This window comes from Ruegeria sp. E1, from assembly GCF_056534225.1.
In genome coordinates this window covers 1-55,991 of the sequence record NZ_JBQFPE010000008.1, presented here as the reverse complement: position 1 = coordinate 55,991, position 55,991 = coordinate 1, and the positions used below count along the sequence as shown (strand labels likewise).

Sequence of the window (55,991 nt, the reverse complement as noted above, 5' to 3'; positions counted from 1 at the left end):
TCCACCGGATGCGCGCGTTTGGGGCCGTGCCCTTCGGATTCGTTGAACCGCGGAATCTCGGACAAAGTAACGGGATGCGCCGTTTCGAGATTGTCCAGAACCCCCTGCATCCCATCATTGAAGTTTTCGGTCCAGAAGATCCGGTCGTACTTTCCGCCATTCACGATCAGGGTCGAGACATGGCCTGACATGGCGGACCAGTGAATATCCGGGTCCATCGGCCGCCGCCAGCGGATCGTGTCACGCGCAAACAGAAGAAACCGGCGGAAACTGGCGATCTGGTCGAACTCGCCCTTGCCATCCTCGCCGCCGACCTCGATTCCGTAGTTGTAGATCAGCGTCGGAACCAGATTGCCGCGATATCGCCTGCCGTTGCGCTGAATGCCACAAATCTTGTCGAAGAAAGAGCTGAGGATACGCGTATATGGATTGCGCACGCAGGTGAATGTGTAGGACGCGTGGGATTTTACGTTCCTTTGAATCTCACCTTTGCTGGCATCAAAGGCCCACTTGTGCATTCCACCCGTCGCGTCATGGATGTCGCCATCAAAGAACTGACCATGATCCGAGTAATACATGATCTGCCCGATGGTCGAGCAGGCGCATTTCGGCACAACGCGATACACCATGCTTTGGCTTTCGGTCATCCATGTTCCGGGAAAACCCATCTGCTACGCCTCCTGTGCTGGTCGGGTCTTATGACGACAGTCCAGCTTTTGAAATCAAAGAACCAAAAATATTCTGTTTATTCAATCGCTCATCCTCAGTATCACGGTTGCAAATCGGCAGAAATGGGAATTACGGACAACTTATGTCAAAGATTGCCTTTATCCTTTTGTGCCACAAAGACCCCGACGCCATCATCGCGCAGGCAAGGCAACTGACGGCCGCCGGGGATTGCATGGCAATCCATTTTGACGCGCGATCCGGCCCTGCAGACTATGCCCGCCTGCAAGAGGCGCTGGGCGATAATCCGAATGTGACTTTTGCAGCAAAGCGGATCAAATGCGGCTGGGGCGAATGGTCGTTGGTGCAGGCAACCCTGAACGCACTGGATGCCGCGACCAAAGCCTTTCCGCGTGCCACCCATTTCTACATGCTTTCGGGCGATTGCATGGCGATCAAGACCGCCGAATATGCCCATCGGTTTCTGGATGAAAACGATGTGGATTTCATCGAAAGCCACGACTTCTTTGGAAGTGACTGGATCAAAACCGGCATGAAAGAGGACCGGTTGATCTATCGCCACTATTTCAATGAACGCACACAGGCAGGTCGGTTCTATGCCAGCTATGAGACCCAGAAAAAGCTGGGTCTAACGCGCCAGATACCACAGGACATTCAGGTCATGATCGGCAGCCAGTGGTGGTGCCTGCGCCGACGGACCGTTGAAATGATTCAGGCGTTTCTGCGCGAACGCAGTGATGTCATCCGGTTTTTCTCGACCACCTGGATTCCGGATGAGACGTTCTTTCAGACGCTCGTCCGCCACCTGATTCCGAAAGGAGAGATCGTCAGCCGTACGCTGACCTTTCTGATGTTCTCGGATTACGGGATGCCGGTCACTTTCTACAATGACCATTATGACATGCTGCTGGCTCAGGATTACCTGTTTGCCCGAAAAATAAGCCCCGAAGCGCAGGAACTGAAGAATCGGTTGGGCGAGCTATACGCCAGCGAAGGTGTCACATTCCACATCTCGGACGAGGGGCGCAGCCTGCATCGTTTTCTGACCGGACGCGGACGCGTGGGCCGAAGGTTTACGCGTCGCTTCTGGGAAGAGGCAAACACGCTTGGCCCGGATCGCGATCTGTTTCTGATTACCTGCAAGAAATGGCACGTTGCAAAGCGGCTATTGGATCAAATTATCTCGGAAACCGAACTGCCCTGCGTCGAGTATCTTTTTAACGAAGAAGACACCCAGTTGCCGGACCTCGGTGGAATCGAGGCAACACTGCTCAAACGCACGCGGCATCGCCGAGCGGTTGTTCGAATGCTGTTTGAAGAATTCGGATCAGATCGCCTTGTCCTGTGCGTTGATCCCGGCAGCCTCGAGATCATCCGCGACTTCAGCGCGGATCAGGCCAGATTGAACGTGTTGGATATCGAATGTCAGTATTCCGATGACTATCTGGCAGGGCACGCCTTGCGTGTGGGGCTTGTCGGAGAAAACAGCCCCGCAGATTCGATTCAACGTCTGCTGCCGACCCTGCGCAACGAAATCGCGCACGAAAGTGAGGCGATCCGCTCGGTTATGGGCGCTGGCTATTTCCGTATTCGTGAAACAGCGGATCGGGCCGAGAACGCCGAGGAACTGGCCCGATATTTGTCTGTGTCCAGCGCAAAGGCCGAAGCCGTTTTGCAACTGGACTATCTGTTTGCAGACTGATCGCTTTCGCCAGACGGATCAGATATCGAACTTAACGCCCTGCGCCAGCGGCAATTCCGCGGAATAGTTCACGGTGTTGGTCTGACGGCGCATATAGGCTTTCCAGGCATCCGAACCGCTTTCACGGCCACCACCGGTTTCCTTCTCACCACCAAAGGCCCCGCCGATCTCTGCACCTGATGGGCCGATGTTCACATTGGCGATGCCGCAATCAGAGCCAGCAGCGGTCAGGAACTGTTCGGCCTCACGCATGTTCAGTGTGAACACACAGGATGACAGGCCCTGCGGCACGTCGTTCTGAATATCGATCGCCTCGGCAAAATCGTCATAGCCCATGACATAAAGGATCGGAGCAAACGTCTCGGTCTTTACCACGGCGGTTTGCCCCGGCATTTCGACAATTGCCGGTTTCATGTAAACGCCGCCCGGTACGCCTTCGGTTACGCGATTGCCACCGAACACCGTGCCGCCCTCGGCTTTGGCTGCCTCAAGTGCTGCGGTCATGGCGTTGCCCGACGCCTCATCCACAAGCGGGCCGATCAGCGTGCCTTCGGACAGCGGATTGCCGATGGGCAGACCCGCATATGCTTTTTTCAGGCGCGCCACCAATTCCTCGCGGATCGAGTTATGCACGATCAGACGGCGCAGCGTCGTACACCGTTGACCTGCAGTCCCAACAGCCGAGAACACAATCGCCCGAACTGCCATTTCCAGATCAGCCGAAGGACCAACGATCATCGCGTTGTTACCGCCCAGTTCCAGAATGCACTTGCCAAACCGCTGCGCCACAATCGGCGCAACAGCACGGCCCATGCGGGTCGAACCCGTGGCCGAAATGATCGGAACATCTTCGCTGGCAACCAGCGCTTCACCCAGCGCTGCGCCACCAATCAGGGTCTGCAACAGTCCTTCAGGCGCGTCCCCGAACCGTGCCAGCGCGCGTTCGAAAATCTTCTGGCAGGCCATCGCGGTCAGCGGTGTCTTTTCCGACGGTTTCCAGATCACCGGATCACCACAGACCAGCGCCAGCGCCGCGTTCCACGACCACACGGCAACCGGGAAGTTGAAGGCCGAAATCACACCCACCGGACCAGCAGGGTGCCAGGTTTCCATCATGCGATGACCTGGACGCTCGCTGGCGATGGTCAGGCCATAAAGCTGCCGCGACAGGCCAACGGCAAAGTCGCAGATGTCGATCATCTCCTGCACTTCACCCAAACCCTCCGAGGTGATCTTGCCCGCCTCCCAACTGACCAGCGCGCCAAGATCATCTTTGGCGGCCCGCAATTCTTCGCCCAGCAAGCGGATCAACTCACCCCGGCGCGGGGCCGGTACGACGCGCCATTCCTTGAACGCAGCGCGCGAGCGCGCAATGATCGCGCCCATTTCAGCCTCGGGTGTCTCATGCACTTCGGCCAGTTGCCGCCCGTCAATCGGAGAGGTCACGCGCAGCGTGCCGCCGTTCAACTCGGCAGCTGTCAGATCCAGGTTTGCCAGAACGGTTTCTGCAGTCATCACAACATCTTTCATTTCTCACGCCGCCTTGCTTTGTTCAGTGACATCTCCGGCCCGGTACAACCGGCCAAATTCAGTGTTCAGGAACTCAGACAGTTTGACCTGCTCCTGCCGGACAAACCCCTTGGTTGGCAGGGCCCCTTGTCGCATCAGATCAACCACACCCAGTACACCTGCAGCCGTTGTCACCTGAATCGCGCTCCAGACCTGACCGCCCATCGTTCGGGCAAAGGATTTGTTGATCAGCGACCGTTCACGCAACTCGCCACCGATCTTCCCGCGCGCTGTGCAATAGACCAGAACCACATCCTGATCCGTGCGCGGCAGCGCAGTTTCAAAGATCTCTTTCAGCAGATCCCGGCGACGTTCCAGTCCCAGATCGTTCAGCAACAGACGCAGAATGTCGCGATGACCGGGATAACGGATCGAGCGATAGGAAACCGCCCGCGCCTTGCCTTCCAGCGTCTCGGGCAAGGTTCCAAGCCCACCCGAGGTGTTGAAGCACTCATACTCAACACCATCGTGACCAATGACCTCGTAATCTTCCAACGGCGCTGTCTTGACCCGCTGACCATTCACAATGGCATCGCAGGGGTTGCAGTATTCATTGATCAGACCATCGGTCGACCATGTCAGATTGTATTTCAACGCATTGGTCGGATAGAGCGGCAGAGCCCCCACACGCATATGCAGGCTATCGATCTCATCAAACTCGGCAGCAAGCGAGGCGCCTGCAATACCGACAAAACCAGGCGCCAGCCCACATTGCGGCATGAACGCCGTGTCGCTGTCCTGCGCCAGTCTTCTTACTGCATCCGTGGCAGCGACATCCTCGGTCAGGTCAAAGTAATGCGCCCCGGCCAGTTTCGCCGCTGCGGCAATTTTTGGCGTCAGGAAAAACGGCGCGGCGGAAATAACCGCATCAAAGCCGGTCAGACCACGCGCCAGGTCGTCTTCGTTTCCGGCATCGATCTGACGGGTCGTAATACCCATACCCTTCAGGTCGGACAAGGCACCAAGATCGTGATCCGCGACAGTGACCGAATAGTGGGCCGAGCTTTTCAGCAAGCTCGCGATCATCTGCCCGATCTTTCCAGCACCCACTACGCAAATATTCCAGTTCAAAATACGCCTCCTTTCGTTGCCTGTTCTGATAATGAGACGCGGATTGTCCGGGTGACAGAGGGAATGTTGACGAAATGACTTACATGTTTGTCATAATGACTGCAGATCAGGAGATATGACGAAAACACCGACTTAATCGCCTGACACTGCAGCCGGTTGCGACTAGGTATGACGTCGATGACTCACTTCATCCTGCCGTAAGGCTCATCAAACCCGGGTCAGGGAGGAGAATTTCAGGAAAGTGGTGAGCCGTGCAGGATTCGAACCTGCGACCCACTGATTAAAAGTCAGTTGCTCTACCAACTGAGCTAACGGCCCACTTTTATGCTGGATCTTGCAGATCCGTAGCGCTCTCTAAGGCATTTTCCCGACCGGGTTCAAGACCTTATTTTGCACTTCGTTTGCCGAAAACTTGCTGGTGTCCGGCATCCCGATAGGCGGCCTAATTAGGCACGAGGCGCAGGGGGGTCAAGCCCTTTTTTCAGGAATCGGTGGGACGGGGTGGATTCACATCTCTACGAACGCTATATGCGCGCCATGCAACGCTCACTGGACACCGGTTTGCCCTTCATGAAAATGCATGGGCTGGGAAACGACTTTGTCGTCGTGGACGCTCGCACGCTGTCCATCGACCTAACGCCCGCCCTTGCGAGGGGCATCGGGCACCGGCAATTTGGTGTCGGCTTCGACCAACTAGCCGTGATCAAACGCGGCGACGCGGATGCGCATCTGGTGTTCTATAACGCCGACGGATCCACTTCGGCTGCCTGTGGGAATGCCACCCGCTGTATTGCCCGGTTCCTCATGGAAGAATCGGGCAAGACCGGCCTGACCCTGACCACCGAACGGGGCACTCTGATCGCACAAGATGCAGGGCAGGGGCTGACTTCCGTCAATATGGGCGCGCCTCAACTGAGATGGGATGCGGTGCCTCTGGCCGAAGAGATGGATACGCTGGAACTGCCGATCGAGGGCGGGCCAACCGCCACCGGCATGGGCAACCCCCATTGCACGTTCTTTGTAGAAAACGCCGAAGCCATCCCCCTGGAAGATTTCGGCGCGCGATACGAGCACCATCCGCTCTACCCGGAACGCACCAACGTGCAGGTGGCGCAGATCATCGGCCCTGATCACATTCGTATGCGCGTCTGGGAGCGCGGCGTGGGGATCACACTTGCCTCAGGGTCATCCTCTTGCGCAACGGCAGTGGCTGCCGCCCGTCGCGGCCTGACCGGGCGCAAAGTACAGATCGAACTGGACGGCGGCACGATCTGGATCGATTGGCGCGACGATGGGGTCTGGATGACCGGGCCGACCTGCCACGTCTTTTCCGGCACATTGACGCCCGAATTTCTGGAGTCGCTGAGATGAGCGCCCCAAAATTCACAACGCTTGGATGCCGCCTGAACGCCTATGAAACTGAGGCGATGAAAGAACTTTCGCAGCAGGCCGGGCTGACCGGTGCCGTGGTCGTCAACACCTGCGCCGTCACCGCCGAAGCCGTGCGCAAGTCCCGGCAGGAGATCCGCAGGTTGCGGCGCGAGAAACCGGATGCCCGCCTGATCGTCACCGGCTGCGCCGCCCAGACCGAACCTCAGACCTTTGCCGCAATGGATGAGGTCGACGTCGTCATCGGCAATACCGAGAAAATGCAACCCGAGACGTGGACAGGCATAGCGGCGGATTTCATCGGCCAGACCGAGGCGGTGCAGGTCGACGACATCATGTCCGTCACCGAAACCGCAGGCCACCTGATCGACGGGTTCGGCACCCGATCCCGCGCCTATGTGCAGGTCCAGAACGGCTGTGACCACCGATGCACCTTCTGTATCATCCCATATGGCCGCGGCAACTCGCGCAGCGTCCCCGCGGGCGTGGTGGTGGATCAGATCAAACGGCTGGTGGATCGCGGATATAACGAGGTCGTGCTGACCGGCGTTGACCTGACCTCATGGGGCGCCGACCTGCCCGCACGGCCCAAGCTGGGCGATCTGGTGATGCGCATCCTCAAGCTGGTGCCGGACCTGCCGCGCCTGCGGATCAGCTCAATCGACTCGATCGAAGTTGACGAGAACCTGATGCAGGCCATCGCGACCGAGCCGCGCCTGATGCCGCATTTGCACCTGTCACTGCAACATGGTGATGACCTGATCCTGAAACGGATGAAACGCCGCCACCTGCGGGACGATGCCATCCGGTTCACCGAAGAGGCGCGCAAACTGCGCCCCGACATGACCTTTGGCGCTGACATCATCGCGGGCTTTCCAACCGAAGCCGAGGCGCATTTCGAGAACTCATTGAAGCTGGTAACGGACTGCAACCTGACTTGGCTGCATGTCTTCCCATATTCTAAACGCGAGGGCACGCCAGCGGCCCGTATCCCGCAGCAGATCAACGGCAAAATCATCAGGGACCGCGCTGCCCGCTTGCGTTCCGCGGGTGAGGCTCAGGTCGCCAAGCACCTCGCAGCCCAAACCGGTAAAACCCACTACATCCTGATGGAAAACCCGCATATGGGCCGCACCGAGCAATTCACCGAGGTCGCGTTTAGCTCCCCCCAACCCGAAGGCCAGATCGTCTCCGCCACGATCATCGGCCATACCGATACCCAACTCACAGCCTGATCCGCGCTTCATCTGTCCAAAAATATCCCGGGGATGAATTGGCCGCAGGCCAAGAAGGGGCTGGCCCCTTCACACCGAGCCCAACAAAAAACCCCCGCAACCAAAAGGTGCGGGGGCTTCTCAATCTTAAAAGTAGGAAAGCGGCCTTAGTGCTTTCTGCCCTTCACAGGCGCCCAGAGACGCTTGTTGACCAGATACAGGATCACCGACAGCACGGTCAGGAACAGAACGCCGACAAAGCCTGCGTTCTTGCGGTCCATCATCTTGGGCTCAGCCGTCCACATCAGGAAAGCGGCGACGTCCTTGGACATTTCCTCGACCGTGGCGGCGTGACCATCGGCATATTCCACCTGATCATCCGAAAGTGGCGGAGCCATGGAAATCCAGCCGCCCGGGAAGGCCTTGTTTTCGTAGAGGATCGAGCCCGCCTCTTCCTTCTGCTCACCAGTATAGCCGTCGAGCAGAGAGGCGATATATTCCGCACCGCCCATGCCTTTGATCAATTGGTTGATACCCAAGCCATAGGGGCCATGGAAACCGGCGCGAGCTTTGGCCATCAGGCTCAAATCCGGCGCACCTTGTGAGTCATTAATCGGAAAATGATCTGTCGGCTTCAAAACGCGAAGCTCTTCGGTATCCGGGTCGAAAAGCGCCGCTCTATTCGGCTCTTCGTCGAACACAACGAACTGAGAAGCATAAGCGATGACCTGCTCTTCCGAATAGCCCAGCGCCTCAAGGTCGCGCAGGGGCACATAGCGCAGGCCATGGCAAGCCGCACAAACATCGGTATAGACATGAAGGCCGCGTTGCAGCTGGCTTTCGTCATAGGTGCCAAACGGCCCTTCGAAAGAAAAGTCAAAGTCTTCGATGTGCTGCTCACCGCCACCTGCCGCGAAAGACGCAGCAGGGGTCAGGGCCAAAGCAAACGCGGTGCCGATTGCAAGTTTCTTGAACATGGATCTCTGTCCCTCTTACTCGGCCGGTGTGGCTTCGGCGTCAGCCTTGCCATAATGCGCGTTGAAGTCTTCTTCGATGGTTTCCGGCGGAACCTGCGGTTTCTCGATGACACCCAGAATCGGCAGGATCACGAAGAAATAAGCGAACCAATAGGCCGACGCGATCAGCGAGAAGGTCGCATAGGGTTCTTCTGCGGGCATCGCACCCAGCCACATCAGGGCAAAGAAGTCGACGATCAGCAGATAGAACCACCACTTAAACATCGGACGGTATTTGCCCGAACGCACGGTCGATGTGTCCAGCCAGGGGGCCAGCGCCATCGCTAGGATCGCACCGAACATGGCAATCACACCAAAGAACTTGGCGTCGATGATGCCGCCGGTGACAAAGCTTGCGATCTGCACGACCCAAACCTCGCCAGTGAAGGCACGCAGGATCGCGTAGAACGGCAAGAAGTACCATTCGGGCACGATATGCGCAGGCGTAACCAGCGGGTTGGCTTCGATGTAGTTGTCCGGGTGGCCCAGATAGTTCGGCATAAAGCCGACGACCGCCCAGAACACGACCAGGATCACGACCAGCGCAAACAGGTCTTTGATCACGAAGTACGGCCAGAAGGGCAGCGTGTCTTTCTCGGCCTCGGCTTTCGAGCCACGGCGCACTTCAACACCCGTGGGGTTGTTGTTGCCGGTGGTGTGGAAGGCCCAGATATGTACGACGACCAGCGCTGCAATGATGAACGGCAGCAGGTAGTGCAGCGAGAAGAAGCGGTTCAGCGTGGCGTTATCCACCGCGGGTCCACCCAGCAGCCAGGTCTGGATTGCATCACCTACAAACGGGATCGCTCCAAACAGGCCGGTGATCACGGTCGCACCCCAGAAGGACATCTGACCCCAGGGCAGTACATAGCCCATGAACGCAGTGCCCATCATCATCAGGTAAATCAGCATACCGATGATCCACGTGATCTCACGAGGGGCTTTGTAAGAGCCGTAGAACAGACCACGGAACATGTGAATGTAGACCGCAACAAAGAACAGCGACGCACCGTTCATGTGCAGGTAACGGATGAAATAGCCACCATTCACGTTGCGCATGATGTGTTCGACACTGGCAAAGGCCAGATCGACATGTGGGGTATAGTGCATCACCAGAACGATGCCGGTGACGATCTGCAGTGCAAGGCAGAACGCCAGCACGATGCCCCAGATCCACCACCAGTTCAGGTTCTTGGGGGTAGGGATCATGAGTGTGTCGTATAGCAAGCCGACGATCGGCAGACGGCTGTTCAGCCACTTCTCGCCGTTGGTCTTGGGCTCATAGTGGTCGTGGGGAATTCCTGACATTCTGGGTCTCCCTTAGCCGAGTCGGATTGTGCTGTTATCCACCCACTCAGCGGGCGGAACGGGCAGGTTTTCAGGCGCGGGGCCTTTGCGGATACGGCCTGCAAGGTCGTAATGCGAACCGTGGCAGGGGCAGAACCAGCCGCCGAAATCACCTGCATCGCCCAGTGGCACACAGCCCAGGTGGGTACAAACGCCCATCTGAACGATCCACGCACCCGGCGCTTCGCCCTCGGGCGAGGGCATGACGCGGTTGGCGTCTGTGGCAGGCGCATCCGCGTTCAGGTTGAAGTTACGCGCCAGCGGATCCGGCAGTGCGCCAACACCCTCGGCATCCTGTTCCTGAGCTTCGGCAATCTCGGCACCCGTACGGTGACGGATAAACACGGGTTTACCAAGCCACTTGACGGTCAGCTGCGTGCCCGGCTCAACCCCGCTCACGTCCACGCGGATCGAGGACAGAGCCTGCACATCCGCCGAAGGGTTCATCTGATTGACAAGGGGCCATACGGCGGCACCGGTCGCAACGACACCTGCGCCGCCAGCGACGTAATACAGGAAATCTCTGCGGGTGCCTTCGTGGTCTTCTGCGTGGGACACGAGGTTCTCTCCGATTGTCTGGCGCCCGCGGACGGGCTTATAGCTCGCGCACCGCACGAATGCGGTGTCTTAACAGGGGTATCTATCGGGGAGAATACGGTTCGTCCAGCGGTCTTAGGCGCGCATTACGCCGCATCTACGCTTTCATGTCACTACGAGATGGCAATTTTTCAAGATGGCATGGTCCTGGCCCTGCATTTCATCAGCGATTTCGCACCCACAATGCGCTGTGATTCGCCAACGCTACGGCCAAAGGCGCGCGGCCCGCGCGGTGCAGGTCGCACCTTCAGGCGCCAGAATTACGCCCTGTTTCAGCCATCGGGATTTCCCGTTTCAGGATGCGGGAACACAGTTTTTTCACATCTAAATCATTCATATGAAATAGATTATTTTATCTGCGCCAAATCCCCCTGATCCCGCTTGCCCTTTCGATCCAGATATTTCAGACGGCAGTCGATCCAACCCCCTGACCAGAGACTCTCCGATGAAAAAGATCGTTCTACTGCCCTTGCTCATTGAATCATTCCTGACATCCCACGCACTCGCCGCCGGTGATCCGGCAAAAGGAGAGGCGCTTTACAACCGTTGCTCGTCTTGCCACGCGATCATCAAAGATGGCGAGGTTCTGGTCAAAGGCGGTATCACCGGGCCGAATCTCTATGGTGTAATCGGTCGCGCTGCAGGAACGGAAAGCGACTACCTGAACGGCAGCGAACGCCTGCCCATCGGCATGTTCACCGATGACATGATCCGCGCCGGGCAAGAGGGGCTGGTCTGGACCGAAGACAACATCGCTACCTATTCCAAGGATCCAATCGGGTTTATCCGCGCATTTCTCAGGGATGACACCGCCCGCCCGAATATGAGCATTAAGCTGAAGAAAGGCGCCGACGATATCGCGGCTTACCTTGCAACCTTCAGCGACTGATCAGACCGCAGGTGGCCGGGTAGCCTCCATGCTCGGCCGCTTGCCAAATTCCTCGAACCAACTGGCCAAGGCGTCATTGCCCTTGCGCCAGCCCCGGGCGTCATGCCTCAGATCAAGATAGCCAAGGGCACAGCCAACCGCAATCTGACCCATGTTCAGCGATCCGTTCAGATGCGCCATCCAGCGTTCATTCAGCACGGCACATCCACGCTCAATCTTGTCCCACTGCGCATCAGTCCATTCGTCCCACCGCTTGTTTTCGGGGCGCAGCCGCGCCTCATAGGTGATCAACAGGGCGGCATCCAGAATGCCGTCGGCCAAAGCCTCGAGCACCAGCACATCCCAGTGTCCGGCCCCGTCCAAATAAAGCCCCGCCTGCGCGCGGGCGTCCAGAAAGGCGCAAATGACCCGGCTGTCGAACAGGGTGGGCCCATCAGGGCGCTCCAACGCGGGCACTTTGGTCAGAGGTACTTTGGCCATAAGAGATTCGGCTGGTGAAACAGGCGTTGTCGCTGCGTCCTGCAGTTCGACATCGTCCAACTGACCCGTTTCATGCAGCAAAACCATGACTTTCCGCACATAGGGCGAGGTCGGGCTGAAATATAGCTTCATTATCCATCTCCTTGGTTGTGCGAACATTCGCCCGCATGGTCTATGCCAGATTTCTCAATCTCCGCCGGAAACACCACGCATCAGGGCCTGCAAAGCCCCAAGCTCGGACCCGAACCCATCTTCTGCCAACCGATCCGCCGCATTCAGCCTCACCGCATCGGGCTTGTTCTGGTTCAACTTCCACGTCCCTTCGATATTGCTGATATGCAGTCGGCACGGCACGATCATGCGCAAGAACCGTCCCAGCACCTCGTCGCTCATCTTTGACGCCGACCAAGGGGGTTTCGGCCGCAGCCGATCCTCGAAAAACGCCGTTTGCCGGTCCAGCATATCGCGCAGTTCTTCGTGCGGGCGCTGTTCAAGCTGGCCAGTCAAATGCACCGCAACGTAATTCCACGTCGGCACCTGATCCACGATCCCATACCAGTCGGGCGAAACATATGCGTCCGGCCCCGAAACCGCGATCCGCGCCGCTTGCGGTTGCTTCAGAGCCCGCACAATCGGGTTTGACCGGACCAGATGCAATTCGGCCAGCGTCGCATCCTCGTTCAGCAGGAATGGCACATGGCTAACCAGTGGCGCAGCATCCGCCGATACCACCAGAACACCAAAAGCACGCTCGCGGGCAAAGGTGATATGGCGCGCTGTGGTTTCAGAGCGGAAGGCTGGATTGGGGTGCATGTCGATCCTCCTGCCAATTTCTCTTGCAGAAGCGATGCGTCCTTGGCAAGGTCCGCATCGTTCTCAGGGCGGGGCGAAATTCCCCACCGGCGGTATGCGGGCTGTGACCCGTAAGCCCGCGAGCGGCCCCGCAGTGTCCACGATCCGAAAAGTGGGAACCACCGAGGGGTGTCAGCAGATCTGGTGAGACGCCAGAGCCGACGGTTACAGTCCGGATGAAAGAGAACGTGCAGCGTGCCGCAAAGCGGCGCGCCTGCCCGTGATCGCCTTGGGTGACGTGTCATGCCGGGCTGGCAGCGAAAAGTGGATACCGGTTTTCGCGACCGCCAGCAGGCCACCAAACTGAAAGGAGATCATAATGACACACACCCGCTATGCTTTCATCAAAGCCAACTGGCATTCCGATATCGTCGACCGTGCGCTGGACGGGTTTCAACAGCTCATTCCCGCCGACCAGATCGACGTCTTTGACGTCCCCGGCGCATTCGAAATGCCTCTGCTGGCCCGCGATTTGGCTGAAACCGGTCGTTACGCAGCCATCGCCTGCGCCGCCTTTGTAGTGGATGGCGGTATTTACCGCCACGATTTCGTAGCGCAAGCCGTGGTCGACGGGCTGATGCGCGCGGGTCTCGATACCGGCGTCCCTGTTCTGTCTGTTTCGCTGACCCCACATCAGTATCAGGAAACAGACCACCACAACGCGATCTACCGCGCCCACTTCGTGGAAAAAGGCCGCGAAGCTGCACAAGCCGCGCTCAACATCACAAGAACCCGGCAGGCCCTGAAAGCGGCCTGATCCTTCTTCTGTTCAAAAATACCTCGGGGGAGTCGCGCTCGCGCGACGGGGGCAGCGCCCCCCTCCCCCGCTTTCCACAAGCAAATCCGCTTGAGGCCAAAGACACTCCCCGCTAATCACGATTTCCAAAGGAGCACGCCCCATGTCGATGAACAGCTTTGGACACCTCTTCCGCGTCACCACCTGGGGTGAAAGCCACGGCCCCGCTTTGGGGGCCACGGTCGATGGCTGCCCTCCGGGCGTTACAATCGACGAAGCGATGATCCAGCACTGGCTAGACAAGCGCAAACCGGGGCAGAACAAGTTCACCACTCAGCGGCGCGAGCCCGACCAGGTGCAAATCCTGTCCGGCGTGTTCGAAGGCCAGACCACTGGTACCCCGGTGCAGCTGATGATCGAAAATACCGATCAACGCTCGAAAGACTACGGCGATATCATGGAGAAGTTCCGCCCGGGCCACGCCGATATCACCTATTGGCAGAAATACGGCATCCGCGACTATCGCGGTGGTGGGCGCAGCTCGGCCCGCGAAACCGCGTCGCGTGTTGCCGCCGGAGGGTTGGCGCGCGAGGCGATCAAACAGATCGCGCCGAATGTGCAGATCACCGGCTACATGACCCAGATCGGACCCCACAAGATCGACCGAACCAATTTCGATTGGTCCCAGATCGAACAGAACCCGTTCTGGACGCCCGATGCCAAAGCTGCCGAAGACTGGGCCGCCTATCTGGACGACCTGCGCAAATCCGGTAACTCAGTCGGCGCGGTGGTCGAGGTTGTCGCACGCGGCGTCCCCGCAGGCCTCGGGGCACCGATATACGCCAAATTAGATACTGATCTGGCTGCAGCGATGATGTCGATCAACGCCGTCAAAGGCGTTGAGATCGGCGAGGGCATGGCCGCTGCCGAACTGACCGGTGAAGCCAACGCCGATGAGATCTTCATGGGTCAGAACGGACCTCAATACAGCTCGAACCACGCAGGCGGCATACTGGGTGGCATCTCGACCGGGCAGGATGTCGTTGTTCGGTTCGCGGTCAAACCGACCTCGTCCATCCTGACCACGCGCAAGACCATCACCAAATCGGGCGACGAGACCGAGATCATCACGAAAGGCCGCCACGACCCCTGCGTCGGCATTCGCGCCGTGCCGGTGGGTGAGGCTATGATGGCCTGCGTAATCCTCGATCACCTGCTGCTGCACCGTGGCCAGATCGGAGAGAACCGTGGACGGATCGGCTGATCTGCGATCCCGCCTTCGCGGCATCGTCGCGCAACGGATGGAAACCGACCCCGCACATGATCTGGCTCATCTTGATCGGGTCTGGGTGAACGCACAGGCCATTGCGGACGACCAGACCGATATGCCGGTTCTGATGGCAGCCAGCTATCTGCACGATCTGGTGAACCTGTCCAAAGACGACCCCGACCGCCATCTGGCCTCACGCAAATCGGCTGCAAAATCAGAGCCTATCCTTAGCGATCTGGGCTATTCCCCCGACCAGATCCGTGCCATCCGGCACGCGATCGAGGCGCACAGCTTCTCAGCCAATATCAGCCCCGAAACGTTAGAAGCCCGCATCCTGCGCGACGCTGATCGGCTGGATGCTCTGGGGGCGATCGGTATCGCCAGAAACTTCTCGGTCTCGGGCGCGCTGGGGCGTGCGCTGTATGATCCGGCTGATCCGTTTGCCGAACACCGCCCCTTGGATGATCTGACTTTTTCGGTCGATCACTGGAAGGTCAAATTGCTTGGCCTACCGGATGATATGCTGACCGACACTGGAAAACAGATTGCCGCCCAAAGGGTCGCGCGCATGTTGCGCTTCATTGAGGAATTTGCAGACGAGATTGGCAGTTCTCTCCCCAGGTCATGGATGGCGCGCTAACCCCCATTGATCTTTCCACCATAAAGGCGCAGTTTCGCGCCGATGGCAAAATCGTTAACATCGCATCGACCTGTATTGGCCGTGACGCTGAAGCTTTGCGCGTTGTTCCTGTTCACGGCAATGGCGGCACTGGTCAAGGCACTGTCGGCAGAGTTCCCTCCGGGTGAGCTGGTCTTTTTCCGCTCGCTCCTGGCCATACCTGTGATCCTCATCTGGCTGATTGCGCGCGGTGAGCTGGCGCAAGGCTTTATCGCCAAGAAACCGATGGGTCATTTCTGGCGCGGTGTTCTGGGCACCACCGCGATGGGCCTGACATTTACCGGCCTCAATCTGCTGCCACTACCCGAAGTGACCGCCATCGGCTATGCCACCCCCATCTTCACCCTGATCCTCGCAGCCGTAATGCTGGGCGAGCGCATTCGCATGATCCGGATCGGCGCGGTAGCGCTTGGGTTGCTGGGCGTTCTGATCATGGTCTGGCCCCGGCTTGGCAGCACCGAGCTTGAGGTGGCCGCCACCATCGGTGCGCTATGTGTTCTGGGGGCGACGATTGCCCGCGCTTTTGTCCAGATACATATCCGGCAACTGGTTCAGGTCGATCACCCTGCAGCCATCGTTTTCTATTTCTCCCTGACCGCAACGTTGTTGTCCGGGCTGACTGTGTTCTGGGGCTGGACCATGCCCACCTGGGAGCAGATGGCAATCTTGGTTGCAATGGGACTGACCGGCGGAGTGGCACAGATTCTGGTTACGTCGTCCTATCGGTTCGGACAGGCATCAATGCTGGCACCCTATGACTATACCAGTATGCTATTTGCCATTGTCATCGGCTATGTCTGGTTTGACGAATGGCCGACCCTTGCCATTCTGATCGGCGCTGCGCTGGTTATCGCGGGCAATGTCGTGGTGATCTGGCGCGAGCATCAACTGGGTCTGGAGCGTGGCAAGGCCCGATCCGTCACAGACCCCAAAGCATGACTTTACCTTTTGCAAACTTCGCCTAGTTTGGGCGCAACAGTCAAAGAGGGTTCCCCATGAGCGACGCGCAGGATCACAAGGAAAAAATGCAAAAGGTGCAGGCCAAGCACCGTAAGAAAGTGTCCGAGGCTGTCGACCCTGACCGGGGCTTGGTGCTGATCAATACCGGCAAGGGAAAAGGCAAATCTTCGGCCGCATTCGGCGTGGTGATCCGGGCGCTGGGTTGGGGCCAGAAAGTGGCCGTTGTGCAATTCATCAAAGGTAAGTGGAAGACCGGAGAGCGCCGGTTCTTTGAAGAGCGCGAACTGGTCACGTGGCACACAATGGGTGAAGGGTTCACCTGGGATACGCAGGACCGCGACCGCGATATCGCCGCCGCAAATGCCGCCTTCGACAAGGCGCGAACACTGATGTCCAGCGGGGACTATGATCTGGTTGTTCTGGACGAGATCAACATCGCGCTGCGCTATGAATATTTGTCTGTCCAGCAGGTGATCGAGGGGCTTGAGGCGCGGGCGGAAAACACGTCTGTATTTCTGACCGGTCGGGATGCCCCGCAAGAGCTTCGGGACTATGCGGATCTTGTGACCGAAATGACCGAAGAAAAACATCCGTTTCAGGCGGGAATCAAGGCCCAGCGCGGCGTCGATTTCTAAGGCTCAAGGCGGCAGGGGCTGCCGGTCAGCGGCCCTTGGAGGTCTTGGTTGTCAACAAAATCTCATGGATACACCGAACCGAGTTCCACTGGTGCGCGGCGCTTCGGGGCAGCGTCAGGCGCTCACTTTGTTCTGCGCTCAGCCCGCAAATCGCCCCGAAAGACGGTGCTGAATCCTTTGGCACCTGGCGTCGCCTTTATCTGAATTTTTTTGTCGGAATATTCAACAAAATCAGGTCGCCTGATAGAAACCAGACGACCCTAATTTAGAAATGTGCCATCTCACCTGCTTAACTCAGGCAGTGACACCTTGCTCGGGGGCGCTTAGCGAAATCACGGCCACTACAGCGGCTCCGTTCACCCAGTAAAAAAGGGCGTCGATGCCCGAGAACCCGAACAGGCTGGGGGCCAATAGAAATGTGATGCCAACCAGAAGATCCACGGCAAGATGGAGCCTGTAGGACAAGACCCGCCAGATCCCCAGATGATGATCGGTCAGAACGGTTAGCACAAAAGCGGCCACGCCCGTTACCACCGACAACCAAAGCGCAAGCGGGTTGGATTGCCCCAGACCCAGCACGAACGGCAGCCCCATCAACGCGATGGCGACAGGGTAATCGAGATAGGCGTGAATATTACGAGTCACGAAACGCAGAGACATGTTGTTTCCTTTCCTCAAAGTGTGACACCCCAAGGATAGGACAGCGATCCTGAACGCAGCAGCCCAGATCGTCTATGAAAAATTGCAGATCGTTCGGGGTATTGGACAGATCAATTCATTGCCCGATATGCCGCCGGGGACACACCAATCTGTTTCTTGAAGACACGCGAAAAGGCGGCCTCAGACGCATAGCCAACCTCGGCGGCGGCATCCGCCACGTTCCAGCGCGCTTCAATCAAGCCGTGACAAGCGATTTGCATCCGCCAATCCGTCAGATACTGCATAGGCGTTGTGCCCATCTTTTCCGCAAATAATTGGGCAAAGGCCGTACGCGACATCCCGGCCTCGCGGGCGAGTGTTGCTACGCTCCAATCTTCGGCCGGGCCTTGATGAAAGGCCGTAAGAGCGCGCGAAATGCGGGGGTCGGCAAATCCGGCCAGTGCTGCGTCATCGGGGCTTTGATGTTCAAGATAAGCACGGATGGCTTGGGCAAACAGGACCTCGGACAGCTTCAGGGCGATCAGATCGCCACCGATCCGCGCACCCGATACTTCTGAACCAATCATGCGCAGCGTGGCTTCGATCCAGGCACCGGCCTCTTCCCCATAATTTTCAATCAGGATATAGGGCGGCAGCCGGTCAATCAGCATGTGCCCCGCCCCGGAACGGCGTGCCGGGCCCGAGAATGAGAAATGACCGCAGATCAACTGCGTATCTCGGCCTTCATCCCGACCGCCATAAACCAGAACCCCACCGCCTTTATAGCCCGCGATCTCAAGCACCTGTTCCAGCGGCAGCGCCTCAAGCGGCTTGACCTCATTACACAGCAATGCATGAGGGGCCCCATGCGGAATAAGGATCAGATCACCCTGCCGTAAGCGAAGCGTTTCGCCAGAGGATGACACATGCACCTTCAGCTCGCCGCGTTGCACAAAGTGAAACCGAGCTACGTTTTCGAACTCCGGAACCTGAATGCCAAAGGGTGGCGTAAAGGAGGTTCGAAAATAGAATGTGCCGCGCAAGGACAGGCGCGTGAGGATATCGCTGAGAAGGTCCAACATAGACCAAAGATACCGCGCGCGACGCGATCGTCCACACCCTGGGACGAATTGCACGAAAATTTGCACTCTCCGCAACAATTACCCCCGAGAAATCGGGGGTAAATGCAGGTCCTGGGTTAGGCGCGCACCAGCTTTTCGTAGTCTTCAGCAATCTCACGGGTCAGGTCGCCGACCTCAAACGTGTAGTCGCCGATTTGACCAACAGGGGTGACTTCGGCAGCAGTGCCGGTTAGCCAGCATTGTTCGAAATCGGCCATTTCCTCAGGCTTGATGCGGCGTTCGTGGACGGTGATGCCCTTGTCTTTCAGCATCCCGATCACGGTCTGGCGGGTGATGCCATTCAGGAAGCAATCGGCCAGCGGGGTGTGCACTTCTCCATCCTTGACGAAGAACACGTTGGCTCCGGTCGCTTCGGCCACATTGCCATTGAAATCCATGAACAGCGCGTCCGAGCAGCCTTTGGCCTCGGCCTTGTGCTTGGAGATGGTGCAGATCATATAAAGACCCGCCGCCTTGGCATGAACCGGGATGGTTTCGGGGCTTGGGCGTTTCCATTCGGCGATATCCAGCTTGGCGCCCTGCATTTTGGCGTCGCCATAGTAGGCCCCCCATGGCCACACGGCGATGGCCATGCGCACTGGGTTGCGCGCAGAAGCTACGCCCATATCCTCGCCCGAACCGCGCCAGACAAGCGCGCGGACATAGGCATCCTGCAGGCCACTGGCTTGCAGCGCCTCTTCCTTGGCGGCCTCGATCTGGTCCACATCATAGGGCATAGGCATATCCAGCGCCTTGGCCGAGGCGATCAGGCGTTCAGAATGTTCGCGGCTTTTGAAAATCTTGCCGTTATAGGCGCGCTCGCCCTCGAACACGGACGAGGCATAGTGCATCGCATGGGACAGGATATGCACATTGGCCTCACGCCAGTCCACCAGTTTGCCATCCATCCAGATGACCCCATCACGATCGTCATACCCTGCCATAAGACCCTCCTGCCCCGGGCGAATTGCCAAAAATTGCGCCGGATAGGTCCGCACCGGACATATTGTTGCGCAAAAACTGCGATTCGATACCTGTGCGCTCTTGGAATGTCAATAAGGCTGACATAAACTCGACCCATATTACGAATGAGGCCCGTTATGTCCGAAATCCGTCCCGCCCCGGTCTTTGGCGGAGAAAGCCTGTTATTTCTGACAGATGAGCAGTTGCGGCAGGGTATCGAGGCGATGTTTTTTGCCTATCGCGGCTTTACGGCTGATCCAGATCGCATCCTGTCGGAAATGGCCTATGGCCGCGCCCATCACCGGGCGATTCACTTTATCAACCGCGCGCCAGGGACCACGGTGAACAACCTGCTGGCCATTCTGGGCGTGACCAAGCAGTCCTTGAACCGGGTGCTGCGAACGCTGATCGAGGACGGGCTGGTCGAAAGCCGCGTCGGCAAGGTGGACAAACGTGAACGCCACCTATTTCTAACAGAGAAAGGCGAGGCGCTTGAGGCCACCCTATCCGACGCCCAACGCGCCCGGATGCGCGCGGCCTTCAAAGATGCGGGCCCCGAAGCGGTGGCTGGCTTTCGCAAAGTGCTTGAAGCGATGATGGATGCTGATATGCGTCGTGCATATACGAAACTGCGAGATACCACGTCATGAGCGATTTGGACGCCCATCTTCTGATTGTCGACGATGACGAGCGCATTCGGGATCTGCTCAAGAAATTCCTGATGCGCAGCGGATTTCTGGTGACGTCAGCCCGCGATGCGGCTCATGCGCGACGCGTTCTGTCGGGTCTGGATTTCGATCTGATCGTGATGGATGTAATGATGCCCGGCGAGGATGGCGTCAGCCTGACCCGTGCTTTGCGCGAGACCCACACGACGCCTATCCTGCTTTTGACCGCCAAAGGTGAGACCGAGCATCGGATTGCCGGGCTAGAGGCTGGGGCGGATGATTATCTGGCCAAACCGTTCGAGCCCAAGGAACTGCTTTTGCGGATCAATGCCATCTTGCGGCGGATGCCCGAGACCCCGGCGCAAGACACAGCGGCGAAGATACTGCATTTGGGCCCGATCCGTTATGACATCGAACGTGGAGAGATGTGGCAGGGTGAAGATCCCGTGCGTTTGACCGCGACCGAGAGCCAATTGATGAAGATCTTCTCGGCTCAGCCCGGGGAACCCATAAGTCGCGCAAAACTGGTCGAGGATCTGGGCCGCGACAAGGGGCAGGCGCAGGAACGGGCGGTGGATGTGCAGATAACTCGGCTAAGGCGGAAGATCGAACAGGATCCCAAGCAGCCTCGGTATTTGCAGACGGTGCGGGGCGCCGGCTATATGCTGGCACCGGATTGATTAGCCGCTGCGCGGCGGTTTTTGCCTTCGGCGAGGATATTTTTGGACAGATGAAGATTGGATCCCGATGACCACCGCCCTTTTGACTCATGCTGATTGCCTGGGACATGTGACACCCGAGGGCCATCCCGAGCGGGTTGCGCGGCTGGAGCATATTTTGCACGTGCTAGAGCCTTTGGAGCTGGATCGGCGCACGGCCCCGATGGCGGCGGACGACGATCTGTTGCGGGTTCATCCACAAAACCATATCGACGAGATTCGGCGGGCAAGGCCGGTTGACGGGTTCACGCAGATTGACGGGGACACGTTCATGTCTGCAGGCTCGGTCGACGCGGCCTATCGCGCGGCGGGGGCAGCGGTGCGGGCCGTTGATCTGGTCCTGAGTGGCGAGGTGGGGAATGCATTCTGCGCAATCCGCCCTCCCGGCCACCATGCCGAGCGTGAAACAGCGATGGGGTTCTGCCTGTTCGGAAATGCCGCGCTTGCAGCTAAACATGCGTTGGACCACCATCGGCTGAGCCGCGTCGCGGTTGTGGATTTCGACGTGCATCACGGCAACGGGACGCAGGATCTACTGTGGGAAGAACCGCGTGCGCTGGTCATCACCAGCCAGCAGATGCCTTTGTGGCCCGGATCGGGGCGCGCGGACGAAACCGGAGCATTTGAGACCGTTCTGAACATGCCGCTGGCACCGGGAACCGGTGGAGCTGAGATGCGGGCGGCATATGAAACGCAGGCTTTCCCCCGCCTGCGGGCGTTCAAACCGGAACTGATCATCATCTCGGCCGGGTTCGATGCCCATCAGGACGATCCTTTGGCCAATCTGAACTGGTCCACTAACGATTTCGCGTGGATCACGGCAGAGCTGTGCAAGATCGCTGATGAGATGTGTGAAGGGCGTATCGTCTCGACTCTGGAAGGCGGGTATGATCTGAACGCGCTGGCCGATGCAACGCGCGCCCATGTGGAAGAACTGATAAAGGCAGCCCGATGACCGATACTCCAGTCGAACAGATGACATTCGAACAAGCAATGAAAGAGCTTGAGGCCGTGGTCGGGCAGCTTGAACGTGGGGATGTGGCTTTGGACCAGTCCATCGCGTTGTATGAGCGCGGAGCGGCGCTGAAGAAGCGCTGCGAGGATGAGCTGAAGCGGGCCGAAGAAAAAGTCGCCGCGATCACTCTGGACGCAGACGGTCAGCCGACCGGAACGGCACCTGTCGAAGGTCAGTAGATGTTTCGCGAAAGGCTGGCGCAGGATGCGGCGCTTATTCAGGCGCAGTTTGATCTGATTCTAGGCGCGCTTGACGATCTGGATGTGACCCGTGCGATGGCCTATGCGACACAAGGCGGCAAAAGGCTGCGCGGTTTTCTGGTGCTGGAAAGCGCACGCTTGCATGATGTCGATCCGGCGCAGGCGATCTGGCCTGCAACCGGGATCGAGGCGCTGCATGCTTATTCGCTGGTGCATGACGATCTGCCTTGCATGGATGACGACGACCTGCGGCGCGGGCGACCGACGGTGCATGTGAAATGGGATGAGGGCACCGCCGTTCTGGCGGGCGATGCGTTGCAGACGATGGCTTTTGAGCTTTGTACCCGGCCCGAGGTTGGGAATGCCGAAATCCGCACGGAACTGGCTCTGACATTGGCCAAAGCAAGCGGGGCACAGGGTATGGTGTTGGGGCAGGCGCTGGACATCGCTGCCGAAACCGCAACCGATCCGCTGACGCTGGAAGAAATCACACATTTGCAGGCTGGAAAAACCGGGGCATTGATCGAATGGTCGGCCTGTGCCGGGGCTCGTCTGGCGGGGGCCGATCCCGAGCCCCTGCGCCGATTTGCCCAAGCCCTTGGGCTTGCTTTTCAAATTGCCGATGACATTCTTGATGTTGAGGGTGACGCCAAAAAGGCCGGAAAGCGCCTGCAGAAAGACGCTACGGCGGGAAAGGCGACGTTTGTGTCTCTGCTGGGAATGGACGCCGCAAAGGCCCGCGCAGGCGATCTGGTGGATCAGGCCTGTGCTGCGCTTGAGTGTTTTGGCCCACGGGCGGAAACCTTGAACGCCGCCGCCCGCTTCGTTATTGCCCGGGACAGCTAAGCCGCAAGGAACGCGCCAACCATGACGTCTGAACGCCCGCAAACGCCACTGCTGGATCTTGTGAACCGCCCGGCTGATCTGAAGCAATTGTCGGACACGCAATTGCGTCAGGTGGCGGATGAATTGCGGGCCGAAACGATCTCGGCGGTGTCGGAGACCGGCGGCCATCTGGGGGCCGGGCTGGGCGTGGTTGAACTGACCACAGCGCTTCATGCCGTGTTCGATACGCCCCGCGACAAGATCGTCTGGGACGTGGGGCATCAGTGTTACCCGCATAAAATCCTGACCGAACGCCGTGACCGTATCCGCACCCTGCGGATGAAGGACGGCCTGAGCGGGTTCACCAAGCGAAGTGAAAGCCCCTATGATCCGTTTGGCGCGGCGCATTCCAGCACATCGATCAGCGCAGCTTTGGGGTTTGCCGTGGCGCGTGATCTGGGCGGGGTGACACCCGAAGGTCTGGGCGATGCGATTGCGGTGATTGGCGATGGCTCGATGTCCGCTGGTATGGCATTTGAGGCGATGAACAATGCAGGCCACCTGAAAAAACGCCTGATCGTGATCCTCAATGACAATGAGATGAGCATTGCCCCGCCGGTTGGCGCATTGTCCTCATACCTGTCGCGCATCTATGCCGAAGAACCGTTTCACGATCTGAAAGCGGCCGCCAAAGGCGCAGTGTCACTGCTGCCGGAACCCTTCCGCGAGGGGGCCAAACGCGCCAAGGAAATGCTGAAAGGCATGGCCGTGGGCGGGACTCTGTTTGAAGAGCTGGGCTTTTCCTATCTCGGCCCCATCGACGGGCATGACATGGATCAGCTGCTGCCGGTTCTGCGAACCGTCAAAGCGCGCGCGACCGGGCCGATCCTGATCCACATCCTGACCAAAAAGGGCAAGGGCTATGCCCCGGCAGAGCAGGCGCGGGACAAGGGCCACGCGACGGCCAAGTTCGATGTGGTAACCGGAGAGCAGAAAAAAGCGCCCTCAAACGCGCCGTCCTATACTTCGGTTTTTGGCAAGACGCTGGTGGATGAGGCCGCGCGCGATGACAAGATTGTTGCCGTCACCGCTGCGATGCCTGATGGCACCGGGCTGAACCTTTTTGCCGAACGCTATCCGTCGCGCTGTTTCGACGTGGCCATTGCCGAACAGCATGGCGTGACCTTCTCGGCGGCGCTGGCTGCGGGCGGGATGAAACCCTTTTGCGCGATATATTCTACCTTTCTTCAAAGGGGCTATGATCAGGTCGTGCATGATGTGGCCATCCAGCGGTTGCCGGTACGCTTTGCGATAGACCGTGCAGGTCTGGTGGGGGCCGATGGCGCAACACATGCCGGATCGTTCGACATCGCCTATCTGGCCAACCTGCCGGGCATGGTGGTCATGGCCGCCGCGGATGAGGCGGAACTGATGCATATGGTGGCCACCGCCGCCGCGCATGATGATGGTCCGATTGCGTTCCGCTATCCGCGCGGCGAAGGCGTGGGCGTCGATCTGCCCGAACGTGGCGAGAGGCTTGAGATTGGCAAGGGTCGTCTGATCCAAAAGGGCGCGCGCGTTGCCCTGCTGTCCTTCGGTACACGTCTGGCTGAGGTTCGGAAAGCAGCCGAGGCGCTGGCGGCGCGTGGTATCACTCCGACAGTAGCAGATGCACGGTTTGCCAAACCACTGGACCGAGACATGATCCTTGAACTGGCGGCTGGGCACGAGGCCCTGATTACGATCGAAGAAGGGGCCATTGGCGGCTTTGGCAGTCATGTGGCCCAATTGCTGGCGGATGAGGGCGTTTTCGATCAGGGGCTGAAATACCGGTCAATGGTTCTGCCGGATACGTTTATCGATCAGTCCAGCCCCGCGGACATGTATGCAACCGCCGGCATGAATGCCGAACAGATCGAAGCCAAAGTTCTGTCGGTGCTTGGCGTGGCGTCGATCAATGAGAAGCGGGCCTGAGCGCTTCTGGCCTATTTGGACCCGTACCTGAAACGAACAGGTCATTGATATTGTTGAATTCACATTCATATTTTTGATTAAATCAATATTATCTTAAAATGATCTAGGTCAAATCACGCCCCTTCGTGCTAGACTAGTGCTTGCGAACGGGCATCCGCAGCGCTGCCTGTCCACCTGAAGGTAGCAAGCCAATGAACAAGCTCGCCAGCCGACGCGCATTTTTACGTGGCAAAGTTTTGCGACCGGACCGGACCGCAATCCGGCCACCCGGTGCCTTGGGCGATGACTTCTACGATCTCTGTCACAATTGCGACGCCTGCGTTGAAGCCTGCCCGCAGAATATCATTGAAATCGATGCGCACGGCTGGCCCGAGGTTCGTTTTGACACCGGCCCCTGCACCTTTTGCGGGGACTGTGCCACAGCCTGCCCAACCGGTGCTCTGGATCCCGAGAAGGTGACCGACTGGCCCTGGCGGGCCACGCTTGGCGCATCCTGCCTGTCATTGAACGGCGTCAGTTGCCGGGTCTGTCAAGACGCCTGCGACCAGGACGCATTGCGCTTTCGCCCTCAGCTTGGCGGGTGTTCCGAACCGGTGCTGGATGCTGACGCATGTATCGGCTGCGGTGCCTGCGCCAGCGCTTGCCCCGTAGGGGCTGTCAGCTTCAATCGCCCCGCTCAATCGGGTCAGGAGGTCATTCAGTGAACATCTGCGGCTGCCTTGTCCATGTAACACCGGACATAACCCAACGCGCGAAAGACGCGATTAACAGCGTCGGCGGGGCCGAAGTACACGCAACCACTGACGACGGACGCCTTGTTGTCGTTGTTGAAGATACCCCCGAACGCCTCGCATCCGAGACGATCATGGATCTGCACCAGATCCCGGGCGTGATCTCTCTGTCGCTGACCTATCACCATTTCGAAGACCTTGCGGAGACCCGTCCGCATCTCAACGCTTCTCGCCAGACATAACGCCGGAGACCCAAGTCATGACCATCTCTGAATCCCGCCGGACCTTTCTGAAATCCACCGCTGCAGCAGCAACCGCATCAGCCGCGGGCCTGCCGCTGGCAACAGGGCAGGCAGATGCGCAAATCGGCACCCCCGATATTCGTTGGGACAAGGCGGCCTGCCGGTTCTGTGGCACCGGATGCTCGGTTCTGGTCGGCACCAAGAATGGTCGGGTGGTGGCAACCCAAGGCGACCCTGACGCGCCGGTCAACCGCGGGCTGAACTGCGTCAAAGGCTACTTCCTGTCCAAGATCATGTACGGCAAGGACCGGCTGACCACACCGTTGCTGCGTAAGACAAACGGCGAATACGACAAGAATGGCGAGTTTGAGCCGGTCAGCTGGGATGAAGCCTTTGACGTCATGGCCGCCAAATGGAAAGAAGCGCTGGCCAAGAAGGGCCCGACAAGCGTGGGCATGTTCGGCTCGGGCCAGTGGACCGTCTGGGAGGGCTATGCCGCCGCCAAGATGATGAAAGCAGGGTTCCGGTCAAACAATATCGACCCTAACGCGCGGCATTGCATGGCCTCGGCGGTTGTGGGCTTCATACGCACCTTCGGCATTGATGAGCCGATGGGCTGCTATGATGACCTTGAGGCCGCCGATACTTTCGTGCTCTGGGGTTCGAACATGGCCGAGATGCACCCGATCCTGTGGTCGCGCCTGACCGACACGCGCCTGACCAAACCAGGCTGCGAGGTGCATGTACTGTCGACCTATGAACACCGCTCGTTCGAGCTGGCCGATAATGGCATGGTGTTTGCGCCACAAACCGATCTGGCGATCTTGAACTATATCGCCAATTACATCATCCAGAACAACGCGGTGAACGAGTTCTTTGTTCGCAACCACGTCAACATCACCAAGACCGCGACCGATATCGGGTATGGCCTGCGGGAAACCAACCCGCTGCAGCAAGAGGCCGAGAACCCGAATTCCGGTAAGCTGGAAACCATCAGCTTTGAAGAATACGCCGAAGCGGTCGCGCCCTATACGCTGGAATATACGTCGGAACTGTCTGGCGTTCCGGCGGACAAGCTTGAAAAGCTCGCGCAGCAATATGCCGACCCGACTCGCAAAGTCATGAGCCTGTGGACCATGGGGTTCAACCAGCATACGCGCGGGTCCTGGGTAAACTCGCTGATGTATAACGTGCACCTGCTGGTCGGTAAGATTGCTGAACCGGGTAACTCACCATTCTCGCTGACCGGTCAGCCCTCGGCCTGTGGGACGGCGCGTGAGGTAGGCACCTTTGCACATCGTCTGCCCGCCGACATGGTCGTGGCAAATGACAAGCACCGCGAGATCTGCGAGACCGCGTGGAAGGTCCCCCCGGGCACCATCCCGCCCAAGCCCGGCTTTCACGCCGTGCTACAGCACCGCAAACTGAAAGATGGCGATCTGAATGCCTATTGGGTGCAGTGCACCAACAACATGCAGGCGGCGCCCAACATCAACGAAGAAGGCTATCCCGGCTATCGCAACCCCGAAAACTTCATCGCCGTGTCGGACCCTTATCCGACGGTCACGGCCTTGTCTGCCGACCTTATCCTGCCCACCGCCATGTGGGTCGAGAAGGAAGGCGCCTATGGCAACGCCGAACGCCGTACACAGTTCTGGCGGCAGCAGGTCAAGGCGCCGGGTGAGGCGAAATCGGATCTTTGGCAGGTCATGGAATTCTCGAAACGCTTCGCGGTCGAAGAGGTTTGGGGCGAGGAACTACTGGCCAAGATGCCCGAACATCGCGGCAAGACCATGTATGACGTTCTGTTTGCCAACGGCACCGTCGATCAGTTCCCGCTATCGGAAACTGCCGAAGGCTTTGACAACGACGAATCCGAGCATTTCGGCTATTACGTCCAGAAAGGTCTGTTCGAGGAATATGCCGAATTCGGGCGCGGCCACGCGCACGATCTGGCCCCGTTCGAAACCTATCACGAGGTGCGAGGAATGCGCTGGCCCGTCGTGGACGGTAAGGAAACGCTCTATCGATTCCGCGAAGGGTACGACCCATACGTGCCCGCAGGCGCAGGTGTGAAGTTCTACGGCAAGAAGGACGGCAAGGCGAACATCATCTTTGCCCCATACGAGCCCGCCGCCGAAGAGCCAGATGAAGAGTTCGATCTGTGGCTCTGCACCGGTCGCGTGCTGGAGCACTGGCATTCTGGCTCGATGACGCGCCGGGTGCCGGAATTGCACAAATCCTACCCCGCCGCCGTGGTCTATATGCACCCCCAGGACGCCGAAGAACGCGGTGTACGTCGCGGGCAGGAGATCATGCTGTCGACCCGCCGGGGCGAGGTCAAAAGCCGCGTCGAAACCAAGGGCCGCAACAAGGTGCCGCGCGGGCTGGTCTTTATGCCGTGGTTCGATGAGGGGCAGTTGACCAACAAACTGACGCTCGACGCCACCTGCCCATTGTCGAAAGAAACCGACTTCAAGAAATGCGCCTGCAAGGTCGAGCGGGCATAAGTGGAAGGAATACGAAGATGAAAAAATCGACGTTTTTAGGTTTTGCCCTGATCCCTCCGCTTCTTGTCGCAGGACTGGCACTGGCGCAATCCACCTCGGTCAGCACCCTGCGCGGGGCTGAAGTGGACGAACCTGCCATCCTCGATCAGGTCCATCGCAACGTCGAAGGCCGGATGCAGCGCAACTATCGCCAGCAACCACCCCTGATCCCGCATTCGGTCGAGCAATACCAGATCGATACGCGCACCAATCAATGCCTGTCCTGCCATGACTGGACCAAGGCGGGGGAACGTAATGCGCCAACCCTGTCTATGACCCATTATCTGGACCGCGAAGGGCGCGAACTGGATCATATCGCGGGCACACGGTATTTCTGCAACCAGTGCCACGTGCCGCAGGCCGACACGCCGCCGCTGGTCGAAAACGTGTTTGTCCCCTCCTCCGACAACTAACCTCAGATCGAGAAAGGAGCACGCGATATGGCCAACTCCCAAGACAAACGCGGGTTCATCCGACGCCTCTGGGACTGGTTCTGGAGCCCGATCGCCGCGCTGAGCGTCGGCTTCACCCTGCTTGCCGGGTTTCTGGCGGGCATCCTGTTCTGGGGCGGGTTTCACTGGACGCTGGAACTGACCAACACCGAAGAATTCTGCACCTCGTGTCACACGATGGAGGTCAATCTGGGCGAGTATCGCGAGACCATCCACTATAACAACCACTCGGGCGTTCGTGCGATCTGTTCCGACTGTCACGTCCCGCATGAATGGAACCACAAGATCAAGGCCAAGATCATGGCCGTCAAGGACGTCTATCACGAACTGGCAGGCACCATCAGCACGCCCGAAAAATACGAGGCCCACCGCCTGAGCATGGCCTCGGCCGTCTGGAAAAAGATGAAGGAATCCGACAGCCGCGAATGCCGCAACTGTCACAACTTTGACTACATGGATTTCACCCTTCAGGAAAACCGCGCTGCAAGCGAACACCAGCGCGCGATCGACACCGGCATGACCTGTATCGACTGCCATCAGGGCATCGCCCACAGTCTTCCGCCGGGATATCTGGAGGAGTACCAGAAAGTCACTGACACGCTGAGCGCGAAAGCCGGCAGCCCGCTGGAAAAACACGCGGCGGCTGGCGACGACATCCGCACATTCCTGAACCAGAAAACTGACTGAGGCGAGGGCAAGATGCTAGATATTCTCGGAACCATTGGCGGCAATATCCTCAGCCTGCCCGGCATCCTGGGTCTGGCCCTGGGCATGATGACGCGCCGGTTGTGGCTTGGCGCCGTCATGGGCGGTTTGGTGGGTGTAATGGAAACACTGATCTTCGCGCATTGGCAATTTGCCAATGTCGAGATGCTGGAACTGATGATTGCCGTCGTTGTGGGCCTCTGTGCAGGCAGCCTGGGCACGGCCATTCGCCTGAAAGGCACAACCGTCTGACAATCCTTGCAGTACCTGAGAATGGTGCCTCAAGAGGGACTCGAACCCCCGACCTTGTCCTTACGAAGGACCTGCTCTACCAGCTGAGCTATTGAGGCGATGCGGGGGTCGATTTAACCGCTGCGCGCGCGGCGTGCAAGAGGGATCATATTGACGCCCGCCGTGCCCGCGCGGTTGACCCGTTTCGCGACTTCCAGCATCTTTGACCGAACCGCTCGCGCCTTGGACGCATTTCCCGGGGTTTGGGGTTTCATTCAGAGTGCTTGGCAAGGTCCGCTTTATGTCCAAAATTTCGCAGAAGACCTATCTGCTCGACACGCACCGGCTGCGCGATCCCGAAGAGACGCTAGCCATCGTGCAGCCGCATCTTGGGACGATGGGGATCACGCGTATTGCCAATCTGACCGGGCTGGACCGGATCGGGTTGCCCACGGTGATGGTCACGCGCCCCAATTCCCGTTCGGTTGCCGTGTCGCTGGGCAAGGGCCTGTCGCTGAGCGCAGCACAGGCATCTGGCGTGATGGAGGCCGTTGAATCCTGGCACGCGGAACGGATCGAACTGCCGCTACGCCTGAGCAGCCATGCCGATCTTATCGCTACAGATGACATGGTCGATGTCCATCGTTTGCCGAAAGTCACCGGTGGGCAGTTCGACCCACACGAAAGCATCCTCTGGGTTCAGGGGCAGGATCTGAAATCCCACCGCCCATGCTGGGTACCGTATGAGATGGTCGATACGGATTACACAACATCGCCCATCGGCGGAAACCGGGCTTTTCCCAGAACCACCAATGGTCTGGCCTCGGGCAACGATCTGACCGAGGCAAGTTGCCATGCGATCTGCGAGTTGATCGAGCGTGATGCGACAACCCTGTGGCACCATCGGAAAGCGGGCGCGCGGGTCAATCCGGCGACCATTGACGATCCACGATGCCTTGAGGCGATGGACCGGATCACCGGGGCCGGGTTGCAGTTAGGGATCTGGAACACAACTTCGGATATCGGGATCGCCAGCTTTCGTTGCGCGATTTGTGAACAGGGTAGCGGCTTGGGGCATATCGGGATCGGAGACGGGTGCCACCCGGATCGCGCCATCGCGTTGCTGCGCGCACTGACCGAGGCGGCGCAAACGCGGTTGACCTACATATCCGGGGCGCGGGACGATCTGGACCCGCAGGAGTTTACCGATGCCGCTCGCTCATGGCGCGCCGGGTATGTCCGGGACCTGATTCAGACCGCACCACCAACTGAGGATTTTCAGTTCTGCCCGACTCATGTCACCGGGTCATTTGATCAAGACCTGAAGCTGCTTCTGACCCAGCTGTCTGTTGTTGGCATTCCGCAAGTGGTAACAGTTGATTTATCCCGACCAGGGCTGGGCATCGCGGTTGTGCGCGCAGTTATTCCGGGGTTAGAGGCGCCCCATGACGATCCCGATTTCGTCGCAGGACCGCGGTCGATGAAGGCCGCAGGTGGGCACGCATGACTGTTGCAATCTTCGTCGGTCCAACTTTACCCGCTAGGGACGTTCTGGACCTGTTGGACGCGACCATTCTGCCACCAGTTCAACAAGGGGACGTCTATCGCGCGGTTCAGACCAAGCCACAGGCGATCGGGATCATCGACGGGTTTTTCGACGGTGTTCCATCGGTTTGGCACAAGGAAATTCTTTGGGCGATGGAACAGGGCATCCCTGTCTATGGCAGCGCCAGCATGGGTGCCTTGCGGGCGGCTGAGCTGGCTGAATTTGGAATGATTGGCGTTGGCCGCGTGTTTCATGACTATCTCAGCGGGGCCATTGAGGATGACGACGAGGTCGCCGTTTTGCACAGCCCGGCAGAGCTGGGATTCCAACCGCTAAGCGAGCCCATGGTCTCGGTCCGCGCCACTGTTGCCAAGGCTCTGAAGGCTGGCGTTCTGACCGGGGACAATGCAACTGTTTTGTTGGATCGGGCAAAAACTCTGAACTACCGGGATCGGGTCTGGGACAGGATTCTGGATACCGGGGTCGAGGGGCTCGCCCCATTCCGCAAATGGCTGCCGCAAGAGAAGGTCGATATCAAAGCAGATGATGCGCGCGAGATGCTCTTGCTTATGGCGCGGGATGCTCAACAGGGCGATAGGGCAGTGACCAAGCCGGCGCGCGTCGAACGTACCCTTGCATGGCGCGAGTTGTGCGCCCGTGTCGAGTCTGAGCCGGCGGAAAAAGCAACCCAAGACCAAGCGGTATTGGATGAATTGCGTCTGAACCCAAGCCAGTACACACACCTGCGAGATCAGGCCACTATGCACCTGCTGTCGCGGGATGACGCCGAGATGAATGGCCATCGTCCAGATCGTGATGCATTGGTTGCGCAAATGGCCAAACATCGGGCAGAAGCCGGATTGCCACGACAGTCCGATCTGATGCGCTGGCTTGAAGAAAACGATCTGACCCTGCAGCGCTATGAAGCTCATCTGGCTGACCGGTCGCGATCCCAAGCCGCAATTGATGCGCGTAGCGGTCAATTGGATCCGGTTCTTTTGGATGAACTCAAACGCTCAGGCCGATATGTGATGCTTAAGGAACGGGCACAGCGCAAAGCTGCTTTGGAACCCTTTGACGCTGAAGATCCTGCGCGCCATATTCGAATGCTGATCTGGTATTTTGAAACACGACTTGACCAAGAGGTGCCGGATGATCTTGAATCCTATGCACGGGCGCTTGGTTTGGACGGGCGCGACAAGTTTGTTGAACTGATTGAAGCTGAATATGCGTTCTGTCATTTGAACGGGTCCCCGGATGAAGGCGGCCCCTCGGATTAAAGACCGGAACTTCCAACAGGGGGACAAGAGATGAGCTGGCCTGAAGCCACCGAAGACGAAGCCCCCGGAACGCGGTTTCTTCTGTATCCACAGGCCCCTTATTTCGAGCCCGGCATAAAACCCGAACTGGTCGAAATTTCAGCCCCGCAGGGCAGTATCGGACCAGGGCCTTCGGGGCCACGCATGTATACGATGAACCCGGTCGGTAAAACCACGCCCTATGGCGCCATGGTCCCCGGCCCGGATGGACCTCAGATGTATCTGCCCCCGTGGGACGCCTACATTCAGCCCCCGCCCGAACCGGATGAGTTCGGCAACTTTGCCCATATCGACCCGTCTGACCCGGCCTTTGAGGCCGCGCATCTGTTTGGATCGGCCCATTTCACGATGGATGTCTGGGAGGGTTATTTCGGGCGGCCCATCCCCTGGCATTTCGCCCGTGATTTTGATCGGCTCGAATTGTCGCTGCTGCCCAGCCTGGACAATGCTCATATCGGTTGGGGGTTTCTGGAAACCGGCGGGACCTGGGATCATGGGGATGAATATCGCGCCTACAGCATGAACTTTGACGTGGTCGCACATGAGATCGGCCATGCCATTATCTACAGCGTCATCGGGATGCCCACAGATGGCGATGCCTCGGGCGAATACTATGGGTTTCACGAATCCGCCGCCGATTTGGTGGCTTTGCTGGCCTCGCTGCATTTCGGGTCCGTTGTCGAGGACCTGCTCAACAATACGCGCGGCAACCTATATACGTTCAACCGCCTCAGCCGGTTTGCTGAACTGTCCGAGAATGCCCAGATCCGCGTGGCGACCAATAACCGGGTTTTGTCCGAATTCGCCCATGGCTGGTCCAGCGAGCATGACCTGTCCGAGCCACTGACCGGCGCGATGTTCGATATTCTGATCGACATCTATCACGAACGCCTACTGGTCCACGATCTGATCACGCCGGAAGAAGAACACCTGTCCGATCAACTGGAAGGTTCTGAGGAATATGTTGACGTGATGCAGCAGATCTTTGACGAACGCTATGCCGCCAATCCGGAAGGGTTTCGCATCGCTCTGCTGGAAGCGCGGGATTTCCTTGGTTCTTATCTGGCCGACGCCTGGGAGATGCTGGACGCCGACATGCTCAGCTATTTTGGCGTCGAACGCGCCCTGCTGACCGTCGATCAGGAAATTACGGGCGGCGCCTTTCAGCAGATCATCGAAGGCAATTTTCGGATGCGCGAAATCGGCCTGACAACTGCCGGTCCGCGTCTGGCCGACCCGGATGAGACAAGCCACGCCTCTTCCGTTCGGACCCGCGTTCCTGAATAAGCCTAAAGTCTTTGTTTTTAGTCCCGTTTTGTGGCAGTTTACGGTCACGGGATGATGTTTTTGAAATTAGGCGCATGGAATACTTGCGCCAAAAAGGGGGGAGATGGGGTCTCTGGCGTCGTCGATCCCGTAGTCGGGAGAAAATGATATGTCTGAGTCCCTGCTCAGTTTTTCAGAAGTGTTGTTGTTTGGGCGTCCTATTCATGACCTCAGTATTCTGAAACCCACCAAGGTCAAAACAGCCTATGAGGCAGAGACCGGGGGGGTACCCAACATTGACGCAAATAACGAATTGCAAGGCGTCAAACTCAGGGCCGATGATCTGGTTCTGGTGCAAATTGACGACGATGCCGCGACTAGCGGAATTTATACTGTCACCGGATCACCCGGTTCGCTGGCGCTGAGCGCTCGGGCCACGATTAATCAGGGCTTGCTGGCGCGGGTCAGCAAAAGCGGCAAATTTCCGCGGAGTTTCTGGCGGCAGACCCAGAAAGCGGTTGCCTACCAATCCTACAAAAACATCGGAAAACGCATACGCGGCAGCGGAAACAACAACTTCCTTGGAGATCAGTTCGGCGATGATGCGCAGTTGGCGCGTATTTACGGATTTGCTTACGAAGGAACCTATTTCGAACTGCCGGAACCCTGTCTTTTCCTTGTCCATGGTGATGGCGAAAGTGCAACAGATGGGAACAAGCCTGCAGGTCAAGGCGCGCGCGCGCCGATGGAGCCGACTTTGTCCGGTGTTGCCGCAGCCGATTTCCAGTTCGCCAATGACATCCGCGTCTGGGATTATGACAAGGCCGATTACACGATACGGATGGATGTTCTGTCCGGTCAGTTCGAGCAGGTGCTTCTGGACCTTTATTTCGGCTTTGACAGCCCTGCCATAAGCGGGGCCAAAGTCAGCGGCGCAAAAGTCAGCGGAGCCAAGGTGAGCGGCGCAAAAGTCAGTGGAGCCAAGGTGAGCGGCGCAAAAGTCAGTGGGGCCAAGGCGCGCGGCGACTGAGTCCACCGCAATTGGTATTCAAAGGGCGCCTCACCAGGCGCCCTTTTGCTATTCAGAACCCGGCCTTTTTCAAACCTTCTACAAAATGCTGAGTGTCGTCTGACAAGCGGTCAGGCTGAACCTTTGCCCAGCGTTCTAACGAAAAGTTCGGGTGAACGACGCGGTGCCTATCAGCGATCAGGCGGGCCATGTCCATATCACCCAATTGGGCATAACTGGCCGCCAGTACCCGCTGGCCCTCTGTCGGATTGTTCATCTTGTTTACCGACGCAATTACTTTGTCATAGTGTTTTAGATTGTAATAGGCACCGCCCAGATGCCACAGATACTGATCCGGGAAGTAAGGATTCAGACGCATCGCCTGTTGCAGATGTTTGATTGCATTCTCATTGTCACCGGAATGGGCCAACGCATCGGCGTAGTCGGAATGCATATCCGCATCGTTCGGGTTCAAGGTCAAAGCCCGTTTATAGGTTTCCAGCGCTGCGTCATGTTCCTTGCGGTAAAGCTGTACGTAACCCAGTTCTCCGAATCCGCGTGCATCGGTTGGGTCAAGCTCGACCGCGCGTTGGGCAAGTGACAATGCCTTGTCCAGCGCGCTGTTGGGGTCTTCGGTCCAGGAATATCGCCAATCAAGGTTCAGTGTGCGCGACAGCGCAGCCGCCGCCCGCGCATATCCGCCATCACGTTCCAACGCGGACTCATAGCAATTCTGAGCCTTGCGGTTATCGGTGCGCGTATACTTGAAGATGTGGTGCTGACCCTGCAGAACAGATCCATAAGCTTGTAGATCAGATGGCACGGCCTGTACCATCCGCTGCTTTTCATGGGATTCGATCATCACGGCCGTGGCGGCGACGATGCATTCCGTGACTTCATCGAGAATGTCGAAAACATCGTCAAGTTTGCGATCAAACCGTTCGCCCCAGATGGTGCGCTCGGTCGAGGCATCGATCAATTCCGCCGTGATGCGAATGCGGCTGGCAGACCTGCGGACGCTGCCGCGCGCGATGTAGCGGACGTTCAGACGGCGCGCCGCTTCTTGCGGGGCCATCGTTTGCGTTTTGAAGAAGAAGGACGAATTCCGGGCGATGATGAACAGGTTCTTGAATTTTGACAGGTTCATGATGATGTCGTCCGTCAGCCCGTCGGCGACCCAACTGTCATCATCATCATTGCTTTGACTGGCAAAGGGCAGGACCGCGACCGAGGGCATATCCGGGCGTTCCAAAACCTCCATCTGCATCTCGGGCCGAAGTGTCGCGGCCATGGTCGCGCCCTCAACCTCGCTGCGGACGCAATAGGTTGGCACGGGCGACAGAATGTTCTTGAGCTGCTTTGGCCCCAGAAACTCGTACCCGTATCGCAGCCGGTTGCGGATCTGTTCATAAACAGCGGAACTGACGTAAACCCGTTCGGGCTCAGCTATTTCCTGCAGCCGCGCGGCGATGTTGACGTTGTCCCCATGCACGCCGCGCTCATCCAGCAGAACCTCGCCCAGGTGAACACCCGCCCGGAACTTGATCTGCTCGTCTTCGGGGCGGTCCTGATTGTGCTGCGCAGCGATTCGATGCAGTTCGACACTGTATTCCACCGCGCTGGTGGCCGTTTCGAACAAGGCAAGAATCCCGTCGCCACGGACCTCGACCACTTTACCCTGATATTGTGGACAGATCTGTTCCAGCTTCGATAGCAGAGATTTCAACGTGTTATAGGTTTCGATCTCGTTCTTGCTCATCAGCCGCGAGTATCCGACTACATCGGCAAAGACGACAGCACCCAGTTTCTGCCTGATCGATGTTCCTGAAGATGCACTGTTCACTGCGGACACTCGGATAAGTTCTTACGTCGCTTCTGATGATTAACATATATCAGAATTTGCTCTGGCAAGTTCGCGACTTTTCTTGCTGCTCTACTCAAACGCGGCACCCCGCAATGGCCAACACCATTTGTCTGATGCAGCCCCCCCGAAGGTAACGCATGTGTCTGGCGACAAATCCCGCGCCAGATCCGCGCGCCGCGCCATCCATTCCTGTTGCAGAATGCCGACGACAACCATGTCGTGATACCTGCCATCCGTAAACCAGGCCTGTCGCATCGTACCTTCGACCTTGAACCCCAACCGATTGACCAGGTCACGGGTGCTGAGGTTATCGTCGCGGTAATAGGACGTAATCCGGTGCAATCCAAGCTGACGAAAAGCAAAATCCAGCGTGAGCGCGCCTGCGCGAATGCCAACGCCTGACCGGCGTACAGATTTGTCCACAAACAGCGGGATAACCGCATCACGGTTGATGCTCGATATCGCCTCAAGCCCGGATACGCCAACGGACTGACCCGCATCGTCTTCGATTACAAACCAGCACTTGCCACAATTCTGAAAGCCGCTGACCGCATCGCTCCAGATCTCTTCGGTCTGCAACTGGTTCAGCGGCATCCGCAAGGTTCTGTCAAATAAAGACAAATCCTCGAGATCCTGAAACCAATGGGCAACCGTTTCAAAATCCGACTTTTCCATAGGACGGAGCTTGAAACACCTTTTAGGGGTATCGGGCAAAGGACCAACATCCTCCAGAACTGAAAATCAATAAACTATTCCGCAGACCATAGCACATAATCTCGCGGAAATAGAAAGAAGTTATTCCGGATCCCGAAAACGGGTAGTCAGGACGCAAAACGGCACGAACCCGCCGACGTCCTCTTTGATCCTGTGAGGCTAGATCGCCAGATATTCTTCCCTCAGCTGGCTGTCGTTCAGAACTTCGCTGGCAGTGCCGTCAAAAACAATGCTTCCGGTATCCAGAATCACAGCGCGATCCGCCAGTTCCAGCGCGCGCACGGCGTTTTGCTCGACGATGATGGTAGTCATGCCCTGTTGCTTGACATGAATCAGCGTTTTCTCGATCTCATCCACGATGACCGGGGCCAAACCTTCATAAGGTTCATCCAGCAAAAGCACTTTGATATCCCGCGCCAATGCCCGCGCGATTGACAGCATCTGCTGCTCGCCCCCCGAAAGAGTGATCCCCTCCTGCTTGCGGCGCTCACCCAGTCGCGGGAAGAGTTCATAAAGCCGCTCCAGCGACCATCCGACCGGCGGCGCGATCTGGGCCAGTTGCAGGTTCTCTTCAACCGTCAGGCCGGGGATGATCCGCCTGTCTTCGGGCACAAGACCGAGACCCGCCGCCGCAGCCTCGTAGCTGGTCATCTTGTGCAGCGGCTGATGATCCAGCCAGATTTCCCCATGCCGTACTTCGGGGTCGTCCAACCGCGCAATCGAACGCAGTGTCGAGGTCTTTCCGGCACCGTTCCGACCCAGCAGAGCCAGAATTTCCCCCTCGTGGACATTCAGGCTGACACCTTGAACGATATAGCTTTCGCCATAATAGGAATGCATATCCCACACCGACAGAAAGGCCGGGGCGGTGCTGGCGCGATTGGCGTTTTTTGAAAAGTCAGGTTTCTCGTTCATCGTTTCGACCTCACGCAGCTTCGCCCAGATAGGCTTCCCGAACTTTCGGATTGCCTCGGATGTTTTCCGGTACATCCTCGACCAACGGTGTGCCCTGCGCCAGAACCGTGATCCTTTCGGCAAGGCTGAACACAACGTGCATATCGTGCTCGATGATCGCGATGGTTATGTCACGCTCGTCCTTGATCTGTTTCAGCAGATCAATCGTGTTGTTCGTATCCGCACGCGCCATGCCCGCCGTCGGCTCGTCCAACAACAAAAGGCGCGGGTTCTGGCTGAGGCACATACCGATCTCGAGCCGCCGCTTGTCACCCCGCGATAGCGACGCCGAGTGCATATCGCGCTTGTCCGCCATATTCATCTCTTCCAACATCGCCTCGGCCTGTTCGACAATCTCTTTCTCGTTGGCGATGGTTTCATAGGCATGCATCCGAAACGCACCGTCGCGCATCGCAAAGATCGGGATGAGCATGTTTTCCATGACGGTTAGTTCGCCGAAGATTTCCGGCGTCTGAAACACCCGGCTGATCCCCATCTGATTGATCTGGTAGGGCTCTAGACCAAGGACCGAGGCGTTGTCGAACAGCACGGTACCGGTATCCGGCATCAGCTTACCCACAAGGCAATTCAGCAAGGTCGATTTGCCCGCCCCGTTCGGCCCGATGATCGCATGGACCGAGTTTTCCTCGACACTCAGGTTCACATCGCTTAACGCCTTGAGGCCGCCGAACCGCTTGTTTACGTCTTTGACTTTCAGGATTGCCATTGTCGCTTTCCCCTCATTCCGCCGGTTCGGTTCTGTTTGGCTTGGCCTCTTCCGTGCGCGACTTTTTGCGCTGGAACCGGTTCAGAATGCGCTGCCCGCCTTCGACAAGCCCCCCCGGAAGATAGATCACGACCAGCATGAACAGGATGCCCAGCGTCAGATGCCAACCTTTGCCGATGAACGGGTGAATGATGAACACCACCGCATCCTCAAGCCCGTCGGGCAGGAAGGCAAACCAGCTGTGCAGGACGTTGTCGTTGATTTTCGAAAAGATGTTTTCGAAGTATTTGATGAAACCTGCACCCAGAACCGGGCCGATCAGCGTGCCCGCTCCGCCCAGAATGGTCATCAGAACAACCTCACCCGAGGCGGTCCACTGCATCCGTTCAGCCCCGGCCAGCGGGTCCATCGCCGCCATGAGACCTCCTGCCAGGCCCGCATACATCCCCGAGATGACAAAGGCCGCCAATGTATATGGCTTGGAGTTAAGCCCGGTATAGTTCATCCGCTGCTGGTTGGATTTCACCGCCCGCAACATCATCCCGAAGGGTGAGCGGAAAATGCGGATCGCAAGGTAGAACACGACCATCATGATCACCGCGCACAGATAGTATCCGGCGTTGAAGTCGAAACTCCACGCGCCGACATCCATCGTATAGGTCGCGCGCATGGGAATGCCGAACAGATGCGGCAGATCAGGTGCGTTGGCCCCCTGCAGAATCTGCGGGTCATCCGCGTAAACCTGCAGGCCTGTTTCCCCATTGGTCAGGTTGAATTTCGGGTTCGACAGCACCGAATAGGCCAGCGCAAAGCTCATCTGTGCAAAGGCCAGTGTCAGGATCGAAAAGTAGATGCCCGAACGGCGCAGGCTGACATAACCGATCAGAAGGGAAAACAGTCCGGCCACCACAACGCTCAGCGCGATGGCCGGAACGACATTGTAGCTGAGCAGCTTGAACATCCAGACAGCGGAATACGAGCCCACCCCCAGAAAGGCCGCGTGGCCGAAGGATAGATATCCCGTCAAGCCAAAGAGAATGTTGAACCCAATGGCAAAGATGCCAAAGATTACGAAACGCTGCATCAGGTCAGGATAGCCTGCGTTGAACTGCGCCATTGCGCTGCCTTCGGGGAAGGGGTTCAGGATGAAGGGGGCCAGCAACGTCAGGATCGCAACTATGATCAGCAGGCTGGTGTCTTTTTTGTTCAGTCCCAACATTGATTATTCCTCCATCACGCCTTTGCGGCCCATCAGCCCGCGCGGACGCGTCAGCAGCACGATGATGGCGACAAGGTAGATGATGATCTGGTTGATGCCCGGGATCGTTGTGGTCGCCCAGGTGGTCGAGGCAAAGCTTTCAAGTATGCCCAGCAGGAAACCGGCCAAAACGGCCCCCGGTAGGGATCCCATGCCGCCCACAACAACCACAACAAAGCTAAGCACCAGAAAGTCCATGCCCATGTGATAGTTGGGCGGGTTCAGCGGCCCGTACATCACCCCGGCCAGGCCTGCCACCGCTGCGGCGATGCCGAACATGATGGTAAAGCGGCGGTCGATATTGATCCCAAGAAGCCCCACGGTTTCGCGGTCTGCCATACCCGCGCGCACGACCATGCCGAAGGTAGTGAATTGTAGGAATGAGAACACCGCACCAATGATGGCCACGGCAAAGCCGAAATAGACCAGTCGCCAGATTGGATAGATGATCGCGTTAGGGTCGAAGCCAATCATGGTGCCCAAATCAACCGACCCGCTCAGCGCATCCGGCGGCGGGGTCTGGATTGGATTGGCACCAAAGAAATACTTGACGATCTCTTGAAGCACGATGGCCAGACCAAAGGTCACAAGGATCTGATCCGCATGAGGACGCTTGTAGAAATGTTTGATCAGGCCACGTTCCATCACATAGCCGACCAGCAGCATGATCGGGATCGCAAACAGGATGGCCAGCGGGACGGACCAGTCAATTATGGTTGCGCCCACTTCGGGCCCAAACCAGGCTTCGACATAAGGCGTTTCTACCTTCAATGGATTGCCCAGAAAGTCCTTTTGGGTCTCATCGAGGGTCACAAAGCTCAGGTTCAGGAGCTTTTGCAGCGTCACAGCGCAGAAAGCACCAATCATGAACAAGGCCCCATGAGCAAAGTTCACAACGCCCAGCGTCCCGAATATCAGCGTCAGACCCAGCGCAATCAGCGCGTAGGCCGAACCTTTATCGAGCCCGTTCAGAATTTGCAGCAGAATGGCGTCCATTGTCCCACCTTTAGCCTTTCATCCGGACTCCCCCACCAAGATGGGGAAGTCCGTTTTTGAAGGGATAGAATTTTCGACGAAAATTCTCGCGCGCCCGGTTATGCGCCCGGGTTACACTTACCCAGTTCGCCGCCGGCAAACATCGGGTGTTCCGGATCGTATTCGACCTGCGCGCGCGGCGTGATCTCGACGATTTCCAGCGTGTCATAGGCGTTGGTCGGGTTCTGGTTGCCCCGCACAACCAGCACGTCTTTAAAGCACTGATGGTCTGCACCACGATACCAGGTGGGGCCATTGCCCAATCCGTCGAACTCAAAGTCCTCAAGTGCTTCGACAACGCCACATGGGTTGAACGTACCCGCGCGCTCACACGCATCCGCATAAAGCAGAACTTGCGCATAGCAGGTCTGGGCCGAGTTGGACGGCGGCTTGCCATATTTCTCACCAAAGGACTTCACGAAGGCTTTGGTGCCTTCATCCTGCAACTGCCAGTTCCAGTTCATCGAACCCAGCACGCCCTTGATGTTCTCGCCCGCACCCGCGGCCATCAGTTCCGAATACAGCGGCACAACGATCTTGAAGTCCTTGCCGTTGGCGACCTTGTCCAGCAGGCCGAACTGAATCGCGTTGGTCAGCGAGTTCACCATGTTGCCGCCGTAGTGGTTCAGAACCAGCACGTCCGCGCCCGAGTTCAGAACCGGAGCGATATAGGACGAGAAGTCAGTTGACGCGAGTGGTGTTTTAACCGTGTTGACCGTTTCCCATCCCAAGGCTTCGGTCGAGGCGACGATCGACTCTTCCTGGGTCCAGCCCCAGTTGTAGTCGGCGGTCAGGTGATACGCGCGGCGTTCCTTGCCCATTTCGGCCGCCAGCACCGGAGCCAGCGCGGCACCCGACATATAGGCGTTGAAGAAATGACGGAAACCATTGGCTTTTTTGTCTTTGCCGGTGGTGTCATTGGCATGTGTCAGACCGGCCATGAAGATCACGCCCGCCTCTTGGCAAAGGCCCTGAACCGCAACAGCCACGCCCGAGGACGAGCCGCCATTGATCATGATCGCACCGTCTTTTTCGATCATCGACTTGGCCGATGCGCGTGCGGCGTCTGATTTGGTCTGGGTATCGCCAGTGACGAATTCCACCTTCTTGCCAAGGATGCCATTACCTTTAAGCGCCTTGGACGAGAACGTATTCAAACACCCGCCGTCACCTTCACCGTTCAGGTGTTCCACCGCCAATTGTTGCGCCAGCAATTCATCGTTGCCTTCTTCGGCATACGGGCCGGTTTGCGGCACGTTGAAACCCAAAACTACGGATGAGCCCGTCGGCTCATTCGTATAAGCGGCGGCGGACGACGCCGTAAAGATCGTAGGTAGGGCCAATCCGGTGCTTGCGACCGCACCAGACTTTAACACGCCGCGGCGTGTGACGTTTTTGTTAGTCATAGATTCCTCCCATTTCCACTTTCCACCGCCTGGCTCCTCTTCCAGCCGGTGAAAATGCACAATTGTGCAGTTGGATTATGGAAAGGCATATGAAAATTTCACAATAACTAACGAGTTTTAATGTAAAATTTTGTAAATATCTATACAGTCATGGTACATTTTTGTAAATTTTAACCCTGAACTCTCTGCAAGCCGTTAAAGAAGATTGTTTAATCTGCAAATCAATAGGCACAGCTTTGCCGTGGCCATATCCGATGCCATAGCGCGTAAAGTCTCACAATAAGAGCAACATATTTCAGTTCTCATCGACGGGTTGGCGACCCCGGCAGGATTCGAACCTGCAACCTGCCCCTTAGGAGGGGGCTGCTCTATCCAGTTGAGCCACGGGGCCGCGCAACGCTCTCTGTACCTTGGAAAATCGGGCTTGTCATGGCCTTTGCTGAACAGTTGTAAAATACGTTCTGTTCACGCTACCATCAGACAAAATAACAACGCAGGTGCTTTCCCGTGACAACAGAAACCAAACGCCCGCTTACCCTTCGCGATGTCTCGGAAGCGTCGGGGGTCTCAGAGATGACGGTCAGCCGGGTTCTGAGAAACCGGGGCGATGTATCCGATGCCACCCGCACCCGCGTTCTGGCCGCCGCAAAAGAGCTGGGTTATGTACCCAACAAGATCGCCGGTGCGCTGGCGTCGAGCCGGGTCAATCTGGTAGCCGTGATCATCCCCTCCTTGTCGAACATGGTGTTCCCCGAGGTCCTGACCGGCATCAATCAGGTTCTGGAAGACACCGAACTGCAGCCCGTGGTCGGTGTCACCGATTACCTGCCCGAGAAAGAGGAAAAGGTGCTGTACGAGATGCTGTCCTGGCGACCCTCGGGCGTAATCATCGCGGGACTGGAACACACGGATGCGGCGCGGGCGATGCTGGATTCAGCGGGCATTCCAGTGGTCGAGATCATGGATACCGATGGCAAGCCGGTAGATGCCATGGTCGGCATCTCGCACCGTCGCGCGGGGCGCGAAATGGCGCAGGCAATCCTTAAAGCGGGATACGAACATATCGGGTTCATGGGCACCAAGATGCCGCTGGACCACCGCGCCCGCAAACGGTTCGAGGGCTTTACCGAGGTGCTGGGCAAGAACGGGATCGAGATTGAGGATCGCGAGTTTTACTCGGGCGGATCGGCCCTGGCGAAGGGGCGTGAAATGACCCAGGCGATGCTGGAACGTTCGCCCGATCTGGATTTCCTGTATTATTCCAACGACATGATCGGTGCAGGTGGATTACTGTACCTGCTGGATCAGGGCATTGATGTGCCCGGGCAGATCGGATTGGCCGGGTTCAACAATGTCGAGCTTTTACAGGGCCTGCCGCGCAAGCTGGCCACGATGGATGCCTGCAGGCTTGAAATCGGTCGTCAGGCCGCCGAGATCATTTCGGCCCAGTTGAACGATCCCAATGCCGAGATTGAAACGCGGGTGACGCTGACACCCAAGATCAGCTATGGCGACACGCTGAAGCGGCGCTGAACGGGTGGCGCTGCAGCAGCTGGACAACAAGACGGTCCGCGCGCTGTTCATGGATCGTCACGCTTTGCTTGAACAACCCGGCGGCGCAGCGAAGGGTGCTGATCTTCTGACCCTTATCCAGCGGCTTGGCTTTGTGCAGCTGGACAGTATCAACACAGTGGCCCGCGCGCATGACATGATCCTGTTCGCGCGTCGGCCAGCCTATCGTGCCCGCAATCTCAAACGTCTTTATGAGACTGATAGAGACTTGTTCGAGCATTGGACACATGATGCCGCGATGATCCCGATGGCGTTCTATCCCCATTGGCACCTGCGCTTTTTGCGCGATGCGGATATGCTGAAATCGCGCTGGAAGAACTGGCGCAGGGACGGGTACGAGCAGCGGTTCGACGACGTTCTGAACCATATCCGCGCGCATGGGCCGGTCAGCTCGTCCGAGGTTGGAAAGGATGAGAAAAAGGGGTCCGGCGGGTGGTGGGATTGGCACCCGTCGAAAACCGCGCTGGAATACCTTTGGCGCTCGGGCGCTTTGACGGTGATCGGGCGGGACGGGTTCCAGAAACGCTATGACCTGACCGAACGGGTGATTGAAACACATCTGTGCCCTGGAAACAGGCCCTGTGACGAAGCGGCAACCGTAGACTGGCTGTGCAACGCGGCGCTGGATCGTCTGGGATTTGCCACGTCGGGCGAGTTGGCCGCGTTCTGGGACACGGTCAGCCCGGCTGAGGCGAAAGCATGGTGTGAACAGGCTCTGACACAGGGCGAAATTGAAGAAATCTGCGTCACCTGCGCAGACGGGCGCATCCGAAAAGTTATCGCGCGACCAGATATTTGCGATCAGGCCACCGCGTTACCCGCGCCATCCGGCCGGATCAGAATCCTCAGCCCATTTGACCCGATGCTGCGTGATCGCAATCGGGCCGAGCGTCTGTTCGGGTTTCACTACCGGATCGAGGTGTTTGTCCCGGCGCCCAAGCGAACCTATGGTTACTACGTTTTTCCGATGCTCGAAGGCGACAAGCTGATCGGGCGGATCGACATGAAAGCGCATCGGGATCGCGCCGCTTTGCGCGTCAGAGCGGTTTGGCCGGAACGGAAGCTGCGTTGGTCCGCGGCCAGAACCCGGCGTCTTGAGGCCGAGCTTGAACGCGTTCGCCGCTTTGCCGGGCTGGACAATGTCGAATTCGGCGATGACTGGCTGAAAGCGCCGAAATAGGCTCTGATTTAGTCCAGAAACCCCCGCTCGCGGATCAGCTGTTGGACATGATCCACGGATACCGCAAGCGGTTGCCCCGATGTATCCAGCTGCGCCGAGGCCTGACCATACAGCGTTTCACGGCTGGCAAGGATGGACTTAAGCTGATCCATCGCTGCTGGGTTGTCCTGCATCGGTCGTTCGTCCCCCTGCGCCCGGACACGGCTCATATGCTCTTGTGGCGACGCGCGCAGCCAGATGGTGTGGAATCGCGCCAGCAATGTCGAAAAGGTTGCGGGCTCTGCCACGATACCGCCCGCAACGGCCAGAACCAGCCTGTCATGCCCCTCGATCACGCGATCCAGCGCCTGCGCTTCCAGCTTGCGATATCCTTCTTGTCCGTAGAACGCCATTATGTCCTGCAAAGGCATCCCGGCCATGTCTTCGATCACGCGGGTCAGTTCAACAAAGGGCAAATCTAGCGTCTCTGCCGCCAAGGCGCCCAGCGTAGATTTCCCGGCACCCCGCAGACCAATCAGGCAGATGCGACCCGCGCGCGACGGGTCCAAACGTTCGGGCCGCAGAAGCTGCAGAACAGCCTGCCGAACATCCCCGTCAGCCTGCTGAAACAAATCCGCCATCTGCTGAGTTTCCAGATCCCAGGGCGAATCTTCGGCGATCAACCATTCGATCCGGTGATCCAAAGCCTGCGCGACGCGCTGCAACAGACCGATCGAGATATTGCCCTCGCCCGATTCCAACTGCGCAAGATACCTGGGTGATACACCTGATTTCTCAGACAGCACCCGCCTAGGGATACCTTGCATCTGCCGCGCCTTGCGCACCCGCGCACCCACACGCGCACCCAGACCCTCGGGCCTGGAATCTGCTGTCTCCTGCGGTCCTGAGGCATCATCTGGCAGGTTATTCGTTGTCATTCCGTCCGATCCGGTTGTGTAAAATAATGCATAAATTACGACGCTGGGCGACAGCGCGCAACCGGTTCCCGAGGGGTTCATGCAAATCCATGAAAGCCAGCGACAGCTCAGTCATCAAGATCGTGCAACTCACCCAGTATATCCAAAAGCTGATCGTGGCGCTCGGCCCCGAGTTTTGTCCGGATACGTTCGGCCTGCTGCATACTTCTGGCGATATTTGCACGGATGATCTGCAGGCCGCCTTCACTGATTTCAACAATTTGGCGACGTCGGTCATTGGGGGCAGTGCGACGCAAAATCAGACCCTTGTCCTCAAGCTTTTTGAGGATGCGGGTCAGGCTGGGCAGCAAAAGGCAGGCGCGTTCGGCGATTTGGGTGGGTTCCTGCGGGCCTTCCTCTTTCAAAACGCGCAGGACACGCCATTGTTGTTCGGTCACGCCCGCATCGGCCAGAATGGCGCGGATGGGGCCCATGACCTTTTCCCGCGCGCGCAACAAGGCGATTGGCAGGGATCGAGACATCAATGGTAGGTCGTCGGCCATGATCAATTGTCGCGCAAATCCGGCTTTAACGCAACTTTTTGCAAAATATAGGTTTTTTCACTGAATGCGGCTTCTTAACCAAGCTTTGACAATCTGCCGGTCGCCGAACGGGGCAAAACGTTCGAAAATGAGAGCGATTCCGACATAACTATTTGATATTTATATTACTTACAGCTTCATTGCCTCTGCTGCGCGGGCATAACCCCCGGATGCGCCGTCCACAAAATGCACATGATCGTCGCGCGTAGCCGAAGGCACGAAACAGGTCATCATCGCCTCTTGCTGCGCATAAAGGCCATAGCGGATCCTGCCGTCCTTCTGCGCCTGATCCAACGCGGTGGTGATCCGCGAAAGCGTGGTAGCGTCGCAATCCAGCGTCATTTTCAGACCGTCATCGAATTTCCGGAAATCCGAATTCTGACTGACCATCCGCTGATAATGCTGCGGCTCAAAGCTGCCCAGCCTGAACCCGGTTTTGAACAGCAGGCCAATCAGAAGGTTTTGACCCAGCAGCAACAGCTTGTGCAGAAACAGATTGCGCCCGTCCCGGGACACATGGGCATCCAGATCGACACCGGGCGGCGGCCACTTCATCGGTGGCCCTTCTTCGGGGACCGGATGGCCTGCCCTGTCCAAACACTCGGCCATGGACAGAACGGTGCGGGTCAACTCGGCAAATTCCCTTTCATTAGACTCTGATCCGGGTTGAATAACCAGCGATACGATCTGCCCATGCCGCGTGGTGCTGTTGGACCACCGGCAGGACAGACCAGTCAGATCGGGACGTGCATCAGGACCGGCAGGTGGAACATCATAGCGCCCCGCCTTCATCTGCGCCTCGGCCCAGACAATCCCGCCGCCTGAAAACATGGCATAGTCGACCCCGGATGAGGGCGCATGGCGCGCAACCTTGAGATCGCGCCCCGACTGTCGGATATCCTGCACTGGTACCAAGGCGGCGCGCAGCGAAATGTCGAACTCGGTCCGGGCCCAGCTGCGCAGAGCGGCCAATGTCTGGCGAGCGGCTTCGGTATCTGCCGCAGGCACCGCAAACGCGGCGCCGTCACCGCCGAACACGTAGGGAAAGCTGCGCCCTTGCAACGCGTTGATCATGCCCGAAATCACCGCTGCGCCGACCATGTTCACAGTCTTGTAACGGCCGCGGTCAATCTCGCCGGTTGAATCCACAATATCAGCAACCCCGATCACCCAGCTATCGGGCAGCGCGGTGAATTTGTCCGGCTCGCTGAGCGACAGGAAATCGCTGGAAACTGGAATGGTTTCATAAAACAAAGTATCTGCTGCGGACATTCTGCCCCCAATGACTCAAATCTCTACCGGATCAGATAGCACGATTGTCATCCCTGTCCGGCGTTTTGCACATTATTACACACGCTTGTGCATGGCGACGCAACATGACAAGCATTCCCCGAAGGAGGAACATGATGCAGGCAGGTTTGTTGGTTTTGTGTCTGGCTTATGTTCTCAGCCAGTTTTTCCGGGCCTTTCTTGCGATCCTGACAGCGGATCTGGGGCAGGATATCGGGGCCACGCCCGAAGATCTGGCCTTTGCGTCCGGCCTTTGGTTTCTGATCTTTGCCGCGATGCAGATCCCGGTTGGCTGGGCGCTGGACCGTGTTGGCCCGCGCAAGACCGCCGCCGTGCTGCTGTTGCTGGGCGGTGCCGGGGGGGCAGGCGTCTTTGCCGCAGCGACCGCGCCGATCCATGTCAGTCTGGCGATGAGCCTGATTGGAATCGGGTGTTCTCCGGTGCTTATGGCCTCGTACTATATCTTCGCGCGCGAATACCCTCCGGCGAAATTCGCCACGCTGGCGGCAGTGATGCTGGGCGTGGGGTCGGTGGGCAACCTCGTGGCCTCGTATCCAACGGCGCTGGCGGTTGAGTGGATGGGGTGGCGGGCCACGCTGATGGGTCTGGCCGTGATCTCGGCTGTTGTTGCGATTGGTATCTGGTTCACGGTGCGCGACCCCGAACAGGTTGAGACCGCGCACAAAGGATCCCTGTTCGATCTGCTGAAGGAACCCGCCTTATGGGCCATCCTGCCCCTGATGCTGGTGGCCTATGCCCCATCAGCAGCCTTGCGGGGTCTTTGGGCCGGGCCCTATCTGCGCGATGTCTTTGCACTGGATACATCCCAGATCGGTCAGGCCACGCTGATCATGGGTGCTGCGATGATTGCCGGAACCTTTGCCTATGGCCCCCTGGACCGCCTGCTGAACACACGTAAATGGGTGGTCTTTGGCGGCAATGCGCTGGGCGTGGCGGCGCTGAGCCTGCTGTGTTTCTGGATCACCGACGCCGTCTGGTTGTCGGTTTTGCTGCTGGCACTTATCGGGCTTACCGGGGCATCCTTTCCCGTTGTCATGGCACATGGCCGTGCCTTCATCCCAACCCATCTGGTGGGCCGGGGTGTGACGCTGCTGAACCTCTTTGGCATCGGCGGGGTTGGTCTGGCGCAATTCGCAACCGGGCGCATCCATGCTGCAACGGTGGACATGGGGCCAACCGCGCCCTACACAGCGATATTCGGCTTTTTCGCCGTAACCTTGTGTATCGGCTGTGTGATCTATCTGTTCAGTCGCGACAGCATGAACTGACAGCACCGGACGGAGGCAACGTTGCCGGAAATCGAGGTCATTGCACCCAATCTCAAGCACAGCCTTTCGGGTGTGACCACAACCGTTGTCCGTCTGCTGCCCATTCAGGCCGGAATGATCGGCATTCGGGCAACGGGACCCGGTTTGCCCGCAGAGATACCTCATATTCGGCTTTGGAAGGTTCCGTTCCTGTCGCGCAAGGTCCGGCGCGTCTGGCACGCGCGGCGCAACACCGAAATGTTGATGGGCTTGGTTCTGAGGGCGATTTTCCGCTGCAACTTCAAACTGCTTTTTACCTCGGCAGCGCAACGCAACCACTCAGGCTTTACCAAAGGTCTGATTGCAAAGATGGACGCACTGATCGCCACGACACCGCAGGCGGCATCGTTTCTGGATCACCCGTCCACCGTCATCATGCACGGGGTCAATACCGAGTTGTTTCACCCGACAGAGGACAAACAGGCGCTACGCAAAAAGCTGGGATTGCCTGAGGGCACCCTGATCGGGTGCTTTGGCCGTATCAGGCCTCAGAAAGGGGTCGATCTGCTGGTTGACGCCGCAATTGAAGTGCTGCCCACCCACCCGAACGCGCACGTGATCTTCACCGGCCGCGCAACCAAAGAGTTCGAGGTGTTTCAGGCCGAACAGGAACAGAAACTCGCTGCCGCCGGGCTTGCGGACCGCGTGCATTTTCTGGGTGAGCGGCCCTGGGAAGAGATTGTTGAGACCTACCGCGCGCTTGATCTGTTCGTGGCCCCGGCGCGCCACGAAGGGTTCGGTCTGACCCCGATCGAGGCGATGGCCTCGGGCGTGCCCGCCATTGCCTGCCACGGGGTCGGTGCGTTCAGCGCACAGATCAAAGATGGCGTAACCGGTCGGCTGGTTGAAAAGGACAACGCACAAGCACTGGCCGGGGCATTGCAGGATATGCTGTCCGATCCCGCCGCTCTGGCCGCCGCAGGGCAAGCCGCCCGCACCCATGTCGAGCAGAATTTCCGAATCGAAGGTGAGGCCGAAGCAATCGTCGCGGTTTATCGATCCTTGCTGAATCAAGGCTGAGCGGCCACGACCTGCGTCAAATCGGTGTGACGGGGTGAAATAAACCGAAACCCCTCTTTTTTCTTTTGCGCTGCGCGGCTATGAACGCGCGTCCTTAACTTTGGAGACATGAAATGGGCTATCGCGTCGTTGTCGTCGGCGCCACGGGTAACGTGGGCCGCGAAATGCTGAACATTCTGGCAGAACGCCAGTTCCCCGTCGATGAACTTGCCGCGCTGGCAAGCCGTCGTTCGCTGGGTACAGAAGTTAGCTTTGGCGACAAGACACTGACCACCAAAGATCTGGACACATTCGATTTCACCGGCTGGGACATGGCGCTGTTTGCCGTTGGCTCCGAGGCGACCAAGGTTTATGCCCCCAAGGCGGCGGCGGCTGGCTGCGTGGTGATCGATAACAGCTCGCTCTATCGCTATGACCCGGATATTCCGCTGATCGTGCCGGAATGTAACCCGCAGGCGATCCACGACTATAAAAACAAGAACATCATCGCCAACCCCAACTGCTCGACCGCGCAGATGGTTGTGGCGCTGAAGCCGCTGCATGATCGCGCCAAGATCAAGCGCGTGGTCGTCTCGACCTATCAGTCGGTTTCGGGTGCGGGCAAAGAGGGTATGGACGAGCTTTGGGATCAGACCAAAGCCATCTACAACCCCACCACCGAGGTGGAACCGAAGAAATTCCAGAAACAGATCGCCTTCAACGTCATCCCGCAGATCGACGTCTTCATGGAAGACGGCTCGACCAAGGAAGAGTGGAAGATGGTGGTGGAAACCAAAAAGATCGTCGATCCGTCGATCAAGGTTACGGCCACCTGCGTGCGCGTTCCCGTGTTCGTGGGCCATTCCGAGGCGGTGAATATCGAGTTCGAGGAATTCCTGGACGAAGATGAGGCTCGCGACATCCTGCGCGAGGCACCGGGCATCATGGTGATCGACAAGCGTGAACCCGGTGGCTACGTCTCGCCCATCGAATGCGCAGGCGACTTCGCCACGTTCATCAGCCGTATCCGTCAGGATTCAACCATCGAAAATGGCCTGAACCTGTGGTGCGTATCCGACAACCTGCGCAAAGGTGCCGCCCTGAACGCGGTGCAAATCGCCGAACTGCTGGGCCGTGAGGTTCTGAAAAAGGGCTAAGCTGTTTCAGACAGAAAAGCCACGAAGGCCGCCCTATCAGGGCGGCCTTTTTCTTTGCACTTGCTCGCCATTGCCGTTGCCAAACACAAACGCGGTATTCTGGCGTGGGATCTTGAACTGGTACCGGGGCAAACCGGACGCATCGAACTGAACACCACCCTCAACTGGCCCGAGGGGATGGTTTTGGACTGATGCGCCCTGGTCAGGGGATGCGGCAGATACGGCCGCACCCCCTGGCACCTGCATCACGATGCCGTTTGTTCCGACACGACCTCTCCGAATTTGGTGAAAAACTTGCCCGACAGCTTTTTCGACGTCCCGGCGATCAGGCGGCTGCCAAGTTGTGCAATTTTGCCACCGATATCCACTTTTGCCGTGTAGGTCAGAACGGTTTCATCCCCATCCTCGGTCAGGGTCACGTCTGCACCGCCCTTGGCAAATCCAGCGGCTCCACCCTTACCCTCACCGGACAGAGAGAACCCATCTGGCGCGTTTGATGTATCCAGCGTGACCGCCCCGGCAAAGCGTGCCTTGACCGGCCCGATCTTCAGAACAACCTTGGCCTCAAGCGCGTCAGGGGCTGTCTGCGTCAGTTCTTCGCAACCGGGGATGCATTCACGCAGCACATCCGGATTGTTCAACGCCTTGTAAACCACATCACGGGGCGCTGAAATTCGGATTTCGTCGGTTAGCTCCATTTCGGATGTTCCTTCCTTAACAACATCTTGGATATACGCGAAGCGCTTCTTCGGTTGCTTCTTTCGCGTTCAATTCGCGGCGCGCAGGCAACAGGGCCCGTACCCGATCAAGCCATTTTTTCATCATGGGATGCCTCATGAGATTTGTCGATGTTTCGCCATAGGATGACTTCCGCCAGAATCGATAATGCAATTTCATGCGGATCAACCGCATGAATATGTATCCCAGCCGGGGCTTTCAGCTGCGCGACGCGCTCGGGGTCCATACCGTCAGCGATCAGCTTGTCGCTCAGAACCCGCGCCTTGCGCAGGCTGGCCACCATCGCCACCCGCCGCGCCGGTGATTCCAGGGCAGCTTTCAAAGCCGCGCCGTCACCTTTGCCCTGCGAAGCGACAATCACAAAATCCCGGTTTTCGACCCCCAGCGCGCCTAGATCATCGGCATCAAAGCGGGCATGATTCCCGTGCGCGGTATCCGGCACAAAGACCCGCAACCCCATCAAATCGGCATGAGTGGCCAGGGCCGCCGCAATCGGCCCGTCGCCAAATATGACCAACCGAGGAGCCAGCTGATATGGCTCGACCAGCAGATCAACCGTGCCGCCAGACGGACAACCGCTTTTGAAGGTCTGTATCCCGTCGGGGTCCGCCATAGTCACCACCTTGTCCGAGGGTTTGATACGGATTATCTGCGGCGCGCCACTGACTAACGCCTGTTTAGCCGACGCACATACCGCCCGCTGCACACAGTTGCCTCCCAAATGGCCCAAAATCACTCCGCCTTGCGTGATCGCGGCCTTTGCACCGGCCTTGGCCGATGTGGCGTCGGCAGTGCGCAATACGGTCGCGACACAAAAGCTCTCGCCTTTCTGCCGCAGCGCATTGATTGTGTCGAAGATATCGAAACTGGACATGGCGTTCTTTCACAACTTGCGGAGCTGAGGCTCTAGCGCGGCCAGAGCGTCCAATGTGTTTGCTGGTAAATGTGCATCCAGATGCGGCAACGCGGCCTGCATCGCCGCTGCTATCGGCTGGTAATCCTCCCACCCTTTCAAGGGGTTCAGCCAGACAATGCGCCGGGCTTTGCGCCGGAGTCGCTGCAGACCATCGCCCAGCGCCTGCGGGTCCGTACTGCAATACCCGTCTGACAGGATCAGAACGACGGTGCGCCCATTCAACACGCGCGCGCCATAGCTGTTCAGGAATCTTTCGAGGCTGCCCGAGATGTCGGTGCCCCCTCCAAATCCTTCGGCCATCAGCGACAATCGCCCCGCAGCGCGCAGCGTGTCATGGTCTTTCAACGCGTCTGTGACCCGCATCAGGCGGGTGTGGAACAGATAGGCATCCGCGTCCGTTCCGCTGCCGATCAGTCCTTTGAGAAAGGACAAAAAGACGCGGGAGTAGACGGTCATCGATCCGCTGACATCACACAGGGCAACGATCCGCATCGGACGCGGCGGGCGGGCGCGACGGTACAGGTCCATGGGCTCGCCCCCACGCGCAAGACTGGCCCGCAATATGCGCCGCATGTCCAGCGCCGAACCCCGTGCCGCCTGCTTACGACGTCGGGACCTGCGGTCTCGAATGGCGCGCGCAAGCCTCAAAGCGACAACTTCCGCTTGCCTCAGGGTCTCGTCATCCATCAGCTCGCGCAAATCCCGACGCGACAGATTATCGGTACGGGTCGCAATCAGCTGCCCGTCGATTCCGTCAGCGTCCTGATCAGAGGCACCCGGAGCGGTAACATCACCTGCCCCGGATTGTGCTTCCTCTTTTGTTAGGCTCTGATATCGCCAGATCATCGGCTGCGACGATTGCAACCGCACATGCGTGGTCTGCGCCATGCCGACGCGCTGCTTTCCCGCGTTGAACCAATAGGCATCAAAGAGTGCATCAAATCGCCGCCACTCATCTGCGTCACCGGCAAGCAAGGCGCACAATGCCCGCCTGGCCTGTGCGCTATCTGTAGCTTCGACAGCAGACAGGGCCGCCAGCGCGTCGCCGGTTTCCTGCGGACCCACGCGTAACCCATTCATCCGCAAATGAGCGATGAATCCTGACACACGATCCGCCAGCCCGGCAGCCCGAAAGGGAAAGCGCGTCACCTCCATCATGCCACCTTTCCAATCAGACGGTCCATCACCTCGGGCGGGGCGGCATCATAATCTGTGGCGGTTTTCAGTAAGCAAACCAAAGTCGCCTGCACCTCATCCCGCGCTTGCGCCAGATCGTTGACCCCAAGACCGGACAGGGCCGCCGCCCAATCAAGCGTCTCGGCGATGCCCGGTACCTTCTCAAGGTCTTCCTTGCGCAGCGCCTGAACGACACCAATGATCTGTCGCGCCAAAAGCGTCTCGACCTCAGGCATTCTTGCCCGCAGGATCGCCATTTCGGTCTCTTTCGAGGGATAGTCCAGGAAGCTGTACAGACACCGCCGCCGCAAGGCGTCCGACAAATCCCGCGTCCCGTTGGCCGTTAGAATCACAATGGGTCGAGCCTTGGCCTCTACCGTCCCAATTTCCGGAATGGTAACCTGAAAGTCGGACAGAATTTCCAGCAAGTAAGCTTCGAATTCCTCATCGGCCCGATCAATCTCGTCAATCAGCAAAACCGGGGGAGTATCTTGAGAAATAGCCTCTAACAAAGGCCGTTTCAGCAAAAACGTATCCGAGAACAACTGCGCCTCACCAACACCACCATCCGCTTCCCCCGCTCGGATCGCCAACAATTGCCGCTGATAGTTCCACTCATAAATCGCGTGGCTGGCGTCCAGCCCTTCGTAGCACTGCAACCGGATCAACCGAGCCTCAAGCCAGGCTGCCATCGCCTTGGCCACCTCGGTCTTGCCGACCCCCGCAGGCCCCTCCAGCAACAAGGGCCGCCCCAACGCCTGCGCCAGATACAACGCCATCACCAATCGATCATCGGCAACATAGCCCTGCGAGGCCAACCCGTTTTGCACGTCACTCAAAGTCAAAACCAGGATCCATTCTTCATCTGTCCAAAAATATCCCGGGGGAGGTGTGGAGGGGGCTGGCCCCCTC

General features: G+C 58.1%; 57 protein-coding genes, 3 tRNA genes and 1 riboswitch (1 of these 61 running past the window's edge). Of the genes, 31 read left to right on the top strand and 29 right to left on the bottom strand.

Annotated features, from left to right (window positions below):
• Window positions 1-668, bottom strand: partial view of a sulfotransferase family protein gene (locus tag ACR0FG_RS11655; RefSeq protein WP_480893126.1) — the 5' portion only. It extends 151 nt beyond the left edge of the window; only the first 668 of its 819 coding nucleotides appear in the window; it begins with the start codon at window positions 666-668; the stop codon falls past the left edge of the window.
• A 143-nt stretch (window positions 669-811) separates the two neighbouring features.
• Between ACR0FG_RS11655 and ACR0FG_RS11650 the strand changes: the two genes are divergently transcribed.
• On the top strand, window positions 812-2,389 hold the full coding sequence (locus ACR0FG_RS11650; protein WP_480893124.1) for a DUF5928 domain-containing protein: 1,578 nt from the start codon (window positions 812-814) through the stop codon (window positions 2,387-2,389).
• A gap of 18 nt (window positions 2,390-2,407) precedes the next feature.
• Here the strand turns inward: ACR0FG_RS11650 and amaB are convergent, their stop codons facing one another.
• From amaB to ACR0FG_RS11635, 3 genes are all read right to left on the bottom strand, one after another.
• The gene (amaB, locus tag ACR0FG_RS11645; protein WP_480893122.1) at window positions 2,408-3,904 is read right to left on the bottom strand and encodes an L-piperidine-6-carboxylate dehydrogenase; all 1,497 of its coding nucleotides are present in this window, start codon (window positions 3,902-3,904) and stop codon (window positions 2,408-2,410) included.
• An 18-nt stretch (window positions 3,905-3,922) separates the two neighbouring features.
• The gene (locus ACR0FG_RS11640; protein WP_480893120.1) at window positions 3,923-5,029 is read right to left on the bottom strand and encodes a saccharopine dehydrogenase family protein; all 1,107 of its coding nucleotides are present in this window, start codon (window positions 5,027-5,029) and stop codon (window positions 3,923-3,925) included.
• A 242-nt stretch (window positions 5,030-5,271) separates the two neighbouring features.
• Window positions 5,272-5,347, bottom strand: a tRNA-Lys gene (locus tag ACR0FG_RS11635).
• A 210-nt stretch (window positions 5,348-5,557) separates the two neighbouring features.
• Here ACR0FG_RS11635 and dapF point away from each other — a divergent pair.
• Both dapF and mtaB read left to right on the top strand, forming a co-directional pair.
• Window positions 5,558-6,400 (top strand): diaminopimelate epimerase, encoded by an 843-nt coding sequence (gene dapF / locus ACR0FG_RS11630; protein ID WP_480893366.1) that lies wholly within the window; start codon window positions 5,558-5,560, stop codon window positions 6,398-6,400.
• Complete coding sequence (mtaB, locus tag ACR0FG_RS11625; protein WP_480893119.1) at window positions 6,397-7,653, top strand: tRNA (N(6)-L-threonylcarbamoyladenosine(37)-C(2))-methylthiotransferase MtaB; 1,257 nt, start codon at window positions 6,397-6,399, stop codon at window positions 7,651-7,653. The genes dapF and mtaB overlap by 4 nt, the downstream gene beginning before the upstream one ends.
• Window positions 7,654-7,799: 146 nt before the next feature.
• On the opposite strand, the gene ACR0FG_RS11620 is transcribed toward mtaB, so the two are convergent.
• The 3 genes from ACR0FG_RS11620 to petA are packed head-to-tail and all read right to left on the bottom strand — an operon-like array spanning window position 7,800 to window position 10,553.
• Window positions 7,800-8,609, bottom strand: coding sequence for a cytochrome c1 (locus tag ACR0FG_RS11620; RefSeq protein ID WP_480893117.1), 810 nt, complete (start codon window positions 8,607-8,609; stop codon window positions 7,800-7,802).
• Window positions 8,610-8,624: 15 nt separating this feature from the next.
• The gene (petB, locus tag ACR0FG_RS11615; protein ID WP_170711094.1) at window positions 8,625-9,956 is read right to left on the bottom strand and encodes a cytochrome b; all 1,332 of its coding nucleotides are present in this window, start codon (window positions 9,954-9,956) and stop codon (window positions 8,625-8,627) included.
• A 12-nt stretch (window positions 9,957-9,968) separates the two neighbouring features.
• Window positions 9,969-10,553, bottom strand: coding sequence for a ubiquinol-cytochrome c reductase iron-sulfur subunit (petA, locus tag ACR0FG_RS11610; protein ID WP_039529342.1), 585 nt, complete (start codon window positions 10,551-10,553; stop codon window positions 9,969-9,971).
• Window positions 10,554-11,037: 484 nt separating this feature from the next.
• Between petA and ACR0FG_RS11605 the strand changes: the two genes are divergently transcribed.
• The gene (locus ACR0FG_RS11605; protein WP_480893115.1) at window positions 11,038-11,481 is read left to right on the top strand and encodes a c-type cytochrome; all 444 of its coding nucleotides are present in this window, start codon (window positions 11,038-11,040) and stop codon (window positions 11,479-11,481) included.
• On the opposite strand, the gene ACR0FG_RS11600 is transcribed toward ACR0FG_RS11605, so the two are convergent.
• Together ACR0FG_RS11600 and ACR0FG_RS11595 are read right to left on the bottom strand one after the other, a co-directional pair.
• Window positions 11,482-12,093 carry a glutathione S-transferase gene (locus tag ACR0FG_RS11600; protein ID WP_480893113.1) on the bottom strand — a complete coding sequence of 204 codons (612 nt, stop codon included), beginning with the start codon at window positions 12,091-12,093 and terminating at the stop codon, window positions 11,482-11,484.
• Window positions 12,094-12,147: 54 nt separating this feature from the next.
• A complete protein-coding gene (locus ACR0FG_RS11595) occupies window positions 12,148-12,774 on the bottom strand; it encodes an FMN-binding negative transcriptional regulator (protein ID WP_480893112.1) in 627 nt (208 codons plus the stop codon).
• A gap of 55 nt (window positions 12,775-12,829) precedes the next feature.
• Window positions 12,830-13,005, top strand: a riboswitch (FMN riboswitch).
• A 127-nt stretch (window positions 13,006-13,132) separates the two neighbouring features.
• Between ACR0FG_RS11595 and ACR0FG_RS11590 the strand changes: the two genes are divergently transcribed.
• The 5 genes from ACR0FG_RS11590 (at window position 13,133) to cobO (ending at window position 17,093) form a co-directional block, all read left to right on the top strand.
• The gene (locus ACR0FG_RS11590; protein ID WP_480893110.1) at window positions 13,133-13,570 is read left to right on the top strand and encodes a 6,7-dimethyl-8-ribityllumazine synthase; all 438 of its coding nucleotides are present in this window, start codon (window positions 13,133-13,135) and stop codon (window positions 13,568-13,570) included.
• Window positions 13,571-13,712: 142 nt separating this feature from the next.
• Entirely contained in the window at window positions 13,713-14,813 is a 1,101-nt protein-coding gene (gene aroC, locus ACR0FG_RS11585) for a chorismate synthase (protein ID WP_480893108.1), read from the top strand.
• Window positions 14,797-15,459 carry an HD domain-containing protein gene (locus ACR0FG_RS11580; RefSeq protein ID WP_480893106.1) on the top strand — a complete coding sequence of 221 codons (663 nt, stop codon included), beginning with the start codon at window positions 14,797-14,799 and terminating at the stop codon, window positions 15,457-15,459. The genes aroC and ACR0FG_RS11580 overlap by 17 nt, the downstream gene beginning before the upstream one ends.
• Window positions 15,460-15,501: 42 nt before the next feature.
• Complete coding sequence (locus tag ACR0FG_RS11575; protein ID WP_480893104.1) at window positions 15,502-16,437, top strand: DMT family transporter; 936 nt, start codon at window positions 15,502-15,504, stop codon at window positions 16,435-16,437.
• Window positions 16,438-16,493: 56 nt separating this feature from the next.
• Window positions 16,494-17,093 (top strand): cob(I)yrinic acid a,c-diamide adenosyltransferase, encoded by a 600-nt coding sequence (cobO, locus tag ACR0FG_RS11570; protein WP_480893102.1) that lies wholly within the window; start codon window positions 16,494-16,496, stop codon window positions 17,091-17,093.
• A 294-nt stretch (window positions 17,094-17,387) separates the two neighbouring features.
• On the opposite strand, the gene ACR0FG_RS11565 is transcribed toward cobO, so the two are convergent.
• The 3 genes from ACR0FG_RS11565 to ACR0FG_RS11555 all read right to left on the bottom strand — a co-directional run bounded on the left by ACR0FG_RS11565 (window position 17,388) and on the right by ACR0FG_RS11555 (window position 19,797).
• The gene (locus tag ACR0FG_RS11565) at window positions 17,388-17,753 is read right to left on the bottom strand and encodes an SPW repeat domain-containing protein (protein WP_480893101.1); all 366 of its coding nucleotides are present in this window, start codon (window positions 17,751-17,753) and stop codon (window positions 17,388-17,390) included.
• A 110-nt stretch (window positions 17,754-17,863) separates the two neighbouring features.
• Window positions 17,864-18,814, bottom strand: coding sequence for an AraC family transcriptional regulator (locus tag ACR0FG_RS11560; RefSeq protein WP_480893100.1), 951 nt, complete (start codon window positions 18,812-18,814; stop codon window positions 17,864-17,866).
• A 116-nt stretch (window positions 18,815-18,930) separates the two neighbouring features.
• Entirely contained in the window at window positions 18,931-19,797 is an 867-nt protein-coding gene (locus tag ACR0FG_RS11555; RefSeq protein WP_480893098.1) for a branched-chain amino acid aminotransferase, read from the bottom strand.
• Window positions 19,798-19,953: 156 nt separating this feature from the next.
• Here ACR0FG_RS11555 and ACR0FG_RS11550 point away from each other — a divergent pair, with 156 nt between their 5' ends.
• The 12 genes from ACR0FG_RS11550 to ACR0FG_RS11495 all read left to right on the top strand — a co-directional run bounded on the left by ACR0FG_RS11550 (window position 19,954) and on the right by ACR0FG_RS11495 (window position 30,148).
• Window positions 19,954-20,466: a MarR family winged helix-turn-helix transcriptional regulator gene (locus ACR0FG_RS11550; protein WP_170711106.1), complete on the top strand. Its 513-nt coding sequence runs from the start codon at window positions 19,954-19,956 to the stop codon at window positions 20,464-20,466.
• Complete coding sequence (locus ACR0FG_RS11545; RefSeq protein ID WP_170711107.1) at window positions 20,463-21,164, top strand: response regulator; 702 nt, start codon at window positions 20,463-20,465, stop codon at window positions 21,162-21,164. The genes ACR0FG_RS11550 and ACR0FG_RS11545 overlap by 4 nt, the downstream gene beginning before the upstream one ends.
• A 67-nt stretch (window positions 21,165-21,231) precedes the next feature.
• Window positions 21,232-22,158, top strand: coding sequence for a histone deacetylase family protein (locus ACR0FG_RS11540; RefSeq protein WP_480893097.1), 927 nt, complete (start codon window positions 21,232-21,234; stop codon window positions 22,156-22,158).
• Window positions 22,155-22,397 carry an exodeoxyribonuclease VII small subunit gene (locus tag ACR0FG_RS11535; RefSeq protein WP_170711109.1) on the top strand — a complete coding sequence of 81 codons (243 nt, stop codon included), beginning with the start codon at window positions 22,155-22,157 and terminating at the stop codon, window positions 22,395-22,397. The genes ACR0FG_RS11540 and ACR0FG_RS11535 overlap by 4 nt, the downstream gene beginning before the upstream one ends.
• On the top strand, window positions 22,398-23,264 hold the full coding sequence (locus ACR0FG_RS11530) for a polyprenyl synthetase family protein (protein WP_480893095.1): 867 nt from the start codon (window positions 22,398-22,400) through the stop codon (window positions 23,262-23,264). It begins immediately after the preceding gene.
• Window positions 23,265-23,285: 21 nt separating this feature from the next.
• Entirely contained in the window at window positions 23,286-25,217 is a 1,932-nt protein-coding gene (gene dxs / locus ACR0FG_RS11525; protein ID WP_480893093.1) for a 1-deoxy-D-xylulose-5-phosphate synthase, read from the top strand.
• 191 nt (window positions 25,218-25,408) lie between these two features.
• Window positions 25,409-25,921, top strand: coding sequence for a ferredoxin-type protein NapF (gene napF, locus ACR0FG_RS11520; protein WP_480893091.1), 513 nt, complete (start codon window positions 25,409-25,411; stop codon window positions 25,919-25,921).
• Window positions 25,918-26,190, top strand: coding sequence for a chaperone NapD (locus ACR0FG_RS11515; RefSeq protein ID WP_480893090.1), 273 nt, complete (start codon window positions 25,918-25,920; stop codon window positions 26,188-26,190). The genes napF and ACR0FG_RS11515 overlap by 4 nt, the downstream gene beginning before the upstream one ends.
• A gap of 17 nt (window positions 26,191-26,207) precedes the next feature.
• A complete protein-coding gene (gene napA, locus ACR0FG_RS11510) occupies window positions 26,208-28,700 on the top strand; it encodes a nitrate reductase catalytic subunit NapA (protein ID WP_480893089.1) in 2,493 nt (830 codons plus the stop codon).
• A 17-nt stretch (window positions 28,701-28,717) separates the two neighbouring features.
• Window positions 28,718-29,152: a nitrate reductase cytochrome c-type subunit gene (locus tag ACR0FG_RS11505; RefSeq protein ID WP_170711115.1), complete on the top strand. Its 435-nt coding sequence runs from the start codon at window positions 28,718-28,720 to the stop codon at window positions 29,150-29,152.
• Between the two features lie 27 nt (window positions 29,153-29,179).
• Window positions 29,180-29,878 carry a NapC/NirT family cytochrome c gene (locus ACR0FG_RS11500; protein ID WP_480893087.1) on the top strand — a complete coding sequence of 233 codons (699 nt, stop codon included), beginning with the start codon at window positions 29,180-29,182 and terminating at the stop codon, window positions 29,876-29,878.
• Window positions 29,879-29,890: 12 nt separating this feature from the next.
• Entirely contained in the window at window positions 29,891-30,148 is a 258-nt protein-coding gene (locus ACR0FG_RS11495; protein WP_170711117.1) for a hypothetical protein, read from the top strand.
• Window positions 30,149-30,170: 22 nt separating this feature from the next.
• Here the strand turns inward: ACR0FG_RS11495 and ACR0FG_RS11490 are convergent.
• Together ACR0FG_RS11490 and ACR0FG_RS11485 are read right to left on the bottom strand one after the other, a co-directional pair.
• Window positions 30,171-30,246: transfer RNA gene (locus ACR0FG_RS11490), tRNA-Thr, on the bottom strand.
• Between the two features lie 15 nt (window positions 30,247-30,261).
• On the bottom strand, window positions 30,262-30,402 hold the full coding sequence (locus ACR0FG_RS11485) for a hypothetical protein (protein ID WP_170711118.1): 141 nt from the start codon (window positions 30,400-30,402) through the stop codon (window positions 30,262-30,264).
• 26 nt (window positions 30,403-30,428) lie between these two features.
• On the opposite strand from ACR0FG_RS11485, the gene ACR0FG_RS11480 reads away from it, so the two are divergent.
• The 4 genes from ACR0FG_RS11480 (at window position 30,429) to ACR0FG_RS11465 (ending at window position 35,288) form a co-directional block, all read left to right on the top strand.
• A complete protein-coding gene (locus ACR0FG_RS11480) occupies window positions 30,429-31,634 on the top strand; it encodes a YcaO-like family protein (protein WP_480893086.1) in 1,206 nt (401 codons plus the stop codon).
• Window positions 31,631-32,953, top strand: coding sequence for a TfuA-like protein (locus tag ACR0FG_RS11475; RefSeq protein WP_480893085.1), 1,323 nt, complete (start codon window positions 31,631-31,633; stop codon window positions 32,951-32,953). The genes ACR0FG_RS11480 and ACR0FG_RS11475 overlap by 4 nt, the downstream gene beginning before the upstream one ends.
• A 30-nt stretch (window positions 32,954-32,983) precedes the next feature.
• Window positions 32,984-34,279 carry a gluzincin family metallopeptidase gene (locus tag ACR0FG_RS11470; RefSeq protein ID WP_480893083.1) on the top strand — a complete coding sequence of 432 codons (1,296 nt, stop codon included), beginning with the start codon at window positions 32,984-32,986 and terminating at the stop codon, window positions 34,277-34,279.
• Between the two features lie 148 nt (window positions 34,280-34,427).
• Window positions 34,428-35,288 carry a hypothetical protein gene (locus tag ACR0FG_RS11465; RefSeq protein ID WP_480893081.1) on the top strand — a complete coding sequence of 287 codons (861 nt, stop codon included), beginning with the start codon at window positions 34,428-34,430 and terminating at the stop codon, window positions 35,286-35,288.
• Between the two features lie 52 nt (window positions 35,289-35,340).
• Here ACR0FG_RS11465 and ACR0FG_RS11460 read toward each other — a convergent pair whose 3' ends face one another.
• The 8 genes from ACR0FG_RS11460 to ACR0FG_RS11425 form a co-directional block, all read right to left on the bottom strand.
• A complete protein-coding gene (locus ACR0FG_RS11460) occupies window positions 35,341-37,110 on the bottom strand; it encodes an adenylate/guanylate cyclase domain-containing protein (RefSeq protein WP_170711123.1) in 1,770 nt (589 codons plus the stop codon).
• Window positions 37,111-37,200: 90 nt separating this feature from the next.
• Window positions 37,201-37,806, bottom strand: coding sequence for a GNAT family N-acetyltransferase (locus tag ACR0FG_RS11455; protein WP_170711124.1), 606 nt, complete (start codon window positions 37,804-37,806; stop codon window positions 37,201-37,203).
• A 198-nt stretch (window positions 37,807-38,004) separates the two neighbouring features.
• The gene (locus ACR0FG_RS11450) at window positions 38,005-38,760 is read right to left on the bottom strand and encodes a branched-chain amino acid ABC transporter ATP-binding protein (RefSeq protein WP_170711125.1); all 756 of its coding nucleotides are present in this window, start codon (window positions 38,758-38,760) and stop codon (window positions 38,005-38,007) included.
• Window positions 38,761-38,770: 10 nt separating this feature from the next.
• Window positions 38,771-39,526: an ABC transporter ATP-binding protein gene (locus tag ACR0FG_RS11445; RefSeq protein WP_170711126.1), complete on the bottom strand. Its 756-nt coding sequence runs from the start codon at window positions 39,524-39,526 to the stop codon at window positions 38,771-38,773.
• Window positions 39,527-39,539: 13 nt separating this feature from the next.
• Window positions 39,540-40,745 carry a branched-chain amino acid ABC transporter permease gene (locus tag ACR0FG_RS11440; protein WP_480893079.1) on the bottom strand — a complete coding sequence of 402 codons (1,206 nt, stop codon included), beginning with the start codon at window positions 40,743-40,745 and terminating at the stop codon, window positions 39,540-39,542.
• Window positions 40,746-40,748: 3 nt separating this feature from the next.
• Window positions 40,749-41,780 (bottom strand): branched-chain amino acid ABC transporter permease, encoded by a 1,032-nt coding sequence (locus ACR0FG_RS11435; RefSeq protein ID WP_170711128.1) that lies wholly within the window; start codon window positions 41,778-41,780, stop codon window positions 40,749-40,751.
• Between the two features lie 98 nt (window positions 41,781-41,878).
• Window positions 41,879-43,225, bottom strand: coding sequence for a substrate-binding protein (locus ACR0FG_RS11430; RefSeq protein WP_480893077.1), 1,347 nt, complete (start codon window positions 43,223-43,225; stop codon window positions 41,879-41,881).
• A gap of 314 nt (window positions 43,226-43,539) precedes the next feature.
• Window positions 43,540-43,616: transfer RNA gene (locus ACR0FG_RS11425), tRNA-Arg, on the bottom strand.
• Window positions 43,617-43,732: 116 nt separating this feature from the next.
• Here ACR0FG_RS11425 and ACR0FG_RS11420 point away from each other — a divergent pair.
• The gene (locus ACR0FG_RS11420; protein WP_480893075.1) at window positions 43,733-44,758 is read left to right on the top strand and encodes a LacI family DNA-binding transcriptional regulator; all 1,026 of its coding nucleotides are present in this window, start codon (window positions 43,733-43,735) and stop codon (window positions 44,756-44,758) included.
• Between the two features lie 4 nt (window positions 44,759-44,762).
• A complete protein-coding gene (locus ACR0FG_RS11415) occupies window positions 44,763-45,977 on the top strand; it encodes a winged helix-turn-helix domain-containing protein (protein ID WP_480893074.1) in 1,215 nt (404 codons plus the stop codon).
• 8 nt (window positions 45,978-45,985) lie between these two features.
• Here ACR0FG_RS11415 and ACR0FG_RS11410 read toward each other — a convergent pair whose 3' ends face one another.
• The 3 genes from ACR0FG_RS11410 to ACR0FG_RS11400 all read right to left on the bottom strand — a co-directional run bounded on the left by ACR0FG_RS11410 (window position 45,986) and on the right by ACR0FG_RS11400 (window position 48,747).
• Window positions 45,986-46,894 carry a helix-turn-helix transcriptional regulator gene (locus tag ACR0FG_RS11410; RefSeq protein ID WP_480893073.1) on the bottom strand — a complete coding sequence of 303 codons (909 nt, stop codon included), beginning with the start codon at window positions 46,892-46,894 and terminating at the stop codon, window positions 45,986-45,988.
• Between the two features lie 107 nt (window positions 46,895-47,001).
• Window positions 47,002-47,436: a homoprotocatechuate degradation operon regulator HpaR gene (gene hpaR / locus ACR0FG_RS11405; RefSeq protein ID WP_170711133.1), complete on the bottom strand. Its 435-nt coding sequence runs from the start codon at window positions 47,434-47,436 to the stop codon at window positions 47,002-47,004.
• 168 nt (window positions 47,437-47,604) lie between these two features.
• Entirely contained in the window at window positions 47,605-48,747 is a 1,143-nt protein-coding gene (locus ACR0FG_RS11400) for a DUF3095 domain-containing protein (RefSeq protein WP_480893071.1), read from the bottom strand.
• Between the two features lie 134 nt (window positions 48,748-48,881).
• Here ACR0FG_RS11400 and ACR0FG_RS11395 point away from each other — a divergent pair, with 134 nt between their 5' ends.
• The 4 genes from ACR0FG_RS11395 (at window position 48,882) to ACR0FG_RS11380 (ending at window position 52,441) form a co-directional block, all read left to right on the top strand.
• Complete coding sequence (locus ACR0FG_RS11395; RefSeq protein ID WP_480893070.1) at window positions 48,882-50,054, top strand: MFS transporter; 1,173 nt, start codon at window positions 48,882-48,884, stop codon at window positions 50,052-50,054.
• Window positions 50,055-50,075: 21 nt separating this feature from the next.
• Window positions 50,076-51,113, top strand: a complete 1,038-nt coding sequence (locus ACR0FG_RS11390) for a glycosyltransferase family 4 protein (protein ID WP_480893068.1) — start codon at window positions 50,076-50,078, stop codon at window positions 51,111-51,113.
• A gap of 113 nt (window positions 51,114-51,226) precedes the next feature.
• A complete protein-coding gene (locus ACR0FG_RS11385) occupies window positions 51,227-52,249 on the top strand; it encodes an aspartate-semialdehyde dehydrogenase (RefSeq protein WP_480893066.1) in 1,023 nt (340 codons plus the stop codon).
• 54 nt (window positions 52,250-52,303) lie between these two features.
• Complete coding sequence (locus ACR0FG_RS11380) at window positions 52,304-52,441, top strand: hypothetical protein (protein ID WP_480893064.1); 138 nt, start codon at window positions 52,304-52,306, stop codon at window positions 52,439-52,441.
• Window positions 52,442-52,494: 53 nt separating this feature from the next.
• On the opposite strand, the gene ACR0FG_RS11375 is transcribed toward ACR0FG_RS11380, so the two are convergent.
• From ACR0FG_RS11375 to ACR0FG_RS11360, 4 genes are all read right to left on the bottom strand, one after another.
• Window positions 52,495-52,947, bottom strand: coding sequence for an SRPBCC family protein (locus tag ACR0FG_RS11375; RefSeq protein ID WP_480893063.1), 453 nt, complete (start codon window positions 52,945-52,947; stop codon window positions 52,495-52,497).
• Between the two features lie 107 nt (window positions 52,948-53,054).
• Complete coding sequence (locus ACR0FG_RS11370) at window positions 53,055-53,861, bottom strand: XdhC family protein (RefSeq protein WP_480893061.1); 807 nt, start codon at window positions 53,859-53,861, stop codon at window positions 53,055-53,057.
• 9 nt (window positions 53,862-53,870) lie between these two features.
• Window positions 53,871-55,058, bottom strand: coding sequence for a vWA domain-containing protein (locus ACR0FG_RS11365; RefSeq protein WP_480893365.1), 1,188 nt, complete (start codon window positions 55,056-55,058; stop codon window positions 53,871-53,873).
• Complete coding sequence (locus tag ACR0FG_RS11360; protein WP_480893059.1) at window positions 55,058-55,924, bottom strand: AAA family ATPase; 867 nt, start codon at window positions 55,922-55,924, stop codon at window positions 55,058-55,060. The genes ACR0FG_RS11365 and ACR0FG_RS11360 overlap by 1 nt, the downstream gene beginning before the upstream one ends.
• Window positions 55,925-55,991 lie beyond the last annotated feature (67 nt).

What these genes read in the sequence shown, in the direction of transcription:
- ACR0FG_RS11470 (WP_480893083.1), top strand. Translation starts at nt 32,984, where the DNA reads ATGAGCTGGCCTGAAGCCACCGAAGACGAAGCCCCCGGAACGCGGTTT.
- ACR0FG_RS11605 (WP_480893115.1), top strand. Translation starts at nt 11,038, where the DNA reads ATGAAAAAGATCGTTCTACTGCCCTTGCTCATTGAATCATTCCTGACA.
- ACR0FG_RS11465 (WP_480893081.1), top strand. Translation starts at nt 34,428, where the DNA reads ATGTCTGAGTCCCTGCTCAGTTTTTCAGAAGTGTTGTTGTTTGGGCGT.
- ACR0FG_RS11365 (WP_480893365.1), bottom strand. Translation starts at nt 55,058, where the DNA reads ATGGAGGTGACGCGCTTTCCCTTTCGGGCTGCCGGGCTGGCGGATCGT.
- ACR0FG_RS11450 (WP_170711125.1), bottom strand. Translation starts at nt 38,760, where the DNA reads ATGAACGAGAAACCTGACTTTTCAAAAAACGCCAATCGCGCCAGCACC.
- ACR0FG_RS11445 (WP_170711126.1), bottom strand. Translation starts at nt 39,526, where the DNA reads ATGGCAATCCTGAAAGTCAAAGACGTAAACAAGCGGTTCGGCGGCCTC.
- ACR0FG_RS11535 (WP_170711109.1), top strand. Translation starts at nt 22,155, where the DNA reads ATGACCGATACTCCAGTCGAACAGATGACATTCGAACAAGCAATGAAA.
- ACR0FG_RS11595 (WP_480893112.1), bottom strand. Translation starts at nt 12,774, where the DNA reads ATGCACCCCAATCCAGCCTTCCGCTCTGAAACCACAGCGCGCCATATC.
- ACR0FG_RS11475 (WP_480893085.1), top strand. Translation starts at nt 31,631, where the DNA reads ATGACTGTTGCAATCTTCGTCGGTCCAACTTTACCCGCTAGGGACGTT.
- ACR0FG_RS11480 (WP_480893086.1), top strand. Translation starts at nt 30,429, where the DNA reads ATGTCCAAAATTTCGCAGAAGACCTATCTGCTCGACACGCACCGGCTG.
- hpaR (WP_170711133.1), bottom strand. Translation starts at nt 47,436, where the DNA reads ATGGCCGACGACCTACCATTGATGTCTCGATCCCTGCCAATCGCCTTG.
- mtaB (WP_480893119.1), top strand. Translation starts at nt 6,397, where the DNA reads ATGAGCGCCCCAAAATTCACAACGCTTGGATGCCGCCTGAACGCCTAT.
- ACR0FG_RS11495 (WP_170711117.1), top strand. Translation starts at nt 29,891, where the DNA reads ATGCTAGATATTCTCGGAACCATTGGCGGCAATATCCTCAGCCTGCCC.
- ACR0FG_RS11620 (WP_480893117.1), bottom strand. Translation starts at nt 8,609, where the DNA reads ATGTTCAAGAAACTTGCAATCGGCACCGCGTTTGCTTTGGCCCTGACC.
- ACR0FG_RS11590 (WP_480893110.1), top strand. Translation starts at nt 13,133, where the DNA reads ATGACACACACCCGCTATGCTTTCATCAAAGCCAACTGGCATTCCGAT.
- ACR0FG_RS11530 (WP_480893095.1), top strand. Translation starts at nt 22,398, where the DNA reads ATGTTTCGCGAAAGGCTGGCGCAGGATGCGGCGCTTATTCAGGCGCAG.
- ACR0FG_RS11370 (WP_480893061.1), bottom strand. Translation starts at nt 53,861, where the DNA reads ATGTCCAGTTTCGATATCTTCGACACAATCAATGCGCTGCGGCAGAAA.
- napA (WP_480893089.1), top strand. Translation starts at nt 26,208, where the DNA reads ATGACCATCTCTGAATCCCGCCGGACCTTTCTGAAATCCACCGCTGCA.
- napF (WP_480893091.1), top strand. Translation starts at nt 25,409, where the DNA reads ATGAACAAGCTCGCCAGCCGACGCGCATTTTTACGTGGCAAAGTTTTG.
- ACR0FG_RS11650 (WP_480893124.1), top strand. Translation starts at nt 812, where the DNA reads ATGTCAAAGATTGCCTTTATCCTTTTGTGCCACAAAGACCCCGACGCC.
- ACR0FG_RS11385 (WP_480893066.1), top strand. Translation starts at nt 51,227, where the DNA reads ATGGGCTATCGCGTCGTTGTCGTCGGCGCCACGGGTAACGTGGGCCGC.
- amaB (WP_480893122.1), bottom strand. Translation starts at nt 3,904, where the DNA reads ATGACTGCAGAAACCGTTCTGGCAAACCTGGATCTGACAGCTGCCGAG.
- ACR0FG_RS11455 (WP_170711124.1), bottom strand. Translation starts at nt 37,806, where the DNA reads ATGGAAAAGTCGGATTTTGAAACGGTTGCCCATTGGTTTCAGGATCTC.
- petB (WP_170711094.1), bottom strand. Translation starts at nt 9,956, where the DNA reads ATGTCAGGAATTCCCCACGACCACTATGAGCCCAAGACCAACGGCGAG.
- ACR0FG_RS11540 (WP_480893097.1), top strand. Translation starts at nt 21,232, where the DNA reads ATGACCACCGCCCTTTTGACTCATGCTGATTGCCTGGGACATGTGACA.
- ACR0FG_RS11550 (WP_170711106.1), top strand. Translation starts at nt 19,954, where the DNA reads ATGTCCGAAATCCGTCCCGCCCCGGTCTTTGGCGGAGAAAGCCTGTTA.
- ACR0FG_RS11565 (WP_480893101.1), bottom strand. Translation starts at nt 17,753, where the DNA reads ATGTCTCTGCGTTTCGTGACTCGTAATATTCACGCCTATCTCGATTAC.
- ACR0FG_RS11555 (WP_480893098.1), bottom strand. Translation starts at nt 19,797, where the DNA reads ATGGCAGGGTATGACGATCGTGATGGGGTCATCTGGATGGATGGCAAA.
- ACR0FG_RS11600 (WP_480893113.1), bottom strand. Translation starts at nt 12,093, where the DNA reads ATGAAGCTATATTTCAGCCCGACCTCGCCCTATGTGCGGAAAGTCATG.
- ACR0FG_RS11395 (WP_480893070.1), top strand. Translation starts at nt 48,882, where the DNA reads ATGCAGGCAGGTTTGTTGGTTTTGTGTCTGGCTTATGTTCTCAGCCAG.
- cobO (WP_480893102.1), top strand. Translation starts at nt 16,494, where the DNA reads ATGAGCGACGCGCAGGATCACAAGGAAAAAATGCAAAAGGTGCAGGCC.
- ACR0FG_RS11400 (WP_480893071.1), bottom strand. Translation starts at nt 48,747, where the DNA reads ATGTCCGCAGCAGATACTTTGTTTTATGAAACCATTCCAGTTTCCAGC.
- aroC (WP_480893108.1), top strand. Translation starts at nt 13,713, where the DNA reads ATGTCGATGAACAGCTTTGGACACCTCTTCCGCGTCACCACCTGGGGT.
- ACR0FG_RS11430 (WP_480893077.1), bottom strand. Translation starts at nt 43,225, where the DNA reads ATGACTAACAAAAACGTCACACGCCGCGGCGTGTTAAAGTCTGGTGCG.
- ACR0FG_RS11440 (WP_480893079.1), bottom strand. Translation starts at nt 40,745, where the DNA reads ATGTTGGGACTGAACAAAAAAGACACCAGCCTGCTGATCATAGTTGCG.
- ACR0FG_RS11375 (WP_480893063.1), bottom strand. Translation starts at nt 52,947, where the DNA reads ATGGAGCTAACCGACGAAATCCGAATTTCAGCGCCCCGTGATGTGGTT.
- dapF (WP_480893366.1), top strand. Translation starts at nt 5,558, where the DNA reads ATGCGCGCCATGCAACGCTCACTGGACACCGGTTTGCCCTTCATGAAA.
- ACR0FG_RS11560 (WP_480893100.1), bottom strand. Translation starts at nt 18,814, where the DNA reads ATGTTGGACCTTCTCAGCGATATCCTCACGCGCCTGTCCTTGCGCGGC.
- ACR0FG_RS11410 (WP_480893073.1), bottom strand. Translation starts at nt 46,894, where the DNA reads ATGACAACGAATAACCTGCCAGATGATGCCTCAGGACCGCAGGAGACA.
- ACR0FG_RS11500 (WP_480893087.1), top strand. Translation starts at nt 29,180, where the DNA reads ATGGCCAACTCCCAAGACAAACGCGGGTTCATCCGACGCCTCTGGGAC.
- ACR0FG_RS11575 (WP_480893104.1), top strand. Translation starts at nt 15,502, where the DNA reads ATGGCAAAATCGTTAACATCGCATCGACCTGTATTGGCCGTGACGCTG.
- ACR0FG_RS11505 (WP_170711115.1), top strand. Translation starts at nt 28,718, where the DNA reads ATGAAAAAATCGACGTTTTTAGGTTTTGCCCTGATCCCTCCGCTTCTT.
- dxs (WP_480893093.1), top strand. Translation starts at nt 23,286, where the DNA reads ATGACGTCTGAACGCCCGCAAACGCCACTGCTGGATCTTGTGAACCGC.
- ACR0FG_RS11545 (WP_170711107.1), top strand. Translation starts at nt 20,463, where the DNA reads ATGAGCGATTTGGACGCCCATCTTCTGATTGTCGACGATGACGAGCGC.
- ACR0FG_RS11485 (WP_170711118.1), bottom strand. Translation starts at nt 30,402, where the DNA reads ATGAAACCCCAAACCCCGGGAAATGCGTCCAAGGCGCGAGCGGTTCGG.
- ACR0FG_RS11435 (WP_170711128.1), bottom strand. Translation starts at nt 41,780, where the DNA reads ATGGACGCCATTCTGCTGCAAATTCTGAACGGGCTCGATAAAGGTTCG.